This is a genomic window from Pectobacterium versatile, from assembly GCF_020166435.1.
Lineage (GTDB): Bacteria > Pseudomonadota > Gammaproteobacteria > Enterobacterales > Enterobacteriaceae > Pectobacterium > Pectobacterium versatile.
This window is the reverse complement of the sequence record NZ_JAINZP010000008.1, coordinates 115,343-173,013: the sequence shown is the minus strand read 5'-3', so window position 1 is coordinate 173,013 and position 57,671 is coordinate 115,343. Positions and strand designations below refer to the sequence as shown.

Below are 57,671 nucleotides of genomic sequence, written 5' to 3'. Positions count from 1 at the left end.
TGGCAAGATTGAAAACCAGTTTATCGGGATTCTGGTCGGTGTCATGTCCGCCGAGCTGTATAACCGCTTCAGTCAGGTTGAGTTGCCCAAAGCGCTGTCGTTCTTCAGCGGACGCCGTCTGGTGCCGATTCTGGTTTCTTTCCTGATGATTCTGGTCGCGTTCATTTTAATGTACGTCTGGCCGGTGATTTACAATGCGTTGGTATCGTTCGGTGAACACATTCAGCAGTTGGGTTCGGTTGGCGCAGGGGTTTATGCCTTCTTTAACCGCTTGCTGATTCCTGTTGGATTGCACCATGCGCTGAATTCTGTGTTCTGGTTTGATGTCGCGGGTATCAACGATATTCCTAACTTCCTTGCTGGCCAGCAGTCAATCGACGCTGGTAAAGCCGTAGTGGGGATCACTGGACGTTATCAGGCGGGCTTCTTCCCGATTATGATGTTCGGCCTGCCGGGAGCGGCGCTGGCGATTTATCACTGCGCGCGCCCTGAAAACAAAAGCAAAGTGGCCGGGATTATGCTGGCGGCGGCATTTGCCTCCTTCTTTACTGGGATCACCGAGCCGCTGGAATTCTCCTTCATGTTTGTCGCGCCAGTGCTGTATTTCCTGCATGCGCTGCTGACCGGTTTTTCCGTCTTTATCGCGGCCAGCATGCATTGGATCGCCGGTTTTGGTTTCAGTGCGGGTCTGGTCGATATGGTGCTGTCCTCACGTAACCCGTTGGCTACCCAGTGGTACATGCTGCTTGCTCAGGGACTGGTATTCTTCGTCATTTACTATGTGGTGTTCCGCTTTACCATTACTCGCTTCAATCTGTTAACGCCGGGGCGTGAACTGGCTGTGAGCGGTAGTGAAGCCGATGGCTATGACGTGAGTACGGCATCTGCGGGCGAGAAATCAAGCGATGCAGCGGTGTTGGCGCGGGGCTATTTGCAGGCGCTGGGCGGAAAAGCCAATCTGACTGGTATTGATGCCTGTATCACACGTCTGCGTTTGAACGTGGCTGACTCCTCTCTGGTTGATGATGTACAGGCAAAACGTCTTGGTGCGGCGGGCGTTATTCGTCTGAATAAGCAGAGTGTACAGATTGTGGTAGGCACACAGGCTGAATCGATAGCGACCGCGCTGAAAGCCGAGTATGACAAGATATAGTACGACAAGGCGTAATATGACGGCGTTACTTGTTTAACGCGATGTTATGTCGATGAAAGCGGTGGGGCGAGATAGCAATCTCGCCCTTTTTTTCGTTATGAATAATTAAATGAAACTAACGGTTGTTTCCCAGCGTAGCTTGTTGGATTATTGTCGGTTATACGTCGTTTTAGCATTGAGGAATGAAGAATGAGTGAGGCTGAAGCACGCCCAACCAACTTTATCCGTCAGATTATCGATGAAGATCTGGCGTCCGGTAAGCATGACCATATTCAGACGCGTTTCCCGCCAGAGCCGAACGGCTATCTGCATATTGGGCATGCAAAATCTATTTGCCTGAATTTTGGTATCGCGCGTGACTATCAGGGGCAATGCAACCTGCGTTTTGACGACACCAACCCGGTAAAAGAAGATATCGAATACGTTGAGTCGATCAAACGTGACGTCGAGTGGCTGGGCTTTTCATGGAGCGGCGACGTTCGCTATTCTTCTGATTATTTCGATCAACTGCACGCTTATGCGGTTGAGCTGATCGGTAAAGGGCTGGCTTACGTTGATGAACTGACGCCCGAGCAGATCCGTGAATACCGCGGTACGCTGACGGCACCGGGCAAAAACAGCCCTTACCGCGATCGTACCGTGCAGGAAAACCTGGCGCTGTTTGAAAAAATGCGTAACGGCGGATTTGCGGAAGGTACGGCCTGTCTGCGTGCAAAAATCGATATGGCATCGTCCTTTATCGTGATGCGTGATCCGGTGTTGTATCGCATTAAATTTGCCGATCATCACCAGACGGGCAACAAGTGGTGCATCTATCCGATGTATGACTTCACCCACTGCATTTCCGATGCGCTGGAAGGGATCACGCATTCGCTGTGTACGCTGGAATTCCAGGATAATCGCCGTCTGTATGACTGGGTGCTGGATAACATCACTATTCCTTGTCACCCGCGTCAGTACGAGTTCTCCCGCCTTAACCTCGAATACGCGATTATGTCCAAGCGTAAGCTGAATCAGCTGGTTGTGGAAAACGTCGTTGAAGGATGGGACGATCCGCGTATGCCAACCATCTCTGGTCTGCGCCGTCGTGGTTACAGCGCGTCATCTATCCGTGAGTTCTGTGTGCGCATTGGCGTAACGAAGCAGGACAACAACGTGGAAATGGCCGCGCTTGAGTCCTGTATCCGTGACGATCTGAATGAGAATGCTCCGCGTGCAATGGCAGTGTTGGATCCGGTCAGAGTCGTTGTCGAGAATCTGCCCGCCGAGCATGAAGAGTTTGTCGCGATGCCAAACCATCCGAACAAGCCGGAAATGGGCTCACGTCAGGTCGCATTCAGCCGCGAAGTTTACATCGATCGCGCTGACTTCCGTGAAGAAGCCAACAAACAGTACAAGCGTCTGGTGCTGGGTAAAGAAGTGCGTCTGCGCAATGCCTATGTGATCAAAGCAGAGCGCATTGAGAAAGACGAGCAGGGCACCATCACTACGATCTACTGTAGCTATGATGCGGAAACTCTGAGCAAAGATCCGGCTGACGGCCGTAAAGTGAAAGGCGTTATCCACTGGGTTTCTGCGGCACACGCGGTACCAGCAGAATTCCGCTTGTACGATCGCCTGTTCAGTGTGGCCAATCCGGGTGCGGCGGACGACTTCCTGTCGACGATTAATCCAGACTCACTGAAAATTACGCAAGGTTTTGTGGAAGCGAGTCTGGCGCCGGCGGAAGTAGAGAAAGCGTATCAGTTTGAGCGTGAAGGCTATTTCTGTGCTGACCGAGTTTACTCCAGTGCAGAACATCTGGTGTTTAACCGTACGGTTGGACTACGAGATACCTGGGTAGGCTAAGGCCACCGGTAAGAAGACAAAAATAAAACCGCCTAGGCGGTTTTATTTTTTTATGCGGTCGATTTATCGTGTGGAATCGTGCAGGGTTTCATCCTCTCGGCAATCCCCTTCACTGCAATGCCCATAGAGATACAGACTGTGGTTGGACAGTTTGATGCCGTGTCTTTCTGCGATCTCGCGCTGACGTGCTTCGATATATTCATCGCGGAATTCAATGACTTTGCCACAGTCGAGGCAAATTAAGTGATCGTGATGATGCTGCTGCGTCAATTCAAAGACGGATTTGCCACCTTCGAAGTTATGACGGGTTACGATACCCGCATCATCAAACTGGTTGAGTACGCGATAGACGGTAGCAAGACCAATCTCTTCGCCCATATCAATCAGTTTCTTATATAAATCTTCCGCACTGACGTGATGGCAGACAGGGTCCTGTAACACTTCCAGTATTTTCAGTCTTGGAAGAGTGACTTTCAGGCCGGCCTTCTTTAATGCGGTATTGTTGTCAGTCATGCGGGTTTAATCCTGTTGCTTACTTATCAATGGAGGCTGCCTAGCCTATGACATCGGTCGGCTCAAAAAATGCAAAAGCGTCTCAATTATAGAACCGCGCATACAAAATGAAAACAAGCGAATGTTAACAATATTGTCCCCATTCACACTATTGGTATACAGCGCAATTAGTTGTTGATGAATGAGGAAATGATGATGCACATACAAAGCCGATGGGATTATTGTACAGGTTTACTGATAGAAGTTAAAAAAATGTACCAATTATTATGAAAGGTTTTACCTATCAATGCTAATTTGAGCTCTGATAGGGATTATCAGAGCTCAAATGGCTTAGCCAACCAGTTCTTTCAGGTTCAGCTCATCGCTGATCTGTTTCACCCATGTTGTTACGCGTTCGCTGGTCAGTTCAGGCTGACGGTCTTCATCGATAGCCAGGCCGATGAAGTGATTGTCGTCGGCGAGTCCTTTAGAGGCTTCAAAGTAATAGCCCTCTGTTGGCCAGTGGCCGACAATCGTCGCGCCGCGAGGCTCAATAATGTCACGGATGGTGCCCATGGCATCACAGAAGTATTCTGCATAGTCTTCTTGATCGCCGCAGCCAAACAGGGCAACCAATTTTCCTGTGAAATCCACTTCTTCCAGTGACGGGAAGAAATCATCCCAATCACATTGAGCTTCACCGTAATACCAGGTTGGAATGCCTAACAGCAGAATATCGAAACCTTCAAGGTCTTCTTTGCTGCTTTTGGCGATGTCATGAACATCTGCAACATTGGTGCCTAACTGCTGTTGGATCGTTTTGGCGATATTTTCGGTGTTGCCAGTATCACTGCCAAAGAATATTCCGATGAGTGCCATGAATTGAATAACCTCTTGATTCCTAATGGTATGGTGTAATATTTCACCCACTTATCTGTTAATAATAACAGACACTCACATTAGGAGAAACTCGTATCGGTAAGGATGCGTAAATCAAGAGTGTGTGAAAGACGGGGGAGGGGAACGAAAAGCATCCCTATTGATTGACGATTTAGTCCACATAATAAATGTGGTTTATATTATCGTCTGAGAGTAAACGTACATTTCCTTAATATCGTCGCGGCTAATTATTTATAACGGCGTTTCATTTTTTATGAATGTACTTTTTATTTTATGATTTGTTTCGATTGTAATTAAAAGCAGACTTCTGTTTTTGAGGAATAAAAATCACGGAGCGGTACATTGCTATTTGTGGGAATTAAAATGCGTACAAAAGATGATGTTTTTGTAGAATTGAAAACCTGTAACATTTCGCGGGAATATTCCTAATAAATGGAAATAAGAATTATAACCATTTGCAGCTGAAGCGATGCAAGCATGTAAGAGATGATTTTATTCTTTTGATGTTAAAGAATAAAATGAAATTTTATTCAAATTGCCTTTTCGCCTAATAGCCTATCCATGCCAACGCACGCAGGGCGTGGGCGCGCGGGGAATTAGCTTGCAACGCTATGATTAAAAGACTTATATCTATAAAAATAGATGGGTTTATTCTCAGTATGAAAAATTATATTAAGAAATATAGCGAGAACGCTAAATATTCTCTGTATTTAGCCGATGAGTTATCGTGGTTTTTGAGTTTTCAACTCGGTGAAATGTGAACGCTAGGGAGAAGTGACTTGTTTCATGGTGTGAATTTTCTGATTCATATCGGTTGATTAGCGATAAAAATCTTTTTAACCATTTTCCTGATTTGGAGTTAGCTATGAAACTTATAAAAAATATTGCCATTAGAACCGCTATGCTATGGGTGCTGGGCATTTTTTGTGTTCTTTGGGGGGGCGTATCAATATATACCATGTTCTCTTTTAAAGAGATGACGGCGACCTCGAAAACCAGCACCTTGCTGGTTCAGAACATGAATTTTATCAACCAGGGTAACGATCAATATTTCCGTATGGTAACCCGTCTGGCGCGTGCAGTTGACGCGCGTCGCAGCGGTGATAATGCCACCGCAGATAAAGAGCAGGCTTCTGCACTTGTCGCGCTGGATAAACTCAAGTCTGATTTGGTGGCGTTTAATGCTATCGATCATGCGGGTCTGGATGCTGCGCTGGTACAAGCCGTCAGCCGTGACTGGAATAACCTAGTGACTCAGGGGGTTGAACCGCTTTATCAGAAGGCCGTTGCCAACGCGCTGGATGACTACCAAAATCAGGCTAAAAACGTTGTGCCGCCATTGAGCCGTCAGTTTGGTGCCTCTCTTTCCACATTCAGTAACGCCAGCGCGGAAAAATTCGATGCGGCGGGTGTCCGTTTCGAACAAATCACCACGATTGGACAGAGCATTTTGCTGAGCGGATTGGTTATCGGTCTGATTATGCTGTTCCTGACCGACCGCTATCTGGTGGTGTGTCTGGTTCGTCCATTAAACGATCTGCGCTATCACTTTAGCGTGATTGCTTCCGGCCACTTGGGCAAGCCAATTCTGGACTTTGGTAATAACTGTGTCGGTCGACTGTTCCCACTGCTGCGTGAAATGCAGGGGAGTTTGGCCAGCACGGTTAGTACGATCAGAAACAGCACGGATTCCATCTATCAGGGCGCTTCTGAAATTGCCGCGGGCAACAACGATCTGTCTTCACGTACCGAAGAACAGGCTTCCGCGCTGGAAGAAACCGCAGCGAGCATGGAGCAACTGACGGCGACGGTGAAACAGAACGCCGAAAACGCCAACCACGCCAGCCAACTGGCATTACAAGCCTCGACAACGGCGAAGAAGGGCGGCGAAATCGTTGAGAACGTGGTGAAAACCATGGCGGAAATCTCCGGCAGCTCGAGAAAAATCGCAGAGATCACCACCGTTATTAATGGAATTGCGTTTCAGACCAACATTCTGGCGCTGAACGCGGCGGTAGAAGCGGCACGTGCGGGAGAACAAGGCCGTGGGTTTGCCGTAGTGGCGGGAGAAGTACGCAGTTTGGCGCAGCGTAGTGCACAGGCGGCGAAAGAGATTGAAGGGCTGATTTCTGAGTCTGTTCGCTGTGTAGATACCGGCTCTAATCTGGTTAGTGATGCTGGGGACACCATGCAGGATATTGTTCGTGCGGTGACTAACGTGACAGATATCATGGGTGAAATTGCGTCGGCATCGGAAGAACAGAGCAAAGGGATAGCGCAGGTGGGGCAGGCCGTAGCAGAAATGGACAGTGTAACGCAGCAAAACGCCGCGTTGGTTGAGCAGGCCTCGTCAGCGGCCTTGTCACTGGAAGAGCAGGCGGCGCTGTTGAACCAGACTGTATCGCTGTTCCAACTGTCCGATACGCAGTCAGGACTGCAAGTGGCGGCAAAACCGGTGCAGAAAACGCCAGTGATTGCCCCGCGTGCCGGCAAAGCGCTACCACCCAGTAACGACAATTGGGAAAAATTCTAAGCGTCGTTTTAGCCTGAGATAGCGTGTTTAATCTTGGGTGAACGTTCAGGCGGCGTCAGAAATGGCGCCGCACAAGATGTAAATACTATGTTATATAAATGCTGCGTTGTGTGAACACCTCGTTATATAAATAGCAGGTTACGTCAATCAGGACTGCTGTTCGGCCAACTGCGCCAGCAGCATCTCTTCAATCAATTCACTGCGGCTAATGTTCCGCTCTTCAGCAAGGCTGTTCAGGATATCGACGGCGTCGCTGTTAATCTTTAATTCAACACGGCGCAACCCACGAACTTTATCGCGACGTAGTTGATTACGCTTGTTAATTCTTAGTTGTTCGTCACGCGTGAGCGGGTTGGTCTTGGGGCGGCCCGGACGACGCTCGTCTGCGAACAGATCCAGTGTGGTGCGATCCGTTTGTTCTTTTGCCATAAGTAATATACTGCAAGGTATTCGGACCAAAATACATGGCGCTGTCCGTCTTGTTCTACAGATAAAATCGATGCCTGTTCTCATCCTGCTACAGGATTGTCAGGTGGCGGTTTTCTATCTGTGAAACATGTTGGGAAGTTATGCGTGCATTTTGATGAAGTGGTTACAATGCTTGTGGCTGAATCAGCCGTCCCTCTACTGCGGGCGCCATCATACCCTAGCCTGACTGGCGGCGACAACGGTTAACTGCCGCCGTTATCATGAATCCGCCAGTGTCTGTGTCGTCTGGTTAATTCGTGTCCAGAAAACGGTGGGTAGCGCGCAAAACCGCCTCGGGTTTTTCTGAGTGAACCCAGTGACCTGCGCCGCTGATCACATGCGCACGCGCCGCCGGGAACTGGCGAAGCAGTGAATCGCGGTAGCCATCGTCCAGATAGGGAGAATCGTCGCCACGAATGAACAGGATTGGCCCTCTCCAGGCTGGAACCTCTTGCCAGCCCACGATGTTTTCGTACTCATCCCACAAAACGGGTACGTTAAAACGCCACTCTCCCTGTTGGAAGGATTTCAGCAAAAACTGAATCACGCCGTCTTCTTTTATATGCTGGCGCATGAGTGCTGTTGCTTCCGCGCGTGATGTCACGCCTGCTTCCGTTACGGCACGTAGTGCGGCAAAGATAGTGTCGTGGCGGCGCACTTGATAATCCACCGGCGCGATATCAATGGCGACCAGTTTGTCCAACCGTTCGGGAATAAGCGCGCTGAGCGCCATGGCGACTTTTCCGCCCATCGAATGCCCAATAACAATAGCGCGTTCGATGTTCAGTTCATCCAGTAATGCCAGCACATCCTGCGCCATCGCGGGGTAATTCATTTGCGATGAACGTGGCGACAAACCGTGATTGCGTAAATCGATTTGCAGAATGTCATGCGTATTTTGCAAATCCCGGCCCAATACGCCAAGGTTATCTAATGTGCCAAACAGGCCATGAATCAGGACGACAGGGAGCTTATCTGTGGGTTGGTGCGCATTTTGCCAGCGATGATTCAATTTCATGGTGAAGTTCATTCAGAGAGACATGGGCTTAGGGTATCATGACTTTAGAATCAATGTTGTCACCGAAGGAATCGATACATACCCTAAATAATTCGAGTTTCAGGCAGGCGGCAAGCGAGGGAGTCCCGATGAGCTTACTTGAGTAAGTGATTCGGGTGACAAATCTGCTGGGAGCAGATTTGAACGCTGCTTGCAGCGGCCCTTCAGGGCGAGGCCCACGACGGGCCGAGTATTTGAGCGCAGCCAACGTATATGCAACTTGAAGTATGACGGGGATAGCACTTGAAGAGATGTGAAAGGCATTGGGGCATAGTCTGACTTTTGGTATTGTCCCACTATGCCGCTGTTCGATAATGTTTGAACGCCTGTATAATCCTTTTGATTTGAGTCATCTACCCATAGATGTCGGGTTACAGAAGGGGAACGTCTCTGTAATTTGCATGATAACGGGTAAAAACAGCACTGGATAAAGATGAAAACTATTGAAGTCGACGAAGAGCTTTATCGTTATATTGCCAGCCACACACAGCATATTGGTGAGAGCGCATCAGATATTTTACGGCGCATGCTGAAATTTACCGCTGGGCAGCCTGTCACCACGCCAGCGGTAGAGGCAACGGTGACGTCTCAGCCTGCTGCTGCGCCAAGCCCGCGCGATCGGGTACGAGCCCTTCGTGAACTGCTGCTGTCGGATGAATATGCTGAACAGAATAAAGCCATTAATCGCTTTATGCTGGTTCTGTTTACGCTCTATACCTTATCGCCGCAGGAGTTTGCTGCCGCGACAGAATCCCTTCATGGCCGCACCCGAGTCTATTTCGCGGGCGATCAGCAAACGTTGCTTCAGCATGGCACACACACCAAGCCCAAACATATTCCGGGCACGCCATACTGGGTAATCACCAACACGAATACCGGTCGTAAACGCAGCATGGTTGAGCACATCATGCTGACGATGCAGTTCCCAGCGGAATTGACAGAAAAAGTGTGCGGAACCATCTAAATTATTTATTAACTACTTATCTAACTACAGCGTTAGGGAGAAGCCCCAATGGCTAATCACCCAAGGGCCGGACAGCCTGCCCAGCAGAGCGATTTGATTAATGTGGCACAGTTAACGTCACAATATTATGTGCTGCGCCCGGAAGTCGGCAACACAGCGCACGCGGTGAAATTCGGTACGTCTGGCCATCGCGGTAGCGCGGGGCGCCATAGCTTTAATGAACCACACATTCTGGCAATTGCGCAGGCGATTGCTGAAGAGCGTAAAAAGCAAGGCATCAGCGGCCCGTGTTATGTAGGTAAAGATACTCACGCACTCTCCGAGCCTGCGTTTATCTCCGTGCTGGAAGTGTTGGCTGCCAACGGCGTGGATGTGATCGTTCAGTTGGATAATGGTTTTACGCCAACGCCTGCGGTGTCTAACGCGATTCTGGTTCACAATCGTCAGGGCAGTGCGCTGGCGGACGGCATTGTGATTACGCCGTCCCACAACCCGCCGGAAGATGGTGGCATCAAATATAATCCGCCAAACGGTGGCCCGGCAGATACCAACCTCACCAGCGTCATTGAGACGCGCGCGAATGCGTTGCTGGCGGATGAACTGCGTGACGTGAAGCGTATTACGCTGGATCAGGCGTTGAAAAGCGGACACGTCCATGAACAGGATCTGGTTCAGGCCTATGTCGAAGGGCTGGCTAGCGTGGTGGACATGGCGGCGATTCAACGCGCGGGTCTGAAGCTGGGTGTCGACCCGCTGGGTGGTTCCGGCATTGCCTACTGGCAGCGTATCGCAGAGCACTACAAGCTGGATTTGACACTGGTTAACGATGCCGTCGATCAGACATTCCGCTTTATGTCGCTGGATCACGACGGTGTGATCCGTATGGACTGCTCGTCAGAATTTGCTATGGCTGGGCTGCTGGCGCTGCGTGACAAATTCGATCTGGCGTTTGCTAACGATCCTGACTATGACCGCCACGGTATTGTTACCCCGGCAGGGCTGATGAACCCGAACCACTATCTGGCGGTGGCGATCAACTATCTGTTCCAGCATCGCCCACTATGGGGGCAGTCTGTTGCTGTCGGCAAAACGCTGGTATCCAGCGCAATGATCGACCGCGTGGTCGCTGATTTGGGCCGTAAGCTGGTAGAAGTACCGGTTGGCTTCAAATGGTTCGTTGACGGTCTGTATGACGGTAGCTTTGGCTTCGGTGGTGAAGAGAGTGCAGGGGCTTCTTTCCTGCGTTTCGATGGCACGCCGTGGTCGACGGACAAAGACGGCATCATTCTGTGTCTGCTGGCGGCGGAAATTACGGCAGTGACGGGTAAAAACCCGCAGCAGCACTATGATGAGCTGGCACAGCGCTTTGGCGCACCGAGCTACAACCGTATTCAGGCTTCTGCGACACATGCACAAAAAGCTGCGCTGTCTAAGCTGTCGCCTGAGAAGGTATCGGCCAGCACGCTGGCGGGCGATCCGATTACTGCACGTCTGACCGCTGCACCGGGCAACGGGGCATCGATTGGTGGCCTGAAAGTGATGACGGAGAACGGCTGGTTTGCCGCGCGTCCTTCTGGTACGGAAGAAGCCTACAAGATCTACTGTGAAAGTTTCCTCGGGGTGGAACACCGCGAGCGTATCGAGAAAGAAGCGGTAGAGATTGTTAGCGCGGTTCTCGCAACGGCTAAATAAGTGAAAAGGCGCTGCTTGCAGCGCCTTTCAGACTGCTGACAAAGTCCGCAGAGCGGGTGTAACGGATAGATCGTAAAGACGCTGCAAGTACGTCCATGTAAGCTCGGGTTGCGCGGATATGAATCTCATCCCTGAGATTCACCCTTTCAGGGCCATCGCAAGCGACGTTCAAAAACGTTCCTGACGTTTTTGTCCCTGGCGCAAACGCTTTACTCTTCTATTCCGTTACTCCCGTTTTCATTCGGCAAATAGGTTTTTCAACGGTCTGCTTTTTTAATCTTGTACGGACAGAAAACGCAGAACGCCTTTATCCCAGCGCGACAAGCAACGCTCCCACAGAAATCAGCGCAACACCGGCTCCTGCCATCAGCGAAATTTTTTCTCCCAGCAGTATTACTGCCAGCACGACGGCGAAGACCACACTGAGTTTATCGATCGGCGCGACCTGTGCGACGTTACCGTTCTTCAACGCGACAAAATAAAACAGCCACGACAGCGCACCCGCGACACCGCTGAGTACAATGAACAACAGCGCTTTCTTGTTAGCAATAACCTCACCGACCAGCGCCAGCTTACCTTGCGCAACCACAACGCCCACCAGAAAAAGTGCCATGATGACGGCACGAATCGCAGTCGCCGTATTGGCGTCCAAATTCTGCAAACCAATCTTGCCAAATATCGCAACCATCGCGGCACATACAGCGGACAGCAAAGCGTAAATTAACCAACTACTCATGACGACGTATTCCTGAAGAAAAGACAAGCGTGTGCCGCGGGAGGGATTCTTCACGGACGTCGCTTGATACAGAAAGATGATTTTACGGCATAAAACGATAGCCGATAGCGGTTTCAGTCAAGAGATGACGCGGTCTTGCTGGGTCGCTTTCCAGCTTCTGGCGCTGCGTTAGCACTTTACTGGGGCTGGCGAGCAATGTTGCCAGCAGGCGAAATTCGATGGGCGTCAGGTGCAGTGCCTGACCATCGCGATTGACCTGCTGGTTAAGCAAATCGACAGTAATATTACCAAAACTCACCAGTGGTGTTTCCTGCTGTTACGGCGCAGTGCGACAGCCTTCCCCTTCCAACAAGACGGTGTGCGGTGAGAAGAGGGAGTAAAGTGATCCAACCTAAAACCATAAATTAACCAATGGTAAATTTATTTTTAACCTTGTTGTAACTTAGTGACGTGATGACGAAAAAATTGGCGATTATTTCATCTTTTTCTGGTCCGATGAGTAGTAAACTTTCAGAAAAGGCGGTAAAATTTTAACCAATGTCACAGTTCTTATTTTATCGTTATGGAAAGCGCCGCTGAACAAAGGTGCTTATCCCAGAGGAGGATCGTTATGTCGCTTTATACTACTTATCCCTTGCACCGTATTCTCCTGCGTCGCGCTGCCGTGGTTGCCATCGGCGTGCTGGCGTTACCGGTGATGCTGTTCCGCCGCGATCGGGCGCGTTTTTACAGCTATTTACACCGTGTCTGGCTGAAAACCAGCGATAAGCCTGTCTGGATGGCGCAGTCCGAAGCCGCCGCCTGCGATTTTTATTAAGAATATCGCGCCAGGTTACCGTTGACCGCTCTGCGCGCGTAGTAGTGAATATAGTCGTGAGTAGTGACGCCAGTACGTTGTGCATACTGACGCCACGAGTTTGAAACATTCAACGGTACTGATTAAGCGCCATTTCCGCTACGGATCTGGCGCTTATTTTGTTTTTAGCGCATGAAATCGTAATGCCAGCAACATCACCGATAGGCTGATAAATACGGCAACGCTTGCCATCGCCATCCCATCCCCGACGGAACCTTGCTCGAACTGACGCCAAACGAAAATAGACACTGTTTGCACACCGGCAGGTGATAGCAGGAGTGATGTCACCAGCTCGCGTGATGCGACGGCAAAGACCAGCATCATCGCTGCCAGCAAGCTGGGGAATACCAGCGGGAACACAATCAGCCGTAATGCCGCCATCGCGCTAGCGCCGTGAACGCGCGCCGCTGACTCCAGATTACTGCCGATTTGCGCCAATGCAGCACTGCTGTAGCGGACGGGGTAGGGCAGCAGCAGGCAACTGTATGACAGCAGCAAAATCACCCAAGTGTTATAGGGCGTGATCGGCCAGAAGCTTTGGTTCCAGGCGAGTATCAACCCCACTCCGACAACGATTCCCGGCAGCGCGGCGGGTAGCATCGATAGGCCATCCAACACTGCCGCTCCCCGAATACGCTTGGCGACCACAAACCAGGATGCCAGAAAGCCGACCGTTCCCGTCAGCAACGCGCTGCCGACAGCCAACCCCAGGCTGGTCGTCAAGGCGGGTAGCGCTTCGTTTTCGTAATCAGCCAACATGGTGAAGTGCTGCCACGTTAAATTTTGCCAGGAAATCGTGCTAGAGATAGTGGCAGAAAACGCGGTAATCAGCATGGAAGCCAGTGGAATCCCGACGGCCAGCAGCCCGACGGCGCTAAATAGCATTAATACCGGCCAGCGCCATACTCCTAATGGACGAGTAACAATGGCGGCGGGTTTGCCAGTGGTGGTTTCCACATTGCTACCGGCGACCATCGCCCGCTGTAAAGTAAATGCGCAGAGCGCGATGGCGACCAACAGCAAAGACAGCACCGCTGAACCGGAGAGATCGATCGGCCAGTCCGCCAGACGTTGCTCGATATTTGTCGTCAGGACCTGAATACCGGCACGTGATCCCAATGCGGCGGGTATGCCGTACTCTTCGATCGCCAGCGTGAAGGCAAGCAGCAGGCTGGCCGCTGTCGCAGGTAGCGACAATGGCAGCGTGACTCGCAAGAAGGCCTGCCAGCCGCTGGCACCGTGAACGCGAGCGACATCCGCCAGACGGTTTCCGCTTGCGGCCATACTGCGCGAAACGGCGAAATAGACGACTGGGAAAATATTCAGCGTCATGACACCAATCATGCCGGGCAGTGAAAACAGAACCTCACCGAGTTGAATGGGTAATAGCTGTTCCGCATAGCCTCGTGGCTGTAGCGCCAGCATCCACGACAGCCCAGCAATATAAGGTGGGATCAGGAATGGAATGAGAAACAGTAAATCCCAAAACCTTGCCAGCGGTAGCGCAAAGAGCCCGCGCAACGCACCGAGTGGAATAGCAATGACCGCACAGCACAGGGCAACACCCAGCCCAAGCAGCAGCGTATTTTTCAACAGCGCGAACAAGCGCGCCTGTGCGAAGACTTCTGCGAATGCCGAGAACGGGTTCGAAAAAGAGCCCGCACCCAAGTTCGGGAAGATCGCCTGTAGCGCAACGAACAATACGGGAATGCCAACCAGAGTAAAAAGTACCGCCACCGTAAGCAGTGGCAGTAAAGCAAACTTGTTCATCTGATACTCCAGCCCTGCTGACGGTCGTCAGCAGGGCATTATCTAGTGTCATGCCACTCGAACTATCCGGGGGCTGTCATGACTGAACAGGCTTAGCGCTGACCAAATAAGGTGGCAAAGCGATCGAGAACGGCAGCACGGGACGTTGACGCGCTATCACCTTCTGGCAGCAATGTCAGGTTCTTAAATACAGGACGCTTGGCATCAATGTCCTGACGCGCGGGCATCAGCCAGGCTTCCGCTACTGCTTTCTGGCCTTCAGGCGACAGCATGTAGTTGATGAAGTCTTTTGCCTGCTGCTGGTTTTTGCTGCTTTTCAGGATCATCATCGGGCGAGGGGCAATGACGGTGCCGCTGGAAGGGAAAATGACTTTAATGGATTCGCCAGACTCCATGCTGCCGTAAGAAACGTAGTCCACGGCACCAAAAACGGCGGCTTTCGCGCCTTGCAGCACCGGCGTTAATGCCTGTGCGTTCGGGCCGGCGATGATCATACCGTTGGCTTTTAAGCGATCGAACATCTCCCAGGCTTTATCTTTTTCCGCATTTTGCAAACCAATTAGCAGATCGAGTGAGGCACCGGACAGCGCGGGATCTGGCGTGGTGACTTTATCTTTAAATTCAGGTTTGGTGAGGTCGTTCCAGTCTTTGGGCTCTGGAGTACCACTCTTGCTGTTCCAGACAATGCCCAATGCGGAAATGCCCTGTGCCACATAGAAAGGCGCTTTGAACTGTGCAGGCACGGTGGCCGCATTCGGGCTATCAAATTCCAACAGCCAGCCACGCTGCTGCAAATCTGTCGCCGTATCCCAGGAGGCAGAAATAAGAACATCGGCACGTGGATTGGCCTGTTCGGCTTCTAGTCTTGCCATGACTTTACCGGTTGTCGCCTGAAAGACATCAACTTTCACGCCAGTCTGCTTTTCATAACCTGCTGCCAGTTTCTTCGCCAGTGCTCCCGGTCCGGCGGTGTACAGCGTCAGGGCCTGTGCGCTGCCTGCTACCGCCGCTAATGAGAGAGCTATACCCATAATGATGCCTCGTTGATTCATGGTAAACAGATTGTTTTTCATTGTGTTTTTTCCCAAAGTTAATGTGTGGTGATATCAGTAATGTGGCCTTGCGACATGTGAACAATACGGTGCGCCAGTATGTTGGCTTCGCCTCTGTCGTGAGTGACATACACGGCGGTGGTACCAAGATGGCGTAAGAGCGATGCCATCTCCTGGCAAAGCGATTCACGTAGATCCCGGTCGAGATTGGATAGCGGTTCATCGAAGAGCAGAATGTTCGGCTCCGCGATGATGGCGCGCGCCAGTGCGACTCGCTGTTGCTGGCCGCCGGATAAATCAGCAGGTTTTCGATCGGCAAAATCAGCCAGACCGACGCGCGCTAGCGTGACTTCCACCCGTTGGCGGCAGAGATCGCGCGGAACCTTCCTCATTAGCAGCGGAAACCCGACGTTTTGTGCAACCGTCATATGTGGCCAAAGCGCGTAGTCCTGAAAGACCATGCCCAGATTGCGCTGCTCTGGCGGCAGGGATAGCTGGTGACCAGCAACCTGACGATCGCCAAAATGAATGGTGCCCACATCCGGCTGTAACAGACCGGCCAGCAGCTTTAGCAACGTACTTTTGCCGCAGCCGGAAGGCCCCAGCAGGGCCAGAATGGTGCCTTTTGGCACATTGAGGCTGATGGAATCGAGAACCGTTTTGCCTGCGAAAGCGTGGGACAATTTGTCGATCGCAATCGCGGCGGGCGTGGTGAATTCAGTCGTGGTCATCATCACCTCCGTGCCAGACCGGGAGGTGATATCCATTTTGATATCGGTGGATCGGGCGAGCGCTTTGGGGTTGCCTAGTTAAAGGCCATAGCAAAGCGTCCCGCCAGTAAAGCAGGGGAAAAAACATGGGGTATCCTCTTTGGGACTCTATATCGGAATGGGGATTGTAGTGGGGGAATAAGGCTATTTGATGACAGACGAAACGATACTCGCGATGCACGTTTTGGATATCAATTTCGCTCGCAGAGAAAATCGTCTTATTTGATCGACATAATCCATCAATCTCATGATTTATTACTTTATTCTTCGCTACGACTGCACAGAATCGTGGTGAAATCCGCTATGCTGGTCAGAGGGTTTGCAGAATGCCATCAAGGCAAACCATATATGACAAGCGTAAGGATAAATCATGACGCTCGAACTCATCCCTGTTGGTATCAGCGCCTGTTTGCTCGGTAATCCCGTGCGATTTGATGGCGGACACAAGCGTTTGACGTTTGCCGCTGAACAACTGGCACCCTATTTTCGTTTTGAACCGGTCTGCCCAGAAATGGCGATTGGTTTACCGGTGCCGCGTCCGGCACTCAGGCTGGTGCGAGAAGGGGAAAGCCATATCACGATGCGTGCCAGCAATGGTTCGCCGCTGGATGTTACCCAGCAGATGACGGTGTTTTCCGCTGACAAAGTCAGTCAGCTTCAGCACTTATGCGGTTATATCGTCTGCGCCAAATCGCCGAGCTGCGGTATGGAGCGCGTGAAGGTTTACAATGAAACGCAAAAGGATGCGCGTAAAAGTGGTATCGGCCTGTTTACGCAGGAGCTGATGCGGCAAATGCCTTGGCTACCGGTTGAGGAAGACGGACGCCTGCAGGATCCTGGCTTGCGAGAAAATTTCATTGAGCGCGTTTATGCGTTACACGAACTGAATCAGCTATGGCAAAACGGCCTGAGCCGTGGTGCGCTGATTGCCTTTCATAGCCGCTATAAACTCCTGCTGCTGGCGCATTCCCAGCCGGAATACCGCGAACTGGGGCCGTTTGTTGCGGGGATCGATAAATGGGAATCGCTGGAAGACTACATCGTTGAGTATCGGAAGCGGCTAATGAAGCTGTTGTCGAAGCCTGCGACGCGGCGCAACCATACCAATGTGCTGATGCACGTGCAGGGCTACTTCCGACGTCAGCTTAACGCTCAACAGCGACAGGAACTGGCGCAGCTCATCGATCGCTATCGACAAGGCTTGCAGCCGCTACTGGCACCTATCACGTTGCTAAAACATTACATGGCGGAATACCCCGATGCGTATCTGGCTCAGCAGCGTTACTTTGAGCCGTACCCCGAGGCATTACGCCTGCGTTACGGACACTAGTTTGACCGCCCGAGGAATTTCATGACCACGCATGTAGTTACACATCATGTCGTTACGCATGTAGTCTGGCTACGTAACGACCTGCGCGTTACCGATAATCTGGCGCTGTACGCGGCCTGTCAGGATCCGAACGCGACGGTGCTTGCCGTCTTTATCGCCACGCCCGTACAGTGGGAAAAGCACGATATGGCTCCGCGTCAGGCGGCCTTTCTGCTGGAGAACCTGACGCTGGTACAGCAGGCGCTGGCAGAAAAAGGTATCCCGCTGCATTACCACGAATGTGCTGACTTTGCGGCGTCGGTTGACTGGCTGGTGCAGTTTTGTGCGCAGCAGCAGGCCACCGATCTTTTCTACAATTATCAGTATGAAATCAACGAGCGCCTGCGTGATAAGCAGGTGAAAGATCGGCTGGCGGATAGCGTGGTTTGTCACGGTTATCATGACAGCCTGTTGTTGCCGCCGGGTAGCGTGCTGACGGGCAACGGCGAAATGTATAAGGTGTTTACGCCCTTTCGCCAGGCCTTTATCAAACGTCTGCTGGAGTCGGATACGACGTGCGTACCGGCACCGGAAGCACGCGGTGAGCCGATCGATAACACGGTGGAACTGGCACCGTTCAGCTATCCGCAGCGCGAAGTGGATAGTGAAGATTTTCCTCGCGGCGAACGCGCGGCATTACAGCAGCTGCGCCGTTTTTGTCGCGAACAGGTGCAGGATTACGATCAGCAGCGGGATTTTCCGGCGCTACCCGGCACCAGCAAAATTTCTCCGTATCTGGCGCTTGGGATAGTTTCGCCGCGCCAATGCTTCAACCGCCTGCGCGCCGAATGTCCGGATATGCTGGAACGGCGTGAGGGCGGGGCATTCACTTGGTTTAACGAACTGGTCTGGCGTGAGTTTTACCGCCACCTGATTGTCTCTTGGCCGCAGCTGTGTAAACACCGACCGTTCACCGCGTGGACGCAGTGGGTGAAATGGCGGGAATCACCGGAAGATTTAGCCGCCTGGCAACAGGGGAAAACGGGCTACCCGATCGTGGATGCGGCGATGCGTCAACTGAATGAAACGGGATGGATGCACAATCGCCTGCGTATGATTTGCGCCAGTTTTCTTGTCAAAGATTTACTGATCGATTGGCGTGAAGGCGAACGCTACTTTATGTCGCAACTGCTGGATGGCGATCTGGCGGCGAATAACGGCGGCTGGCAGTGGGCGGCGTCAACAGGCACCGACGCGGCACCTTATTTTCGTATTTTCAACCCGACAACGCAGGGCGAGCGCTTCGACCCAGAAGGTCGGTTTATTCGCCACTGGCTGCCTGAACTGGCCGCTGTGCCGGATAAAGATATTCATCAGCCCCATCGCTGGGCTGACAAACACCACCATCAGCTGAACTATCCGCTGCCAATCGTCGACCATAAAACCGCGCGTCAGGATACGCTGGCGGCGTTCGAGGCGGCCAAAAATATCGGTATGGCGGATAACGATCGAGAAGAGAACAGTAAGTATGCGTAATGTGGAACTGGAAAGAATCATTAACGAGAAACTGAGCACGGCGACGTTTCAGGACTACGCACCGAACGGTTTACAGGTTGAAGGGCGTGCAGAGGTAAAACGTATTGTGACGGGCGTAACGGCCTCACAGGCGCTGTTGGATGCGGCGGTAGAAAAGCAGGCCGATGCGATTCTGGTTCACCACGGCTACTTCTGGAAAAACGAACCACAGATTGTCTGTGGTATGAAGCGTAACCGACTGAAAACGCTGTTGCTCAATGATATCAACCTGTACGGCTATCACTTGCCGCTGGATGCACACCCGGAACTGGGGAATAACGCACAGCTGGCGGCGCTGCTGGAGATTCAGGTGCAGGGGGCGATCGAGCCGCTGGTGCCGTATGGTGAACTGGCGCAGCCCATGACGGCAGATGCTTTTTGCCGCCGTGTAGAAAAACGGCTGGGGCGTAGCGTGCTGCATTGTGGGGATAATGCACCGCAACAGATACAACGCGTGGCCTGGTGTACCGGCGGCGGTCAGGGATTTATTGAACAAGCGGCCCGCTTCGGGGTCGATGCGTTTATTACTGGTGAAGTGTCTGAGCAAACGATTCATATCGCGCGCGAAATGGGGCTGCACTTTTTTGCTGCCGGACACCATGCCACCGAACGCGGCGGCATCAAAGCGTTGGGCGAATGGCTGGCGGCACAGCATGGTTTTGATGTGACATTTATTGATATTCCTAACCCCGCGTGACGGATTGAAAGTCTCTGTACCGCACAGGAATGATGTCACATTTTTGATATTGGCATCGTTGTTGCTTAGCTGTTAAGAAGAAAATAGAACAGTAAGCCTCGCTAATCATTTAGCCATGTTCACCATAACGGATAAAACGCGATTCAGGAGGAAAGATTGCAACGAGCACGGTGTTATCTTCTGGGTGAGAGAGCTGTGGTTCTGGAACTGGAACCGCCAATGTCGCTGGAGAGCCAGCAGCGGATATGGGGGCTTGCCGAGCGCCTGAACCATCATGAAGAGGTGCTGGAAGCGATTCCAGGCATGAATAATCTGACGGTGCTGTTGGCGCATCCGCAGTTGGTGGCGCTCGATGCGATTGAACGCTTGCAGCGCTGGTGGGAAGAGAGCGAATCGCTGGCGTTTGACCCACGCGATATCGACATTCCCGTCGTGTATGGCGGAGAGGCAGGGCCGGATTTGGTGGAGGTTGCCGCTCACAGTGGCCTGACAGTGAGTCAGGTTGTGGAAGCACATGCAGCCGCACAGTATGTGGTTTACTTTTTGGGCTTCCAGCCGGGTTTTGCCTACCTCGGCGGATTAAACGAGAAACTGCATATGCCGCGCCGCGCTGAGCCGCGCCTGCGCGTGGCAGCAGGATCGGTCGGGATTGGTGGCGCACAGACGGGGATTTATCCGCTGGCGACGCCCGGTGGCTGGCAGCTGATTGGTCGCACCTCGCTGAAATTGTTTAATCCACAAACGATGCCGCCAACGTTGCTACGTCCCGGTGATAACGTTCGGTTTTTGCCACAGAAGGAGGGCGTATGCTGAAGGTTATTCATGCCGGATTGCATACTTCGGTGCAGGACGGCGGCCGCGTCGGTTTTCGCCGTTTGGGTATCAGCCAGTCAGGCGCGCTCGATCTGCCTGCCCTGGCAATGGCCAACCTGCTAGTGGGCAACGCGGAGAATGCTGCCGCGCTGGAAATTACGCTGGGTAAGTTTACCGCAATATTCACCACCGCCTGCTGGGTGGCGCTAACCGGTGCGGACTGTCATGCCGAACTGGATGGAAAACCACTCTGGACAGGCTGGCGTTTCGCTGTGAAGCCGGGACAAACGTTGAAAATGCGCATGCCGCGTAACGGAATGCGTAGCTATCTGGCGCTGTCCGGCGGCGTGGATGTGCCGGAAGCGCTTGGCTCGCGCAGTACCGACTTGAAAGCCGGTTTTGGGGGCTTTGACGGACGTTTGCTGATGGATGGCGATGAACTTCCTCTGGGTACGCCAACTCGCGAACTGACGCGAGAAGTCGGTATCAAGCAGCTGTTGTTCGGCAACCGCGTGCGGGCATTACCAGGGCCGGAGTATCAGGAATTCAGCGAAGAGATGCAGGAATTGTTCTGGCGAACGTCCTGGCAACTGAGCCCGCAAAGTAACCGCATGGGCTACCGTTTATTGGGCGCTGATCTACAGCGTGCTGCATTACGGGGTAGCAAACCGCGCGAGCTGCCATCGCATGGGCTGCTGCCGGGCGTCGTGCAGGTTCCGCACAATGGTCACCCTATCGTACTGCTGGCGGATGCGCAGACAACCGGCGGTTACCCACGTATTGCGACGGTGATCGAAGCGGATTTATTCCATCTGGCACAAATCCGACTCGGTGAGCCGATACATTTTATTCACTGTACGCAGGCTCAGGCGCAAAAAGCGGCCGAAGAACAGCGGCGTTACCTCGAACAGCTGGCGTGGAGGCTGCATGATTATTGATCTGAATGCCGATCTGGGTGAGGGCGGCGAGCATGACGAAGCGCTGCTGAAGCTGGTGACGTCAGCCAATATTGCCTGTGGATTTCATGCCGGTGATGCGCAAACCATGCGTCAGTCAGTGCGTTGGGGAATCGGTTATAGGGTCGCGCTTGGCGCACACCCGAGCTTTCTCGATCGTGAAAATTTTGGCCGCAAGGCGATGAATGTGCCTGCGGAAATTGTCTTTGCCCAGATGGTGTATCAGCTCGGCGCGCTGAGTGCGATTGTCGCGGCTGAAGGCGGCAAGCTGTCGCACGTTAAGCCTCACGGTATGCTTTACAATCAGGCGGCGTGTGAACCGGCGCTGGCTGATGCGATAGCCAAGGCGGTGAAGGTGGTGAATCCGGCGTTGCGCTTAGTCGGTCTGGCGGGAAGCGAATTAATCCGCGCTGGGCAACGGCTGGGGTTGGAGACGCGTCAGGAAGTGTTCGCCGATCGCTGCTATCTGCCTGACGGATCGCTGGTGCCGCGCACTCAGGCGGGAGCGTTGATTAACAGTGATGAGCTGGCGTTGGCGCAGACGCTGGAGATGATTCAACGCCAGCGGGTTAGGGCGATCGACGGCTCTTGGGTTAACGTACAAGCGGATACCGTATGTATTCACGGCGATGGGCAACACGCGCTGCTGTTTGCCCGCAAGCTGCGTAACTGCTTTAGCCAGCATCAGATCGCGGTTGCGGCGGCATAATCATTATTTTTTGTATGACGGGGATAACCGATGAAAACCGTTTTGATCACGGCGTTTGAACCTTTTGAGGGCGAAGCGATTAATCCCTCATGGGAAGCGGTAAAAGTACTTCATCAGCGAGAAGTTGGCGGTGTGCGCGTGGTGGCCTGCCGTTTATCTTGCGTCTTCGATCTATCGCTGGAACAACTTTACCGCGCGATAGCCGAATGGCAGCCGGAAGTGGTGATCGCGGTGGGGCAGGCGGGCGGTCGTACTGATATTTCTGTCGAACGCGTGGCGATTAATATTAATGACGCCCGCATTGCGGATAACCGGGGCAACCAGCCTATTGATACGCCGGTGGTAGAAGGCGGACCTGCGGCATATTTTTCGACGCTGCCAGTGAAAGCGCTGGTGCAGGCATTGCGCGTGGCGGGTATCCCCGCGTCGGTGTCGCAAACCGCAGGGACGTTTGTCTGCAATCATGTGATGTACGGACTTTTACACCAGTTACATCAGCAGGGCGATGTGGTGCGCGGCGGATTCGTTCACATTCCCTATTCGCCGGAACAGGCTGCACGACACCCCGGTGAACCGAGCATGCCTACACCGTTAGTCACGGCGGCGCTGGAAGTGATGGTCAAGCAATCGCTGGTGCAGCAGGTTGATGTGGCGGTGACTGGCGGCTCATTACATTAATCTGGATCAGTTCTTCGTTTGGTTAATCACGCCCTATCCAGGGCGTCTGATTTTCAGGGAGTAAAGTATGCCGGAAGGACCGGAAATTCGTCGGGCGGCTGATAAGCTGGTTGAGGCCGTCGTGGGCAAAACGCTGACGCGTGTCTGGTTTGCGTTTCCAGAACTGAAGCCATACGAAGCAGAATTGATTGGGCAACAGGTCAGGCAGATTGAAACGCATGGGAAGGCGCTGCTGACCTATTTTAGCAACGATCGGGTGTTGTATAGCCATAATCAGCTCTATGGCGTGTGGCGAGTCGTGAATGCGGGGGAATCACCGGAAACAAAGCGGGATTTGCGCGTCCGGCTGGAAACGCAGGATCGCGCTATTCTGCTTTACAGCGCGTCAGATATTCAAATGCTGACGCCGAATATGCTCTCGACGCATCCTTTCCTGCAACGTATTGGCCCTGATGTCTTGGATCTCTCACTGACGCCGGAACAGGTGTGTGAGCGTCTGTTATTACCGCGCTTTCGCCGTCGCCAGTTTAGTGGGTTGCTGCTGGATCAGGCATTTCTTGCTGGACTGGGGAATTATCTGCGCGTCGAGATTCTCTGGCAGGCACAGTTAGCCCCCCAACACACGGCAGCGCAGTTGAATGAGGAACAGTTACAGACGTTGAGTCACGCGCTGCTGGATATTCCCCGTTTGTCCTACAACACGCGTGGCACTGTTGATGAGAATCGACATCACGGGGCGATTTTTTCGTTCAAGGTTTTCCATCGTGAAGGGGATCGCTGTGAGCGCTGCGGCGGAATGATTGAAAGAACGATGCTGTCATCACGCCCGTTTTATTGGTGCCCGCACTGCCAGAGTTAAAGGGCGCTGTGCAGTTTTTAGATTAATTGAAAAGGATTTCGTATGAGTAATAGAAGTGACATTAGGGACGGTTCTCTCTTTGATAGGCTCAAATCAGGTATTGTTTATACCGAATTGCTGGGCTGGGTTGATATGGGCCATGCAAGGGGAGACGATATTGTTGAATTAAAACAGCAGTTTTTGGCCGGTGAAAGCTCTGGAGAAAAGAGTTATCGCGTTATGTATCGCCAAGATATGCGATACAAAAAATTCGGTCATAACGTTGGTATAGGAAAGTTCAATCGATGGGAAATCAAGAGCGGGAGAAGCCGAGACGATATCAATAGCATAATGCTTGCGATGCTTATGAATATTGCCCCTCGATTTGAAAAACAGCAATATGATCTATTCTCATGGTATACAGATAGTGGATTCAGTGGTGAGGATTTGGTTTCAGATCTGTTGGGATTTTATCGCGCATTAATTCCTGGCCAATATTCTTATCGTGTCCGCCCTGTAAGCCGTGATGCAGCGCTTAGGCGTTGGGATTTTTATGGTGCCATTGGCTCCCATAAGAATCAGGGTTTCCGCCCTATTATTTTTCCTGATCCGCAAGATGCTTGTATACGACATACACCTTATATAGCAAATCTACCTCACTTTATGACTTGGGTTCGACCATGGAATGATTTTACTTCTGGCGTAGTTAACATTCTAACGGATGACGGTACAACACTAGAATTTAACAAAACCAAAGGTGGAAGAGTTCGGGCATGAAAGTAATCAAATATCTATTACTGCTTTTGGTTCCTGCGGCAATGGTTGGGATGTTATTTATATTTATTGTGGTGTCGGGTTCCACGGAGATAAGAACGTATACTGAAAGTGAGTATTTTACCTACTATGCGTTCACCGATGAAGATATCCGCAAGGCCCCAAGGATATCGAGCAATTACGCTTTTGAATATGTGCCCGGTGATGGTTATGCGCCATCAAATGCTATCATTTTTAATGATACCTCTGACACGACTCTGCTAAAAACGTACCTCACAACATTAGGATATGAGCAGCAGAAACGTAAGCAGGGGGAGGAAGATGTGTGGAAAAAGCGTACTGAGATTGAAGGGGCAACCTTCTATATCTGGGTTAATAAAGACGCTAAACAGGTTTACCTTACGAAAGTATTCCATGACTAACTGCGCTGATTATCCGTATTTCAATCACCATTGAAAATCAGTGTAGGATAAAAACAAAGGCCGGATGTGATATCCGGCCTTTTTGCCTGTACTGAATGGATTAATCGTTTTTCAGATTGGACGTAAAGTCACGTTTGTCGTAGCCGGTATACAGCTGACGTGGACGGGCAATCTTGATGCCGTCGGCGTGCATTTCGCTCCAATGCGCAATCCAGCCCACGGTACGCGCCATCGCAAAGATAACGGTAAACATGGAAGACGGAATACCCATCGCTTTCAGGATGATGCCGGAGTAGAAGTCCACGTTCGGGTACAGTTTCTTCTCAATGAAGTACGGGTCGTTCAGCGCGATATGCTCCAGCTCCATCGCCACTTCCAGCAGGTCGTCTTTTCTGCCCAGCTCTTTCAGCACTTCATGGCAGGTTTCACGCATGACGGTAGCGCGCGGGTCGTGGTTTTTGTACACACGGTGACCGAAGCCCATCAGGCGGAAGGAGTCGTTCTTGTCTTTTGCACGTTCGATAAACGCAGGGATGTGCTCCACGCTGCTGATTTCTTCCAGCATACGCAGGCAGGCTTCGTTCGCGCCGCCGTGTGCCGGTCCCCACAGCGAGGCGATCCCCGCGGCGATACAGGCAAATGGATTCGCACCTGATGAACCTGCGGTACGCACGGTAGACGTCGAGGCGTTTTGTTCGTGATCGGCATGCAGGATTAGGATACGGTCCATGGCACGTTCCAACACCGGATTCACAACATATTCTTCACAAGGGGTGGAGAACATCATGTGCAGGAAGTTACCGGCGTAGGACAGGTTGTTTTTCGGATAAACAAACGGCTGACCCAGTGAGTATTTGTAGCACATTGCTGCAACGGTCGGCATTTTGGACAGCAGGCGGTAGGCCGCGATTTCGCGGTGGCGCTCAATGTTAATGTCCAGTGAATCGTGATAGAACGCCGCCAGTGCACCCGTGACGCCGCACAATACGGCCATTGGATGTGAATCACGACGGAAACCGTGGAACAGACGAGTAATCTGCTCATGGATCATGGTGTGACGCGTCACGGTGGTCTTGAAGGTTTCATACTGTTCTACCGTCGGGACTTCGCCGAACAGCAGGATGTAACAAACTTCAAGATAATTCGATTTTTCAGCCAGTTGGGCAATCGGGAAGCCACGATGTAGCAAGATGCCTTCGTCGCCGTCGATATAGGTAATCTTGGATTCGCAAGATGCGGTAGAGGTAAAGCCGGGGTCAAATGTGAAGTAACCTTTAGAACCGAGGGGACGAATATCAATCTCATCATACCCCAATGTACCTGATAGGACATTTAGCTCAATTGGATCTTTACCCTCTAGAGTAAGTGTTGCTTTCTTATCAGCCATTTACAGTCTCCTTAGCGCTTTAATTTTAAATATTCTCACTGAAGAAATACCGTCATGCCTGTACACCGGGCGAATAATGGCCGGTGAAACTCTGTCGTGACACAGTCGTCAAATAGGATACAGAGTAAGGCGGATAGCCGCATTCAGGATGAAAAATTCGTTCTCCAGGTAATTAACGATATTCAGATAAATGAGTTGTGCTCTGAATAGATTGTAGTCATTACCTATGACTTTTACGTGGACTCTCCCCACTGTTACATAAGTTACGCCAGTGTGGAAGTGTCGCCGTTGTGCTTTAACACATCATAAGGAATTCAATCCCCTAGTTGTAATTGAAATGTTGAACTTTTGTCAAATCAGATAATTAATTTTATATAAATTGTGAAATTCGTGATCTAAATCACTGTTCGGGGCAAATGTCACCAAACAGTTTGTATGGGAATTGTAATGGGAATGTGAAGTACCTATACTGCCGACAGGTCTCCGGAATCACCCTGCAGTAGGAGCACCCAGTATGAAAGGATCATGCGCTGTTTAGACACCGGAATGTCGATGTTTGAGCGCGTATCGTAAACCCACTTTTCAGGGCCGTAACTTTCATGCTGTCTGACCTCACATCAGGCCCGGAGGAAGAAACAATAATAAAAGCTGTGTGGGCAAATCCGTGAAAAAACAAAGACCTGTCAATCTGGAATTGCAGACGATCCAGTTCCCCGTTACTGCGATAGCATCTATTCTTCACCGCGTCTCCGGCGTTATCACCTTTGTCGCTGTCGGTATTTTACTGTGGCTGTTAGGCACTTCTCTTTCTTCCGAGGAAGGGTTCCTGCGCGCTGCGGAAATTATGGATAGCTTCATCGTCAAGTTTATCGTTTGGGGCATCCTCGTCGCGTTGGCTTATCACATTGTTGGTGGTATACGTCACCTGTTGATGGATTTTGGCTATATAGAAGAAGACTTTGCCGCAGGTAAGCGTTCTGCAAATATCTCCTTTATTATTACTGTCGTGCTTTCAATTTTGGCTGGAGTCCTCGTATGGTAAGCAATGCTTCTGCGTTAGGACGCAATGGCGTACACGATTGGTTACTGATTCGCGCTTCCGCCATCGTCATTGTTCTGTATGTAATTTATATTATTGGTTTTATTGCTACGGCTGGCGACATCACGTATGAAATATGGCGTGGTTTCTTCGCGATGGCCCTCACCAAAGTATTCACACTGCTAACGTTATTTTCCATTCTGGTTCATGCCTGGATAGGGATGTGGCAAGTGCTGACCGATTACATTAAACCGCTGGCCTTACGCCTGACTTTACAGTTGGCGATTGTGGTTGCGCTGTTGGTGTACGTCATTTATGGAACTATTGTGGTGTGGGGTGCGTGATGAATTTGCCAGTCAGAGAATTTGATGCAGTTGTTGTGGGTGCGGGTGGCGCAGGTATGCGCGCCGCGCTGCAAATTTCCCAAATGGGCCTGTCCTGTGCCCTGTTATCGAAAGTGTTCCCAACCCGTTCCCATACCGTGTCCGCGCAGGGCGGCATTACCGTCGCGCTAGGCAACACCCATGAGGACAACTGGGAATGGCATATGTACGACACCGTAAAAGGGTCGGACTACATTGGCGATCAGGACGCCATTGAATATATGTGTAAAACCGGCCCAGAAGCGATTCTGGAACTGGAACACATGGGATTACCGTTCTCCCGTTTGGATGATGGCAGTATTTATCAGCGTCCGTTCGGTGGTCAATCCAAGAACTTTGGCGGCGAGCAGGCCGCGCGTACTGCGGCGGCGGCTGACCGTACCGGTCATGCCCTGCTGCATACGCTGTATCAGCAGAACCTGAAAAATCACACCACTATCTTCTCCGAATGGTACGCCCTCGATCTGGTGAAGAATCAGGATGGCGCGGTTGTCGGCTGTACGGCGATCTGTATCGAAACCGGTGAAGTGGTCTATTTCAAAGCGAAAGCGACTGTACTGGCAACTGGTGGCGCGGGCCGTATTTACCAGTCCACCACCAATGCACACATTAATACAGGTGACGGTGTGGGCATGGCGCTGCGTGCTGGCGTTCCGTTGCAGGACATGGAAATGTGGCAGTTCCACCCAACGGGTATTGCTGGTGCGGGTGTGCTGGTGACAGAAGGTTGCCGTGGTGAAGGCGGTTACCTGCTGAACAAACACGGTGAACGCTTCATGGAACGTTATGCGCCAAACGCGAAAGATCTGGCTGGCCGTGATGTGGTTGCCCGTTCCATTATGATCGAAATTCGTGAAGGCCGTGGCTGTGAAGGCCCGTGGGGACCACACGCCAAGCTGAAACTGGACCATCTGGGTAAAGATGTTCTGGAATCCCGTCTGCCGGGCATTCTGGAGCTGTCTCGCACATTTGCTCACGTCGATCCAGTGAAAGAGCCGATTCCTGTTATCCCAACCTGCCACTACATGATGGGCGGTATTCCGACCAAAGTGAGCGGTCAGGCGTTGACGGTGAATGAGAAAGGCGAAGATGTGGTGATTCCAGGGCTGTTTGCTGTGGGTGAAATTGCCTGCGTCTCGGTTCATGGTGCTAACCGTCTGGGCGGTAACTCGCTGCTTGATCTGGTGGTATTCGGTCGCTCAGCGGGTATTCATCTGCAAGAGTCGTTGAACGAGCAGGGCGAAAGCCGTGATGCCAGCGAATCCGATATTGAAGCCTCGCTCGACCGTCTGAACCGCTGGAACAATACCCGTTCAGGGGAAGATCCGGTTGAAATCCGCAAGGCGCTGCAATCCTGTATGCAGAATAACTTCTCGGTCTTCCGCGAAGGTGATGCGATGGCGAAAGGGTTGGAAGAGCTGAAAGTGATTCGTGAACGCCTGAAAAATGCGCGTTTAGATGACACCTCAAGCGAGTTCAACACCCAGCGTATCGAGTGTCTGGAGCTGGATAACCTGATGGAAACCGCGTACGCGACAGCGGTATCGGCTAACTTCCGTACCGAAAGCCGTGGCGCGCACAGTCGCTTCGACTACCCAGAACGCGATGATGAAAATTGGTTGTGCCATTCGTTGTATCTGCCGCAAACCGACAGCATGACGCGCCGTGAGGTGAACATGCAGCCTAAACTGCGTCCGGCGTTCCCGCCGAAAATACGTACTTATTAATCGCGGAGATCAAACGATGAAACTCGAATTTTCTATTTATCGTTACAACCCGGATGTTGATGATGCTCCGCGGATGCAGGATTATCAGTTAGAGGCGGAAGAAGGCCGCGACATGATGCTGCTGGATGCGCTGATGCTGCTGAAAGAACAGGATCCGACGCTCTCATTTCGTCGTTCCTGCCGTGAAGGCGTCTGTGGTTCTGACGGCGTTAACATGAACGGTAAAAACGGGCTGGCCTGTATTACGCCTGTTTCCGCGTTACAGCGTGGAAAAGGCAAAATTGTTATCCGTCCTTTACCGGGATTACCCGTTGTGCGTGATTTGGTAGTGGACATGGGGCAGTTCTATGCTCAATATGAGAAAATAAAGCCTTACCTGTTGAATAATGGGAAAAATCCGCCGGCGCGCGAACATCTGCAATCGCCAGAACAACGTGCCAAACTGGATGGGTTGTATGAATGCATCATGTGTGCCTGCTGTTCAACGTCTTGCCCATCGTTCTGGTGGAACCCTGACAAGTTTGTTGGACCTGCGGGGCTGCTGGCGGCGTATCGTTTCCTGATTGACAGTCGCGATACGGAAAGTAATCCACGACTGGACGATCTGGACGATGCATTCAGCGTCTTCCGCTGCCACGGCATCATGAACTGCGTCAACGTGTGTCCGAAAGGGCTGAACCCGACTAAGGCTATTGGCCATATTAAATCTATGCTGTTGCACCGCAGCGCGTAACGGATAATCAGTACGTAACGTGTTATTGCATAAAGATTAAGTAGTAAAACATGTATCTCCCTCTGAAGTTGCTATTCTTCAGAGGGAGCGCAGGAAACCTTTAAAAACCGGCTTACGCGCCCGAACCGGTTTTTAAAGGTTCCTTAGGGGGGATGGATACCCTAAGCGCGTACCGAAGTACGACAAGTGAACCGTTTTTACGGCGAACAATATACGGATACTAATTACATGTTAACCACGGCGAAAACTGAAGCTTATTAGCTTAAGGGATCATAATGCAGAACGGCGCGATGAAGGCCTGGCTGGATTCCTCCTATTTGGCGGGTGCGAATCAGTCCTACATAGAGCAACTCTATGAAGATTTTTTAACCGATCCTGACTCGATCGAACATAGCTGGCGCTCTATCTTCCAGCAATTGCCTACGAGTGGGGTCAAACCGGATCAACTCCATTCCAAAACGCGTGAATATTTCCGCCGTCTGGCGAAAGACTCTTCGCGCTTTACCTCGTCAGTCACCGATCCCGATATTGATGCTAAGCAGGTCAAGGTATTGCAGCTGATCAATGCGTTCCGCTTCCGTGGACATCAGCAAGCTAACCTTGACCCGATCTTCCTGCGCCCGCAGGAACCTGTTGCAGAATTGGATCTGGATTACCACAATCTGACGCAGGATGACCTACAGGAATCTTTCAACGTGGGGTCTTTTGCCATTGGCAAAGACACCATGAAGCTGGAAGATCTGTATGACGCACTGAAACGCACCTATTGCGGTTCTATCGGTGCGGAATATATGCACATGACCAGTACGGAAGAGAAACGCTGGATCCAGCAGCGTATCGAATCGGTAATGGGGCAGCCGTCATTCTCTCTGGAAGAGAAACGTCGTTTCCTGCAAGAGTTAACCGCAGCTGAAGGGCTGGAGCGTTATCTGGGTGCCAAATATCCTGGCGCCAAGCGTTTCTCGCTGGAAGGCGGTGATGCACTGGTTCCGATGCTGAAAGAGCTGATTCGCCATGCGGGTGCAAACGATACTCGCGAAGTGGTATTGGGGATGGCACACCGTGGCCGCCTCAACGTGCTGATCAACGTATTGGGCAAAAAATCTCAGGATCTGTTCGACGAATTTGCCGGTAAGCATAAAGAACACTTGGGCACCGGTGACGTGAAATATCACCAGGGCTTCTCGTCTGAATTCGAGACGGCTGGCGGTCTGGTGCATTTGGCGCTGGCGTTTAACCCATCGCACCTGGAGATTGTCAGTCCGGTAGTGACGGGCTCGGTACGTGCGCGTCTCGATCGTCTGAATAGCCAGAGTGGTCCACGTGTTCTGCCAATCACCATTCACGGCGATGCGGCAGTCAGTGGTCAGGGTGTGGTTCAGGAACTGTTGAATATGTCGACGGTGCGTGGCTACGAAGTTGGCGGCACGCTGCGTATTGTTATCAACAACCGTATCGGCTTCACCACGTCTAACCCGCTGGATATCCGTTCCACCGAGTACTGTACCGATATCGGTAAAATGGTACAGGCACCGATTTTCCACGTTAACGCAGACGACCCGGAAGCGGTGGCGTTTGTTACGCGTCTGGCGCTGGATTTCCGTAATGAATTTAAGCGCGATGTGTTCATCGATCTGATTTGTTATCGCCGTCATGGTCATAACGAAGCTGACGAGCCAAGTGCAACGCAGCCGATGATGTACCAGAAGATCAAGAAACACCCGACGCCGCGTAAGGTATACGCCGATCGTCTGGAGCAGGAAAAATCCATCACGCTGGAAGATGCCACCGAGATGGTCAACCTGTACCGCGATGCGCTGGATGCGGGTGAATGCGTGGTGGAAGAATGGCGTCAGATGGATATGCAGTCCTTTACCTGGACGCCGTATCTGAACCATGAGTGGGATGAACCTTATCCGCATGCAACGGAAATGAAACGTTTGCAGGAACTGGCAAAGCGTATCAGCGAAGTGCCAGAAGGGATTGAAATCCATCCTCGTGTTGCCAAAGTCTATACCGACCGTGCCGAAATGGCTGCGGGCAACAAACCATTTGACTGGGGCGGGGCAGAAATGCTGGCTTACGCCACGTTGGTCGATGAAGGCATTCCGATTCGCTTGTCTGGTGAGGACAGCGGTCGCGGTACGTTCTTCCATCGCCATGCTGTGGTGCATAACCAGAAAAATGGTTCCAGCTACACGCCGTTGAACCACGTACACAACGGGCAGGGCGAGTTCAATGTTTGGGACTCCGTATTGTCTGAAGAGGCGATTCTGGCGTTTGAATACGGCTATGCGACCGCAGAACCACGCACCCTGACCATCTGGGAAGCGCAGTTTGGTGACTTCGCCAACGGTGCGCAGGTCGTTATCGATCAGTTCATCAGCTCCGGTGAGCAGAAGTGGGGCCGGATGTGTGGTCTGGTCATGCTGCTGCCGCACGGTTACGAAGGTCAGGGCCCAGAGCACTCATCTGCTAGACTGGAGCGTTATCTGCAATTGTGCGCTGAGCAAAACATGCAGGTCTGTATTCCGTCAACGCCAGCACAGGTGTATCACATGCTTCGCCGTCAGGCGCTGCGCGGTATGCGTCGTCCGCTGGTGGTCATGTCACCGAAATCGCTGTTGCGCCATCCGCTGGCGATATCTTCACTGGATGAACTGGCAAATGGTTCCTTCCAGCCGGCGATTGGTGAAGTAGAAGAATTAGATCCGGCAGCCGTGAAGCGTGTCGTGCTTTGTTCCGGTAAGGTCTACTATGATTTGCTGGAAAAGCGTCGCAAGAACGAGCAAAAAGATGTCGCGATCGTCCGTATCGAACAGCTTTATCCGTTCCCGCATCAGGCCGTTCAAGCTGCGCTGGAATCGTTTGCCCATGTTCACGATTTCGTGTGGTGTCAGGAAGAGCCGCTGAATCAGGGAGCCTGGTATTGCAGTCAGCACCATTTCCGTGAAGTGATTCCGTTTGGGGCTTCTTTACGTTACGCAGGACGCCCGGCGTCTGCATCACCCGCCGTTGGCTATATGTCCGTACACCAGAAACAACAGCAAGATCTGGTTGATGACGCGCTGAACGTTGATTAAATAAAAGGATAGATAATGAGTAGCGTAGATATTCATGTACCCGACCTGCCTGAATCCGTCGCTGACGCCACTGTTGCTACCTGGCATAAAAAACCAGGCGATAGCGTTCAGCGCGATGAAGTACTGGTTGAAATTGAAACTGACAAGGTTGTGCTGGAAGTGCCTGCCACTGAAGCCGGCATCCTGGATGCCATACTGGAAGAGGAAGGTGCTACGGTAACGTCTCGCCAGCTGCTGGGTCGCATTCGTCGTGGCGACAGCTCTGGTAAAGAAACCAGCGAGAAGTCACAGAGCAAAGAATCAACACCGTCACAGCGCCATACGGCTGGTCTGGAAGAAGAGAACAGCGATGCGCTCAGCCCGGCGATTCGCCGTTTGATTGCAGAGCACGATCTCGATGCGGCTGCGATCAAAGGCAGCGGCGTAGGCGGTCGAATTACCCGTGAAGACGTGGATAAGCATTTGGCTGCCCAGAAGAAAGAGCCTGCTAAAGCGGCTAAGTCCGAGGCTCCGGCGGCTTCTCCGGCACCCGCTCTGGGCGCGCGCAGCGAAAAACGCGTACCGATGACGCGTCTGCGTAAGCGTGTTGCAGAACGTCTGCTGGAAGCGAAAAACAGCACGGCAATGTTGACGACCTTCAACGAAATCAACATGCAGCCAATCATGGATCTGCGCAAGCAGTACGGCGACGCATTTGAGAAGCGTCACGGTGTGCGTCTGGGTTTCATGTCCTTCTACATCAAAGCCGTGGTCGAAGCGCTGAAGCGTTATCCAGAAGTGAATGCGTCTATTGATGGCGAAGATGTGGTTTACCACAACTACTTCGATGTCAGCATCGCGGTATCTACCCCGCGTGGTCTGGTTACGCCAGTGCTGCGTGATGTGGATGCGCTGGGCATGGCCGACATCGAGAAGCGTATCAAAGAGCTGGCTGTGAAAGGCCGTGACGGCAAACTGACGGTTGAAGAATTGCTGGGTGGCAACTTCACGATTACCAACGGCGGCGTCTTTGGTTCTCTGATGTCTACCCCGATCATCAACCCACCGCAGAGTGCGATTCTGGGTATGCACGCCATTAAAGATCGCCCGATGGCGGTTGATGGTCAGGTCGTTATTCTGCCGATGATGTATCTGGCGCTGTCTTACGATCACCGTTTGGTTGACGGCCGTGAGTCCGTTGGCTTCCTGGTGACAGTGAAAGAGATGCTGGAAGATCCAGCGCGTCTACTGTTAGACGTTTAGTCCGACAGATAGGCTCTCGGGCGGATAACCCTGACGGTTTCCGCCCGAAACGATATACCAGATTATGTGCTATGCAGGCCGTTTTTTCTCAACGGCGTTATCCAAATATATCAGAGAGTTAATGGCGATTTTCGCTACCGAAAGATTCGGTGATGAAAAACCGTCTGCCGACTTATCTCCAAACCTAAATGGATAGAACATCATGAATTTACACGAGTATCAGGCAAAACAACTCTTTGCTCGATATGGTTTACCGGCACCAACCGGCTATGCCTGTACCACACCGCGTGAAGCGGAAGAAGCCGCGTCTAAAATTGGTGCGGGTCCGTGGGTCGTAAAATGTCAGGTTCACGCTGGTGGCCGCGGTAAAGCGGGCGGCGTTAAAGTCGTCAGCAATAAAGAAGATATCCGCGCCTTTGCTGAAAACTGGCTGGGTAAAAAACTCGTTACTTATCAAACTGACGCACAAGGTCAGCCGGTTCATCAGATCCTGGTTGAAGCCGCAACGGATATCGACAAAGAGCTGTATCTGGGCGCGGTTGTTGACCGTGGCACGCGTCGCGTGGTGTTCATGGCGTCTACCGAAGGTGGCGTAGAAATTGAAAAAGTGGCGGAAGAAACGCCGGAGCTGATTCATAAAGCGGCGATCGATCCACTGGTCGGCCCACAGCCTTATCAGGGCCGTGAATTGGCCTTCAAACTGGGTCTGAGCGGTAAGCAAGTGGCTCAGTTCACCAAAATCTTTATGGGTCTGGCGACGCTGTTCCTTGAGCGCGATCTGGCTCTGGTAGAAATCAACCCGCTGGTTATCACCAAGCAGGGCGATCTGATCTGTCTGGATGGCAAACTGGGTGCGGACGGTAATGCCCTGTTCCGTCAGCCTGAGCTGCGTGAAATGCGTGACCCAAGTCAGGAAGATTCCCGTGAAGCCCATGCGGCGCAGTGGGAACTGAACTATGTTGCGTTGGACGGCAACATTGGCTGTATGGTGAACGGTGCGGGTCTGGCGATGGGCACGATGGACATCGTGAAGCTGCACGGCGGTTCTCCTGCTAACTTCCTCGATGTAGGCGGTGGCGCGACGAAAGAACGTGTTACTGAAGCATTCAAAATCATCCTGTCTGACGACAAGGTAAAAGCCGTCTTTGTTAACATCTTTGGTGGCATCGTACGTTGCGATTTGATCGCTGATGGCATCATCGGTGCCGTAGCCGAAGTGGGCGTTAACGTACCGGTTGTTGTACGTCTTGAAGGAAACAATGCGGAACTGGGTGCCAAGAAACTGGCGGATAGCGGCCTGAATATTATTGCCGCGACCAGCCTGACGGGTGCGGCTCAGCAGGTTGTTGCAGCAGTGGGGGATAAATAATGTCCATTCTGATTAATAAAAATACCAAAGTTATCTGTCAGGGTTTTACCGGTAGTCAGGGGACATTCCACTCTGAGCAAGCACTTGCTTACGGTACGCAAATGGTTGGTGGTGTGACGCCGGGTAAAGGTGGCACGGAACATCTGGGTCTGCCCGTATTTAATACGGTACGTGAAGCGGTAGAAGCGACGGGGGCAACGGCATCCGTTATCTACGTTCCTGCTCCGTTCTGTAAAGACTCCATTCTGGAAGCGATTGACGCAGGCATCGAGTTGATTATCTGTATCACCGAAGGTATCCCTACGCTGGATATGCTGACGGTGAAAGTGAAACTCGATCAGAGCGGCGCGCGGATGATCGGCCCGAACTGCCCAGGTGTGATCACGCCGGGCGAATGTAAAATCGGTATTATGCCGGGCCATATTCACCTGCCGGGTAAAGTCGGTATCGTTTCTCGTTCTGGTACCCTGACGTATGAAGCCGTGAAGCAAACGACCGATGCTGGTCTGGGTCAGTCCAGCTGTGTAGGTATCGGCGGCGACCCGATCCCAGGTTCTAACTTCATCGATATTCTGAAGCTGTTTGAGCAGGATCCACAGACGGAAGCCATCGTGATGATCGGTGAAATCGGTGGTACGGCAGAAGAAGAAGCGGCGGCGTACATTAAAGAGCACGTGACGAAACCAGTTGTCGGTTACATCGCAGGTGTGACGGCACCGAAAGGTAAGCGCATGGGCCACGCTGGCGCCATCATCGCGGGTGGTAAAGGTACCGCTGACGATAAATTCGCAGCGTTAGAAGCGGCGGGTGTTAAAACCGTTCGCAGCCTGGCGGATATCGGCGATGCAGTAAAAGCGATATTATCACGTTAATCGATGAGTCGATTAAATATACCAGCCACCTTCGGGTGGCTTTTTTTATTCAAATTTGGCTTTCGGGCATAATTGAGTTACGCATGACTTCTACGGGGTTTTATTGGATAATTCGCGCGCCTGCAAAGGGCCGTTAGCGATAAACAGAAGTGATGATTACCTCATTTTTGATGTGTAAGCAGGGAATGATTAATTAATTTGCCTTAAGGGGATGTTGTGTGAAAGGAAATATAAAAGCGCTAGTTCTGGCACTGTCTACATTTACCTGTGCAGTCAGCGCACAGTCTATTAATATTGAAGTGCTAAGTGCGACTGTCAAAGATAAAAAAATTGATGATGCAACGGTTATTTTACAGAAGAACGGTGCGCAGTCAGTGACTGCACGCTCTGATGTCGCAGGCCGTGCGGCGCTCAACGCACCATTCGACGTCGATCAAGACAGTCTGCTGATCATTAAAAAAGCAGGGTATTCCGATCTGGTAGTGAAATGCCCATGTGATGGTATGACCTATGCGATTAGTCCAGTAATGAAAAGTCTGGACGGGATGCGAATTGTATTAACCTGGGGTGAAAAACCTGATGATTTAGATTCCCATCTTATTTATCCGGGTAATCATATTTATTTCAGCCACAAAAATGGACGCGATGCTAATCTTGATGTCGATGATACAGATAGTTTTGGCCCAGAAACGATCACGATTGATAAAAAGCGTTTAGGCGAAAGTTATATTTATGCCGTTCATGATTATTCAAATAGTGAGAAGGCGAATTCATTAGCGCTTTCTGCAAGCCGTGCAAAAGTATTTGTCTATGTTGGAAGCTCGCAGGTACGGTCATATTCAGTCCCACTGAATAAGACAGGGAATATCTGGACGGTTTTCCGTCTTAACCCTAACGGTGATTTTGAAGATATCAATGCGGTTGGCGAGGCCGATTTCACCAAAGTGAAGGACAGCGATGCGCTGCCAATGGTGCTTAACTCTGCGCAGACGGCAGCTTCCGTTACTGGAAATGCTGCGCTGGCAAAAAGCCTCAATCGTGACGGCGAAGCCGCCTACGGACGTGGTGAGTTAGAGCAGGCCACGACACTGTTTCTGGCCGCGATCGATCAGGATAGCGCGTTTGGTCAGGCATATAGCAACCTTGGCCTGACCTATCAAAAGCGGGGCAACATCGCCGAAGCCATTTGGGCCAACCGTAAAGCGATTGCGCTGGCAAATGGCAGCAACGCGGCAACCACACGTGCCAGCTCGTACTACAATATTGCAAAAATCTACGAGAATGCGGGTCAGTTCAGCGATGCACTCCAGCATTATGAGCTGGCAAGAAGCGAGAAAAGTAACACGGTTTACGATAAAGCTATTGAGCGCATGAAAGCGAAGAGGTAAATCGCAGCATCTTGCTACGTATCACCTAACCTGTAACCACTGCGGAGGCCTTTTGGTCTCCGCTTTGGCATGGCGCGTTACAAACAGGCGGTACATGGGGAAAGGCAGGGGAATTCACGGCGAAAATACAGCGCCGTTGTCAGCAAGAAAAAATAGAAATTTGACATAAAATAGAAGATAAAAAATGCATGTGAATAATCGATAACGGAAAGTAAAAATTATATTGCTGAATTAATTTTAATTAAACCTAAAAGTCACATTGCATTAACAATTAGTGTAATAAGGAAATTAATGCAACGCGACAATCACGAGAAAAGCGTTAAATTGTTTTAGATCAAAAAACGCCTCTGGATATAATTTCTGAAATAGGCTTAAATTGCGCGAGGTCAATTATCGTCTTTCACGCCGCCTGGTGGAAAAGTTGATTTGAAGCCAAAAACCTAGTCTGGGTCACGTAAAAACCTATTTATTGTAGGGGATTACAGGCGTAATATACGGCTACCTCCCTATGGGGTACGCGATTTGTAATACTTGTGATTTATCTTGAGCTTGCTGTCGGGGTATCGCGGTGCGACTGCCCTGGTGAACGGTATTTCTAGCGTTCATTACAGCCTGTGTTAAAGCAATTCTTGTTGTGTTCTTTTGGGTGTAATGGCCGGATGTTTGGCAGCTTGTCAGCATTTGCAAGCTAATCCCTTCCTGCGAGGAGCAAGGAGTCAAAATGTTTGATGTAGTCGAACTGTCACGTTTACAGTTTGCCTTAACTGCAATGTACCATTTTCTATTCGTACCATTAACGCTGGGGATGGCGTTTTTGCTGGCGATTATGGAAACGGTATATGTGCTGTCCGGCAAACAAATCTATAAAGATATGACCAAGTTCTGGGGCAAGTTATTTGCAATTAACTTCGCTCTGGGGGTCGCTACCGGATTGACCATGGAGTTTCAATTCGGGACCAACTGGTCATATTTCTCTCACTACGTCGGGGATATTTTCGGCGCGCCGCTAGCGATTGAAGGCCTGATGGCATTCTTCCTGGAATCGACCTTTGTTGGCTTGTTCTTCTTCGGCTGGGACCGTTTAGGAAAAGTGCAGCATATGGCCGTTACCTGGCTGGTTGCGCTGGGCTCTAACTTCTCTGCACTGTGGATTCTGGTTGCCAATGGCTGGATGCAGAACCCCATCGCATCGGATTTCAACTTCGAAACCATGCGTATGGAAATGGTGAGCTTCGCCGATCTGGTACTGAACCCCGTTGCTCAGGTGAAATTCGTTCACACGGTAGCGGCAGGTTACTGTACAGGTGCGATGTTCATTCTGGGTGTCAGTTCTTACTATCTGCTGAAAGGCCGTGACATTGCGTTTGCCAAGCGTTCATTCGCTATCGCAGCAAGTTTCGGTATGGCTTCTGTCCTGTCCGTTATTGTACTGGGTGATGAATCTGGTTATGAAATGGGCGACGTACAGAAAACCAAACTGGCAGCGATTGAAGCTGAATGGGAGACACAGCCTGCTCCAGCATCCTTTACGCTGATCGGTATCCCGAACCAGGATACGATGGAAAATAACTATGCCATCAAGATCCCTTATGCTCTGGGGCTCATTGCCACGCGTTCTACTGACAAAGAAGTGACGGGTCTGAAAGAACTGCTAGTGATGCATGAAGTGCGTATTCGCAATGGTATGAAGGCTTACCAATTGCTGGAAGAATTACGCGCGGGCAATACCGACCCGGCGGTAAAAGAAGCGTTCGAAAAGTCTAAGCAAGATCTGGGCTATGGCCTGTTGCTGAAACGCTATACGCCGAAAGTCTCTGATGCGACAGAAACGCAGATTCAACAGGCGGTTAAAGATTCTATCCCACGTGTTGCGCCGCTGTATTTCTCTTTCCGTATCATGGTGGGCTGCGGCATTCTCATGCTGTTGATCATCGGCCTGTCTTTCTGGACCGTTCTGCGCAACAAAATTGGTCAAAAACGTTGGCTGCTCCGTACGGCGTTGTACGGTATTCCGCTGCCGTGGATTGCTATCGAAGCCGGCTGGTTTGTGGCTGAATACGGCCGTCAGCCTTGGGCTATCGGTGAGATTCTGCCGACAGCCGTTGCGACGTCATCACTGACTGCAGGGGATATTCTGTTCTCCATGGGGCTGATCTGTGGTCTGTATACGCTCTTCCTGGTTGCAGAAATGTATCTGATGTTCAAATTCGCACGTCTGGGGCCAAGTAGCCTGAGAACAGGGCGCTACCATTTTGAACAACCTATAGCGGCTGCGCAGGAAGCACGGTAAACAGGAGTCCACTATGTTTGAATATGAAGTCTTACGTTTTATCTGGTGGCTGTTGATCGGTATTTTGCTGATTGGCTTCGCTATCACTGATGGTTTTGACATGGGCGTGGGCATTCTGGTGCGTCTGATGGGACGTGGCGATACCGAGCGTCGCGTCATGATTAACAGCATTGCGCCGCACTGGGACGGTAACCAGGTCTGGCTGATCACCGCCGGTGGTGCGCTGTTTGCTGCCTGGCCGATGGTTTATGCCGCCGCGTTCTCTGGTTTCTACATTGCCATGATTCTGGTGCTGGCCTCACTGTTCTTCCGTCCTGTCGGCTTCGACTACCGTTCAAAAATCGAAGATCCGCGCTGGCGTGGCATGTGGGACTGGGGCATCTTCATCGGTAGTTTTGTCCCACCGGTGGTGATTGGTGTGGCATTTGGCAACCTGCTGCAGGGCGTACCATTCCACGTCGATGAATACCTGCGTCTGTACTACACCGGAAACTTCTTCCAACTGCTGAACCCATTTGGCTTGTTGGCTGGTGTCGTCAGTCTGACGATGATCCTGACTCAGGGTGCAACCTACCTGATGATGCGGACCACGGGCGACCTGCACGTGCGTTCCAAATCCGCTGCGCAGATTTCCGCGCTGGTGATGATGGTGACGTTTGCTCTGGCTGGCGTATGGGTCGTTTACGGTATTGATGGTTATGTGGTGACGTCTGCGATTAACACCGCGGCTGAGTCTAACCCGTTGCGTAAAGAAGTCGTTCATCAAGCGGGTGCCTGGCTGATCAACTTCAATAACCATCCGGTATTGTGGGCTATCCCTGTTCTGGGCGTAGCACTGCCAGTGCTGACTACCCTTATGGCGCGCGCAGAGAAAGGAGCATGGGCATTCCTGTTCTCCTCTCTGACTATCGCGTGTGTGATTCTGACCGCAGGGATCGCTATGTTCCCGTTCATCATGCCGTCAGTGACTGTGCCTAACGTCAGCTTGACGGTATGGGATGCAACATCAAGCCTGCTGACGCTGAAAGTCATGACAGTGGTTGCGATGATTTTCGTTCCTATCGTGCTGTCTTATACCGCATGGTGTTACTACAAGATGTTCGGTCGCATTACCAAAGAGCAGATTGAGCAAAACACTCACTCTATGTACTAAGTAAGGAGCTTAATTTATGTGGTATTTTGCCTGGATACTCGGAACGCTTCTTGCTTGCTCACTGGGGATCATCACGGCCCTGGCTATTGAGCAGAGTGAGGCAAGCAAAGCGGCTGAAGAAGATAAGCAATGAGAGATCTGGTCGATAAACTCTATCGCCTGATGGATAAGAGCCCGTTAAGGGCTCTTTCCCTTATCATGGCGTTGCTGCTGGCTGGCTGTGTATTCTGGGATCCGACGCGCTTTGCGGCACGGACCAGTGAACTCGCGGTTTGGCAGGGGCTGCTGTTGATTTGGGCCGTTTGCGCTGGTGTTGTTCATGGCGTTGGTTTTCGTCCACACCGTCTGCTCTGGCGCGCGTTTTTCGCACCACTTCTCGCCTTTGTGATCCTGTGCGCAGGATTGTACTATTTCTTCGGCTAAAATAGCCTCCTATTCCATTTAGTTATGGGTTGCTTGCAGCCCATAATTATTTTCTTTCCATTGTCACAATCCATTCCAAACCTCATTTCTCTTGCGTATAGTAGCGAGGTTTAATGCATTACTGGGATGTAGAGTGAGTAATTCGTTGTTTCGCTGGCCAGTTCGAGTCTACTTTGAAGACACTGATGCAGGTGGCGTTGTCTACCACGCTCGCTATATTGCCTTTTATGAAAGGGCAAGGACCGAGGCGTTACGTGAGCGCAACTTTCATCAGCAAGCCTTGCTAAGTGAGCATGTTGCTTTTGCTGTTCGTCGGATGATGGTGGAGTATCTTGCTCCTGCGCGCCTCGACGACATGCTGGAAGTGCAAAGCGAGATTATCTCGCTGCGTGGTGCTTCTCTGACTTTCGCCCAGCGTATTCTTAATGCTCATGGTACCCTGCTAAGCCATGCTGAAGTTTTGATCGCATGCATCGATCCACATCAAATGAAGCCAATTGCGCTTCCTAAGTCTATTGTCGCGGAGTTCAAGCAGTGACTGACATGAACGTTTTTGATTTGTTCCTGAAGGCAAGCCTTCTGGTTAAACTAATCATGCTGATTTTAATCTGTTTTTCTATCGCTTCCTGGGCGATCATTATTCAACGTACCCGAATTTTGAACGCGGCGACGCGTGAGGCTGAGGCGTTCGAGGACAAATTTTGGTCGGGTATCGAACTGTCGCGCCTCTATCAGGAAAGCCAGGCTCGTCGCGATAGCTTAACGGGCACTGAACAAATCTTCCATTCAGGTTTCAAAGAATTTGCACGGTTGCATCGTGCTAACAGCCATGTGCCAGAAGCGGCGGTAGAAGGTGCATCCCGTGCGATGCGTATTTCAATGAACCGTGAATTGGAAACGCTAGAAACGCACATTCCCTTTTTGGGAACCGTTGGTTCTATCAGTCCGTATATCGGCCTGTTTGGTACTGTTTGGGGAATTATGCATGCCTTCATCGCGCTGGGCGCAGTGAAGCAGGCCACCTTACAAATGGTTGCCCCTGGTATTGCCGAGGCTTTGATTGCAACGGCAATCGGCCTGTTTGCGGCAATCCCCGCGGTCATGGCGTATAACCGCCTTAGCCAACGGGTGGGCAAACTGGAGCAAAACTACGACAACTTTACAGAAGAGTTCATCGCGATCCTGCACCGTCAGGCGTTCTCCAGCGACAACAGCAAGTAATCAGGGGGGAGCATGGCACGAGTACGTAGAGGCCGTCGTGAGCTGAAATCCGAGATCAACATTGTTCCGTTACTGGACGTGCTGTTGGTGCTGTTGCTGATTTTTATGGCGACAGCCCCGATTATTACGCAGAGCGTTGAGGTGGATTTACCTGATGCGACCGACTCAAAAACGGTCTCCAGCAATGATAATCCGCCCGTGATCGTAGAGGTTTCAGGCATAGGGCAATATAGCCTGGTTGTTGAACAAAACCGTATGGAGCAACTCCCAGCAGAACAGGTGGTTGCTGAAGCGCAATCACGACTGTTAGCCAATCCAAAGACGGTCTTTTTAATTGGTGGCGCGAAGGATGTTCCTTATGATGAGATCATTAAAGCGTTGAATTTGTTGCATCAGGCTGGCGTAAAATCCGTTGGTTTGATGACGCAACCGATTTGAATGAGCGTATTACGGTAATGATCGTTAAGCCTATTTCTGGCAACACTGTTTTTGGGAATCGCTTGTGTTAAAGGCAAACCAACAAAACGATAAGCTGAAACGTGCCGTGATCATCTCGGCTGTTTTGCACATCATACTGATTGCTTTGCTGCTTTGGAGTTCGTCGACGCAAACGATGGATGCCAGCGGTGGCGGCGGAGGCTCGTCAATTGATGCCGTAATGGTCGATCCGAGTGCAGTGGTGGAGCAGTATAACCGTCAACAGCAGCAGCAGACTGATGCGAAACGTTCTGAACAGCTGCGTCAAAAGCAGGCTGAGCGGCAGGCCGAAGAGCTCCAGCAGAAGCAAGCGGCTGAACAGCAGCGGCTGAAAGAGTTGGAAAAAGAGCGTCTGCAAGCGCAGGAAGAGGCGAAAAAGCAGGCTCAGGAACAGGCTGAACAGCGTAAGCAGTCTGAAGCGGCGGCTCAGCAGGCAAAAGAACAGCAGAAGCAAGCCGAAGCTGCAGCAGCAAAAGCGAAGGCTGAAGCTGAACAGCAGGCGAAAGCGGCGGCAGACGCTAAAAAGAAAGCGGAAGACGAAGCGAAGAAACAGGCCGCTGCAGCCGCTGCTGCTAAGAAGCAGGCGGAAGAAGAGGCTAAAGAAAAAGCCGCTGAAGCCGCTAAGCAGAAGGCAGCAGAAACCGCTAAAGCAGAAGCTGCAAAGGCAGCCGCAGAGGCTGAACAAGCTAAACAAAAAGCAGCAGCCGAGGCGGCTAAGCAAAAAGCCGACGCTGAAGCAGCGAAGAAAGCAGAAGCAGCCGCAGCAGCTAAGAAAGCCGCTGATGATAAAAAGAAAGCGGCAGCAGAAGCGGCTAAGCAGGAAAGTGCCGTTGATGATTTGCTGGGCGGGCTGGCTTCATCGAAAAATGCGCCGAAGTCTGGCGGCGGTGCGCCTGCGGGCACAGGTAACAATAAGAAGAGCGGTGCATCAGGTGCAGCGCTTGATAGCTATGGTAGTCAGGTGCGCTCAGCCATTCAGAGCAAGTTTTATGACTGGCAGCTCTATAAAGGGCGTACCTGTACGTTACGGATTAAGCTGGCGCCAGATGGTTTGCTGATTGACGTCACTGCTGAAGGCGGCGATCCAGCGTTATGCCAGGCGGCAATTGCTGCGGCCAAACAGGCCAGAATGCCGAAGCCACCAAGTTCAGAGGTTTATGAGGCTTTCAAAAATGCGCCGATAGACTTCAAACCGCAGTAACCGGGCTGTTTACCCAATAGATTTAAGATTATTACGATGGTAAATAAACCAGGTTATGTTGTTTTGTTGACATTGGTTTGTTTTTGTTAAAATTCTGCTAATTTATCGCAGACTTCGCGTCTGGATAAGGGAGATGAGATGAAGCAAGTACTGAAAGTTGCATTAAGCTTTTTAATGCTGTGGACTGCGGTTGTTCACGCGGAAGTACGTATAGAGATTACCCAAGGGGTAGACTCTGCACGTCCTATCGGCGTGGTTCCGTTCAAATGGGCAGGTCCGGGCGCTGCGCCTGAAGACGTCGGCGGCATCGTCGGTGCTGACTTGCGTAACAGTGGCAAATTCAACCCGATCGACGCAAACCGTATGCCTCAACAACCTGCAACGGCATCTGAAGTGACGCCTGCTGCATGGACGGCGTTGGGCATCGATGCGGTTGTGGTTGGTCAGGTTCAGCCGAGTGCCGATGGCAGCTATCTGGTTTCTTACCAGCTTGTTGATACCTCCGGTAACCCAGGCAGCGTATTGGCGCAGAACCAGTTTAAAGTCACAAAACAGTGGTTGCGCTATGCTGCACACACCGCCAGTGACGAAGTGTTTGAAAAACTGAGTGGTATTAAAGGTGCGTTCCGTACCCGTATCGCTTACGTTGTTCAGACCAATGGTGGTCAGTTCCCTTATGAACTGCGCGTTGCGGATTATGACGGCTACAACCAATTTGTGGTTCACCGCTCACCACAGCCTCTGATGTCTCCTGCTTGGTCCGCAGACGGCAGCAAGCTCGCCTATGTAACGTTTGAAAGTGGCCGTTCTGCGTTGGTTATTCAGACGCTGGCAAATGGTGCAATCCGTCAGGTTGCTTCCTTCCCGCGTCACAACGGTGCGCCTTCTTTCTCTCCTGATGGCAGCAAGTTAGCGTTCGCACTGTCTAAGAGCGGTAGCTTGAATCTGTATGTGATGAATCTGGGATCCGGGCAAATCAGCCAGGTGACCGATGGTCGCAGCAACAACACGGAACCAACCTGGTTCCCAGACAGCCAGACCTTAGCCTATACTTCAGACCAGGCTGGTCGTCCGCAGGTTTATAAAGTGAATGCTAACGGCGGTGCGCCACAACGTCTGACCTGGGAAGGTTCTCAGAATCAGGATTCCGACGTGAGCGCCGACGGGAAATTTTTGGTAACGGTGAGTTCTAATGGTGGAGCTCAGCATATTTCCAAACTGGATCTGGTAACGGGTGCCGTACAAGTATTGACGGACACGTTCCTGGACGAAACGCCAAGTATCGCACCGAATGGCACGATGGTGATCTACAGTTCCAAACAAGGGCTGGGTTCAGTGCTACAGTTGGTTTCGACAGATGGGCGTTTCAAAGCGCGTCTTCCGGCTACTGATGGACAGGTTAAATTCCCTGCCTGGTCGCCGTATCTATAAGTACAGATATGTACAATAAACTCGTCAAAGGACATAAGAAATGCAATTCAATAAAGTGCTGAAAGGCCTGATGTTGGCTCTGCCGGTACTGGCAGTGGCCGCTTGTAGCTCTAACAAGAATGCGGACAATGACCAATCTTCCATGGGTGCTGGTAACAACGGTATGATGGACGGTGGCAACACGTCTTCTTCTGAGCAAGCTCGTTTGCAGATGCAAGAATTACAGCGCAACAACATCGTTTACTTCGGTCTGGACAAATACGATGTGAGCTCTGAATTCGCTCAGATGCTGGACGCACACGCTGCATTCCTGCGTAGCAACCCGTCTTACAAAGTGACTATCGAAGGTCACGCGGACGAACGTGGTACGCCAGAATACAACATCGCTCTGGGTGAGCGTCGTGCCAACGCGGTACAAATGTACCTGCAAGGTAAAGGTGTTTCTTCCGATCAGATCTCTATCGTTTCTTACGGTAAAGAGAAACCAGCTGTTCTCGGTCATGACGAAGCGGCTTATGCCAAAAACCGTCGTGCCGTTCTGGTATATTAAGAGAATCGCATGAGCAGTAACTTCAGATGTCACCTGTTGGGTCTGTCGTTACTGGTTGGCGTAGCGGTCCCTTGGGCCGCTACTGCCCAAGCGCCAATCAGTAATGTCGGCTCAGGCTCGGTCGAAGACCGTGTCACTCAATTGGAGCGTATTTCTAACGCTCACAGTCAGCTTTTAACCCAACTTCAACAGCAGCTCTCTGATAATCAGCGTGATATTGACAGCCTCCGTGGGCAGATTCAGGAAAGTCAGTATCAGTTGAATCAGGTTGTTGAACGACAGAAACAGATCTATCAGCAGATTGATGGATTAAGTTCGCAATCATCTTCTACACCGACGACAGACGGTGCACCTGCCGCTGCGGCGGGTACTGATACTGGTGCTGCCAATACGGCGGCACCAGCCAGTACGGGTGATGCGAATACGGATTACAATGCCGCAGTCGCGCTCGTGCTGGAGAAAAAACAGTACGATCAGGCTATCAGCGCATTTCAGGCATTCGTCAAAAAGTACCCAGATTCAACGTATCAACCTAATGCTAACTATTGGCTTGGTCAGTTGAATTATAACAAGGGGAAAAAGGACGATGCGGCGTACTATTTCGCCAATGTAGTTAAAAATTATCCCAAGTCACCAAAAAGTTCCGAGGCGTTGCTGAAGGTTGGGGTGATCATGCAGGAAAAAGGTCAGGTTGATAAAGCCAAGGCTGTTTACCAGCAAGTTGTAAAAATGTACCCCAATACGGAAAGTGCAAAGCAGGCACAAAAACGTTTATCTGCATCGTAACCCCGTCTTAATTGGCACAAAAATTGCGCATCATGAGCGATTTTTGTGCCTTAACGTCTTAAGAGTAAGCAATCAAACAATTTTTTAAGAAAATAGGTTGCGCTGAAAATTTAAATCAGTAATATGTGCCGCCGTTGCCAAGGCAAACAGCGAAACGCTAAAGCAGCATGAAATTGGGTCGTTAGCTCAGTCGGTAGAGCAGTTGACTTTTAATCAATTGGTCGCAGGTTCGAATCCTGCACGACCCACCAATTTCAAAGGCAGTTGTAACAGCATTAAACATCAAAGTAGTTCCGCATTGCGGGTCGTTAGCTCAGTCGGTAGAGCAGTTGACTTTTAATCAATTGGTCGCAGGTTCGAATCCTGCACGACCCACCATCTCCTAGAAATTCAATTCAACATTATACAATCGCTATTCCTCTCGTTATTCACATAGCAAGTATCTTGACTTTTAATCAATTGGTCGCAGGTTCGAGCCGAGCGAAGCGAGACAGCAACGCGTTAGCGTTGACCCCGAAGGGGCGAGGCCAAAGGCCGAGTCATCCTGCACGACCCACCACTTCGGCAGTAGATTTCCTTCCTCGAATAAATTCATTTTAAATTATATATCGCACGTGTCGTGTAGGTGAGATAAAACCCATCATCATTCCCTACTCGTTAAGACTTTGCGGTATATTAGGTTGTTGCCCCTCTCTATGGACTATATAACCCGTCAGGAACTGTTTTCTAATCCTATCGAGCAGGGATGGAGTCATTGCCACAGGGAAGCGCGTGTAGCCCTGTTTAGGAAGATATATGATTGGTCCGTTGATTAATGGTGCCGCTATCTTGATTGGTAGTGGTCTTGGTATCGCTTTGCGTCGTTTTATCCCTCAGCGTTTGCAAGATGGCCTTCCGCCTGCATTTGCGATGGTGTCGATTGCAATGGGGGTGACGCTGGTTGTGAAAGTCCAGCAGTTGCCTGCGGTGGCGCTGGCTATCGTGATTGGTGTGGCGTTAGGCGAACTGCTACGCATGGAATCCGGTGTGCAGTGGGCTGGTACGATGATTCAGAAAGGATTAAACCGCGTGTTGCCTGCACAGGAGCATCGTTTGCCGCAGGATGTCTACACTCAGAATTTTACCGCGTTAATCGTCCTGTTTTGTGCCAGCGGAACCGGCGTGGTTGGAGCATTAACGGAAGGGCTAACTGGTGATTATCAACTGCTGATTATCAAATCTGCTTTAGATATTTTCACCGCGCTGATTTTCTCCATCACGCTTGGCCTTGCCGTGATGTCGATTGCGATACCGCAGGTTATTGTCCAGATGCTGTTATTCTTCTCCGCCAAATTGATTATGCCCTTTATGACAGATATCACGATGGGCGATTTTTCTGCCTGTGGCGGGATTATCATGATTGCGGTGGGGCTACGGATCGCGCAGATCAAATCATTTGCGGTAGTGAACTTCCTGCCTGCGTTGGTTCTGGTTATTCCTATCTCTCTGTACTGGCACCGCTTCTTCGCCTAAAGCGCAGCTTCTGATTAGCGGTTGACGATCGAAGGCATGTCGCCGCTAAAAATTTGTGTCACTTCCTGGTCAGTAAGCGGCACATTTTTGCTACAGACATAAATATGCTTTCCTTGTGGGCTGATGCTCTTGGCTAGCTCTATGTAGCTGGCAAACTCGACCTGGCTGTGTCCGCCTTCATTCATCTCCATGGCATGGATGATGACCTTGTGTGACGAGAACAGATCGATCAGTCGTTTGGGGGCTACCTTGCGCGCGAGTCGATCCAATAGCTTCATTGCTGGGATCATCTGCCCGAGCAGCAAGCGCGTGGTGGTAAAAGGCGTTTCTGATTGCTCTGTCACCTCTTGTTTCGTGTCCACGTTTCTGACGGTCAGGGTATTGCGATAGATTCTGATATAGAGGCTGGCCATGCCATTTCTCTCCTTGTCTCTCTTCTACTTCTCTTTTCTACGAGTCATGCTACTTACGCATTTCACCTCACCATTTTAAGCATATTAAACAGAATGGCGGGTGGTATAGAAAAAACACCGCGACTTTAGGGCTGATTTTCGGTATTTTGTTTAGGATAAAAAACGTCGATGCTGATTATTAATTAGTATCAGGTGTTACAACCCGAGTTGTCATCGTGGAAATTTATAATGAGTATCCTTTTTGATAGCAATGAGACCATTTATCCCTTTCCGCCGAAGCCCAGACCCTTATCGGCTGATGCAAAGCAGCACTATCGTAGCAGGATAAAAACGCTGCTGCGGGAAAGAAATGCTGTCATGGTCGCGCACTATTATACCGATCCTGAAATTCAGGCGCTGGCGGAAGAAACTGGCGGCTGTGTGGCGGACTCGCTGGAAATGGCGCGTTTCGGCAGCACCCATTCGGCATCAACGCTGCTGGTAGCGGGGGTCCGCTTTATGGGAGAGACCGCCAAGATACTCAACCCGGAAAAGACGATTCTGATGCCCACGCTGGAAGCAGAATGCTCGCTCGATCTCGGTTGTCCTGTTGATGAGTTCAGCCGTTTTTGCGATGCGCACCCAGACCGAACGGTAGTGGTGTATGCCAATACCTCTGCGGCAGTGAAAGCGCGTGCTGATTGGGTGGTTACATCCAGCATCGCGGTGGAATTGATCGAACATCTGGATAGCCTGGGAGAAAAAATTATTTGGGCACCAGACCGTCATCTGGGAAGCTATGTACAAAAGCAGACAGGGGCGGATGTACTGTGCTGGCAGGGCGCGTGCATTGTGCATGACGAATTTAAAACGCAGGCGCTGCAGCGCATGAAGGTGCTGTACCCCGATGCGGCAATTTTGGTCCATCCGGAATCGCCGCAGAGCGTGGTAGAGATGGCTGATGCCGTTGGGTCAACCAGCCAACTGATTCAGGCTGCGAAAACGCTGCCACAGCGCGAGCTGATTGTGGCGACCGATCGCGGTATTTTCTACAAGATGCAGCAGGCCTGCCCAGAGAAAACGTTGCTGGAAGCGCCCACCGCGGGCGAAGGGGCAACCTGCCGCAGCTGCGCCCACTGTCCGTGGATGGCGATGAACGGGCTGGAGGCGATTGCTAACGGCCTAGAACAAGGCGGTGACGCGCATGAGATTCATGTTGAAGCAGCCCTGCGAGAAGGTGCGTTAATCCCGCTGAATCGCATGCTGGATTTCGCGGCTTCACTAAAATTACGTGTGAAAGGGAATGCCTGACGGAGATCCAGGGCATCTTAATAGAAATTTCTTACAATAATTGAGACAGGGTGGTGAGATGGACTTTTTGAGTACCAGCAATATTTTAATTCATATCCCTTTGGGGGAAGGGGGATACGCGCTTTCCTGGATTGAGGCGATTGGTACGCTGTTTGGCCTGCTGTGTATCTGGTTCGCGAGTCAGGAAAAAACCATCAACTATTTGTTTGGGTTGATTAACGTCACGCTGTTTGCCGTGATCTTTTTCCAGATTCAGCTTTACGCCAGCCTGCTGCTGCAAATCTTCTTTTTTGCTGCCAACATTTATGGCTGGTATGCCTGGACGCGCAAGACAGACTCGCAGGAAGTGGAGTTACGCATCCGCTGGCTACCGGTGCAGAAACTGATTGGCTGGTCGGTAGCGTGCGTTGTCGCGATTGGCTTGATGACGTTCTACATCGATGCGGTGTTTGCCGTGCTGACGCGTATTGCCGTTTCCGGTATGCAGGGGCTAGGGTTGTCTGTGCAGATGCCGAACCTTCAGCCGGATGCGTTCCCATTCTGGGATTCCACCATGATGGTGCTGTCGATTGTGGCGATGATCCTGATGACGCGCAAATACGTCGAGAACTGGCTGCTGTGGGTGGTGATTGATGTGATAAGCGTGGTGATTTTTGCTTATCAGGGCGTGTATGCGATGGCGGTAGAGTACGCGATCCTGACGCTGATTGCCCTGAACGGCTCCTGGCTGTGGATTAAGAGCGCACAGGAAAACCGCGTCAGCGCGGTTTCACACGGCGCGTAATCCAAATTTAATGCTTGTGGTGGTGGCCTTCTGCATCATGGCTTTCATGATGATGACTTTCCTGATAGTGGAAAGCGCAGTGGTCATCATCACAGCGTTGATACTCCATCTGAACCGTCGCGTGTTCAATCTGGTAATGCTTCAGTAAATATTCCTGAATACGTCTTAACAGCGCATCGTGATCGTGAGGCGGAACCACCTGTGCATGCAGCGTCATCATCGGTTTTTCGCCCACCTGCCATAAATGCACATGGTGAATGTTTCTAACCTCGGGAATATTCAGCGTCAAATCTTTCTGTAGAACTTCAACGCTGAGCTGGCTCGGCGTACCTTCCAGCAACTCGTGAATGCTCTCTTTCAATAGCGCCCATGCACTGCGCAACACCAGACACGACACCAAAATAGAGAGAATCGGGTCGATAGGCGTCCAGTTGGTATAAAGAATGATAATGGCTGCGGCAATCGCGCCGACGGATCCGAGCAGATCGCCCAGCACATGCAGCGCCGCCGCGCGGACGTTAATATTTTTCTCTTCGCTGCCGTGGTGTAACAGCCAAAATGCCACGATGTTTGCTACCAAACCAGCAACGGCGACAAGCAGCATAGGGACGCCAGCGACGGGCTGTGGATCATAGAAGCGTTGGATAGCTTCCCAGAAGATGAAGGCGGTAATCAGCATCAGCGTCAGCGCGTTCACAAAGGCGGCGAGGGTAGTGAGCCGTAAATAGCCAAAGGTATGGCGAGCATTGGGCTTACGCTGTGCGAAACGTACGGCGACAAGCGCGACAAACAGCGCGGCGGCGTCCGTCAACATATGGCCAGCATCCGCCAGCAGGGCGAGGGAGCCGGACAGCAGGCCGCCAATGACTTCTGCCACCATAAACGTGGCGGTAATGATAAACGCGGCCAGCAGACGTTTACTGTTACCTGATTCTGTGTGGCTGTGGTTATGTGCCATAGATCACCCTGAATTGCGATTTTATTCCACTTTACTGAAACCCACAGAGAAAGCCTATTCTGCGGTTCACCGACCTGTCAGTTGCGCTATTTTCTGGTGAAAATAGGACGGATGCGGTATCTGAGAGCATTTGATCGCGTAAATCCCGCTGATTTCAGCGCCCTGACAACACCAGCTTGACATATAATAATCAATCTTCAATATGAAACATCCCGTTTCTCAGGCGACCCGTACAGGCGGGATGGCGCGTATTGGATGGGGTTAACATACCGTTTCGGAACCGATGGATTTATTTATGAATTACCAAAATGATGATTTAAGAATTAAAGAGATTAATGAACTTTTGCCGCCGGTTGCTTTGCTAGAAAAGTTTCCAGCCACGGAGAAGGCCGCGGAAACGGTATCGTTCGCGCGTACTGCCATTCATAAAATTCTTAACGGCAATGATGACCGCCTGTTGGTGGTAATTGGTCCTTGCTCGATTCACGACACGAAAGCAGCAAAAGAGTATGCCGCGCGTCTGCTGACGCTGCGTAACGAGCTGAGCGACGATCTGGAAGTGGTGATGCGGGTTTATTTTGAAAAACCACGCACCACGATTGGCTGGAAAGGGCTAATCAACGATCCGCACATGGACAATAGTTTCCAGATCAATGACGGCCTGCGCATTGCGCGCCAACTGCTGCTGGAAATTAACGACATCGGTTTACCGGCTGCGGGTGAGTTTCTGGACATGATCACCCCGCAATACATGGCAGATCTGATGAGCTGGGGCGCTATTGGCGCACGTACGACAGAATCTCAGGTACACCGTGAACTGGCCTCCGGCCTGTCATGCCCTGTCGGCTTTAAAAACGGTACCGACGGCACGATCAAGGTTGCGATTGATGCGATCAACGCCGCCAGTGCGCCACACTGCTTCCTGTCTGTTACCAAATGGGGCCATTCGGCTATCGTGAATACCAGCGGTAACAACGATTGCCACATCATTCTGCGCGGCGGCAAAACGCCGAACTACAGCGCTGAGCACGTGAAAGACGTGAAAATTGGTCTGGAAAAAGCGGGTCTGACGCCGCAGGTCATGATCGATTTCAGCCATGCGAACAGCAGCAAGCAGTTCAAAAAGCAGATGGATGTCTGCACTGACGTCTGCGGGCAGATCGCACAGGGTGAAAAGGCGATTATGGGCGTGATGGTGGAAAGCCATCTGGTCGAAGGCAACCAGAATCTGGAAAGCGGTGAACCGCTGGTTTATGGCCGCAGCGTGACCGATGCCTGCATTGGCTGGGAAGATACAGAATCCCTGCTGCGTCAGCTGGCTTCTGCGGTACGCGAGCGCCGCAGCAAGTAATCCTAATGGCGAGCAGGAAGCTCGCCATAAAAATCCGGCACAGGCATTGAGGAATTCCCACAAATCTGGCGCAATAAATCAGAACCCTACTTTCTTTGGTAGGTTCTGACCAGATTGGTAAGAACAACGTCCAGCGTTATTCATTTTAAAACCAGCGGGAATGTCTCAGGATATTCTCCTCTACTGTCAGCCTATGCTGCCCTCGCTGTCGTCGTAACGGAAAGCGTGCTCACAAAATTCTTCACTCTATTGAATTATAAAGGAAAAATATCTTAATTCGGTAGGGCAGAGTGGAACGCGATTTGTCTATTTTTTATCTTTTTATAATCAATGAGTTATAGATATATACCGGTGTAGAAAAATCGGTAGGATTCTTTATGCTGGAAAAAATGTTATAAAACAAATCTCTATATTTAGAGTGTTCCCCGCACACGCGGGGATAAACCGATGGGCTACTTGCCCATACCCTTAGCGTTTTCGTGTTCCCCGCACACGCGGGGATAAACCGGGAATGATTATGAAGAAGATTGCAATTCTGCTGTGTTCCCCGCACACGCGGGGATAAACCGCCATCATCATAGTGAGAAATCGATCCCTGCAAGTGTTCCCCGCACACGCGGGGATAAACCGATGGCAGGCTTCCCCATTTACACATATACATGGTGTTCCCCGCACACGCGGGGATAAACCGTGCGGTTAACCACTCCAGCTAACAGCAATTACATACCATCAACGGTTACGGGTCAGGAATGCTGTAATAGTATGAAAAGTAGCGGGTGCACCGCGCTGCAGAGTGGTATTTACCACAGCAGGTGGTCGATGCGTTTTATCTTGTTTTTTAGCAGTGCAGTTTCGGGAAGGTATTGTTCGATACAGGGCAAGGTGAGCGATGCGTCATGCGTTAAAGCCGTGTCAGCGTCGAGAAGGGGATTCTGTCGAGAGTAGATGGTATAACGCTATGCCTGTTTTTTTACCCGGCCATTACTGTAGACCGCCAGTAATGGCCGGGTTTTTGTCATTCAGGGGTAAATTACTTCGCTTTACCCTGATTCGCTACTGCGGCAGCTTTTGCAGCGATTTCGTCTGCGTTGCCCAGGTAGTAACGTTTGATAGGCTTGAAGTTCTCGTCGAATTCATAAACCAACGGCACGCCAGTTGGGATATTCAGTTCCAGAATTTCGTCTTCGCCCAGGTTGTCCAGGTATTTCACCAGCGCACGCAGTGAGTTACCGTGAGCCGCAACGATCACACGCTCACCGCTTTTGACGCGTGGCAGGATGGTTTCGTTCCAGTAAGGCACAACACGTTCGATGGTCAGCGCCAGGCTTTCAGTCAGCGGCAGCTCTTTGTCGCTCAGAGCAGCGTAACGCGGGTCGTGACCTGGGAAACGTTCGTCATCACGCGTCAACTCTGGAGGCGTAATCGCAAAACCACGACGCCATTGTTTAACCTGCTCGTCACCGTATTTTTCAGCGGTTTCGGCTTTGTTCAGACCTTGCAGCGCACCGTAGTGGCGCTCATTCAGTTTCCAGGATTTCTCAACTGGCAACCAGGCTTGATCCAGCTCGTCCAGTACATTCCACAGTGTATGAATGGCACGTTTCAGCACGGAGGTATACGCGAAATCAAAGGCAAAACCTTCGTCTTTCAGCAACTGACCTGCGGCTTTGGCTTCTGAACGGCCTTTGTCGGATAGATCGACATCGTACCAGCCTGTGAAGCGGTTTTCGTTGTTCCACTGGCTCTCACCGTGTCTTACCAGTACCAGCTTAGTTACAGCCATAGCTAAACTCCTTCCTATCCTAAGATTTCTGTGATAACTGATTTCATTATAGGGGTGGAGAACGGTTATCGGCAATCGATAGTCGATGGCAAGCGTGATTTATCCGCAGGTTGTTTGCGTAAAATCACGCTCTGGCTTTACCGTTTCAGCAAACCGGAATCCCCTTTGTGCAATAACAGATAGACCGCTGGAATCACCAGCATCGACAGCAGAGGGGCACTCACCATCCCACCTATCATCGGCGCGGCAATCCGCTGCATGATTTCGGATCCGCTGCCGCCGCCCCACATGATGGGGAGCAGCCCTGCCATAATCGTAGCCACGGTCATCATTTTTGGCCGTACGCGCAGAACCGCCCCTTCGTGGATGGCATCCATCAATTGCTGGCGTGACAGCGCCTGACCTGCAACGCGGTGTTTCTCTACTGCATGGTTGAGGTACAGCAGCATGATGACGCCGAATTCCGCCGACACGCCCGCCAGTGCAATAAAGCCCACGGCACCCGCTACAGAAAGATTATAGCCAAGGAGATAGAGCAGCCAGACGCCGCCAATCAGCGCGAAAGGTAACGTTGCCATAATCAGCAACGCGTCTTTGATGCGGTTGAAGGTGACATACAGCAGCACAAAAATGATCAGCAGCGTAAAGGGCACGACGATTTTCATTTTTTCCGTGGCGCGTTCCAGATACTCAAATTGACCGGACCAGCTCAGGGAAACGCCTTCCGGCAGCGTGACCTGTTGGGCAACGGCCTGCTGCATGTCTTCAACGGCAGATTTTAGGTCGCGTCCACGTAGGTCGACATAAATCCAGTCCGACAGGCGGCTGTTTTCACTTTTCAGCATCGGTGGCCCTTCGTTGACGCGAATATCAGCCAGCTCTGCCAGCGTCACTCTGCTGCCGTTGGCCGTCACGATGGGCAGGTCACGCAATTTTTGTAGCGAATCGCGTAATTCTCGCGGGTAGCGGATGTTGATGGGATAACGCTGGCGGCCTTCAATGGTTTCGCCGATGTTTTGCCCGCCGATTAGCGTAGCGACCACCGACTGAAGCTCCTCGACGGACACGCCGTAGCGTGCGGCGCGCTGACGATCGATATCAATATCGATATAGCGTCCACCCGCCAGCCGTTCCGCCAGTGCGGACGTCACGCCCAGAACCCGTTTCACCACCTGCTCAATTTGTGCAGCAGTACGTTCGATATCTTCCAGATTATTGCCGTTAACCTTAATGCCCACCGGGCTTTTGATGCCGGTGGCCAGCATGTCCAGACGGTTACGGATAGGGGGAACCCACACGTTCGCGATACCCGGCAGGCTGACGGTACGATCCAACTCGGCAACCAGCTTGTCCATAGTCATGCCCTCGCGCCACTGATCGCGTGGTTTCAGCCGAATGGTGCTTTCCAGCATGGTTAACGGTGCTGGGTCGGTTGCCGTTTCGGCACGGCCCGCTTTGCCGAAGACCGACTCGACTTCGGGCACGGTTTTAATCAGCCGGTCCGTCTGTTGCAGCAGTCGGCCAGCTTCCCGTGCAGAGATGCCGGGCAGGGTGGAAGGCATATACAGCAGATCGCCTTCATCCAGCGGTGGCATAAATTCGCTCCCCAGACGGCTGAGCGGAAAGAGCGTCAGCAGCAGCAGCAGGCCGGAAATCAACAGCGTGGTTTTCGGGTAGCTCAACACCTTTTGCAACACTGGGTGATAGGCTGCAATCAGCCAGCGGTTAATCGGATTCGCCTGTTCGTCCGGTATCTTGCCGCG

General features: G+C 51.4%; 53 protein-coding genes, 2 tRNA genes, 1 other RNA gene, 1 pseudogene and 1 CRISPR repeat array (2 of these 58 running past the window's edge). Of the genes and pseudogenes, 43 read left to right on the top strand and 14 right to left on the bottom strand.

The window, feature by feature from the left end:
• Both nagE and glnS read left to right on the top strand, forming a co-directional pair.
• Nucleotides 1-1,153: the 3' portion of an N-acetylglucosamine-specific PTS transporter subunit IIBC gene (gene nagE / locus K7X24_RS12010; RefSeq protein WP_224555102.1), read on the top strand. It extends 344 nt beyond the left edge of the window; the window shows 1,153 of its 1,497 coding nt (coding positions 345-1,497); its start codon lies beyond the left edge, outside the window; its stop codon occupies nt 1,151-1,153.
• A 189-nt stretch (nt 1,154-1,342) separates the two neighbouring features.
• Nucleotides 1,343-3,001, top strand: a complete 1,659-nt coding sequence (gene glnS / locus K7X24_RS12005; protein ID WP_224555101.1) for a glutamine--tRNA ligase — start codon at nt 1,343-1,345, stop codon at nt 2,999-3,001.
• Nucleotides 3,002-3,064: 63 nt separating this feature from the next.
• Here the strand turns inward: glnS and fur are convergent, their stop codons facing one another.
• Together fur and fldA are read right to left on the bottom strand one after the other, a co-directional pair.
• Entirely contained in the window at nt 3,065-3,514 is a 450-nt protein-coding gene (gene fur / locus K7X24_RS12000; protein WP_010285452.1) for a ferric iron uptake transcriptional regulator, read from the bottom strand.
• A gap of 330 nt (nt 3,515-3,844) precedes the next feature.
• Nucleotides 3,845-4,372 (bottom strand): flavodoxin FldA, encoded by a 528-nt coding sequence (fldA, locus tag K7X24_RS11995; protein ID WP_010285453.1) that lies wholly within the window; start codon nt 4,370-4,372, stop codon nt 3,845-3,847.
• An 886-nt stretch (nt 4,373-5,258) separates the two neighbouring features.
• Between fldA and K7X24_RS11990 the strand changes: the two genes are divergently transcribed.
• Nucleotides 5,259-6,926, top strand: coding sequence for a methyl-accepting chemotaxis protein (locus tag K7X24_RS11990; RefSeq protein ID WP_224555098.1), 1,668 nt, complete (start codon nt 5,259-5,261; stop codon nt 6,924-6,926).
• A 147-nt stretch (nt 6,927-7,073) separates the two neighbouring features.
• Here the strand turns inward: K7X24_RS11990 and ybfE are convergent, their stop codons facing one another.
• Both ybfE and ybfF read right to left on the bottom strand, forming a co-directional pair.
• Nucleotides 7,074-7,355 (bottom strand): LexA regulated protein, encoded by a 282-nt coding sequence (gene ybfE, locus K7X24_RS11985; RefSeq protein WP_010285457.1) that lies wholly within the window; start codon nt 7,353-7,355, stop codon nt 7,074-7,076.
• A 289-nt stretch (nt 7,356-7,644) separates the two neighbouring features.
• Nucleotides 7,645-8,412 carry an esterase gene (ybfF, locus tag K7X24_RS11980; RefSeq protein WP_224555096.1) on the bottom strand — a complete coding sequence of 256 codons (768 nt, stop codon included), beginning with the start codon at nt 8,410-8,412 and terminating at the stop codon, nt 7,645-7,647.
• Between the two features lie 472 nt (nt 8,413-8,884).
• Between ybfF and seqA the strand changes: the two genes are divergently transcribed.
• Together seqA and pgm are read left to right on the top strand one after the other, a co-directional pair.
• Entirely contained in the window at nt 8,885-9,415 is a 531-nt protein-coding gene (gene seqA / locus K7X24_RS11975; RefSeq protein WP_224555095.1) for a replication initiation negative regulator SeqA, read from the top strand.
• 48 nt (nt 9,416-9,463) lie between these two features.
• Nucleotides 9,464-11,107 carry a phosphoglucomutase (alpha-D-glucose-1,6-bisphosphate-dependent) gene (pgm, locus tag K7X24_RS11970; RefSeq protein WP_224555093.1) on the top strand — a complete coding sequence of 548 codons (1,644 nt, stop codon included), beginning with the start codon at nt 9,464-9,466 and terminating at the stop codon, nt 11,105-11,107.
• A 307-nt stretch (nt 11,108-11,414) separates the two neighbouring features.
• Here pgm and K7X24_RS11965 read toward each other — a convergent pair whose 3' ends face one another.
• Together K7X24_RS11965 and K7X24_RS11960 are read right to left on the bottom strand one after the other, a co-directional pair.
• Complete coding sequence (locus K7X24_RS11965; RefSeq protein ID WP_039535892.1) at nt 11,415-11,843, bottom strand: EamA family transporter; 429 nt, start codon at nt 11,841-11,843, stop codon at nt 11,415-11,417.
• A gap of 82 nt (nt 11,844-11,925) precedes the next feature.
• Nucleotides 11,926-12,159 (bottom strand): annotated as a pseudogene (locus K7X24_RS11960) (two-component system response regulator KdpE); the annotation flags it as partial.
• Nucleotides 12,160-12,453: 294 nt separating this feature from the next.
• On the opposite strand from K7X24_RS11960, the gene K7X24_RS11955 reads away from it, so the two are divergent.
• Nucleotides 12,454-12,660: a YbfA family protein gene (locus K7X24_RS11955; protein WP_010299142.1), complete on the top strand. Its 207-nt coding sequence runs from the start codon at nt 12,454-12,456 to the stop codon at nt 12,658-12,660.
• Nucleotides 12,661-12,813: 153 nt separating this feature from the next.
• Here the strand turns inward: K7X24_RS11955 and K7X24_RS11950 are convergent, their stop codons facing one another.
• The 3 genes from K7X24_RS11950 to K7X24_RS11940 all read right to left on the bottom strand — a co-directional run bounded on the left by K7X24_RS11950 (nt 12,814) and on the right by K7X24_RS11940 (nt 16,252).
• On the bottom strand, nt 12,814-14,469 hold the full coding sequence (locus K7X24_RS11950; RefSeq protein ID WP_103941630.1) for an ABC transporter permease: 1,656 nt from the start codon (nt 14,467-14,469) through the stop codon (nt 12,814-12,816).
• Between the two features lie 92 nt (nt 14,470-14,561).
• A complete protein-coding gene (locus tag K7X24_RS11945; RefSeq protein WP_224555091.1) occupies nt 14,562-15,542 on the bottom strand; it encodes an ABC transporter substrate-binding protein in 981 nt (326 codons plus the stop codon).
• Between the two features lie 17 nt (nt 15,543-15,559).
• Nucleotides 15,560-16,252 carry an ABC transporter ATP-binding protein gene (locus K7X24_RS11940; protein WP_224555090.1) on the bottom strand — a complete coding sequence of 231 codons (693 nt, stop codon included), beginning with the start codon at nt 16,250-16,252 and terminating at the stop codon, nt 15,560-15,562.
• Between the two features lie 409 nt (nt 16,253-16,661).
• Here K7X24_RS11940 and K7X24_RS11935 point away from each other — a divergent pair, with 409 nt between their 5' ends.
• From K7X24_RS11935 to K7X24_RS11890, 10 genes are all read left to right on the top strand, one after another.
• Nucleotides 16,662-17,621, top strand: a complete 960-nt coding sequence (locus tag K7X24_RS11935; RefSeq protein ID WP_103860231.1) for a YbgA family protein — start codon at nt 16,662-16,664, stop codon at nt 17,619-17,621.
• 21 nt (nt 17,622-17,642) lie between these two features.
• A complete protein-coding gene (gene phrB / locus K7X24_RS11930; RefSeq protein WP_224555089.1) occupies nt 17,643-19,136 on the top strand; it encodes a deoxyribodipyrimidine photo-lyase in 1,494 nt (497 codons plus the stop codon).
• A complete protein-coding gene (locus K7X24_RS11925; protein ID WP_039535907.1) occupies nt 19,129-19,872 on the top strand; it encodes a type 2 GTP cyclohydrolase I in 744 nt (247 codons plus the stop codon). The genes phrB and K7X24_RS11925 overlap by 8 nt, the downstream gene beginning before the upstream one ends.
• Nucleotides 19,873-20,028: 156 nt before the next feature.
• A complete protein-coding gene (gene pxpB / locus K7X24_RS11920; RefSeq protein ID WP_103860234.1) occupies nt 20,029-20,685 on the top strand; it encodes a 5-oxoprolinase subunit PxpB in 657 nt (218 codons plus the stop codon).
• Nucleotides 20,679-21,623 carry a 5-oxoprolinase subunit PxpC gene (pxpC, locus tag K7X24_RS11915; protein WP_224555088.1) on the top strand — a complete coding sequence of 315 codons (945 nt, stop codon included), beginning with the start codon at nt 20,679-20,681 and terminating at the stop codon, nt 21,621-21,623. Before pxpB ends, pxpC begins: the two co-directional genes overlap by 7 nt.
• A complete protein-coding gene (pxpA, locus tag K7X24_RS11910; protein WP_211023143.1) occupies nt 21,613-22,350 on the top strand; it encodes a 5-oxoprolinase subunit PxpA in 738 nt (245 codons plus the stop codon). Before pxpC ends, pxpA begins: the two co-directional genes overlap by 11 nt.
• Before the next feature lie 30 nt (nt 22,351-22,380).
• Nucleotides 22,381-23,028 carry a pyroglutamyl-peptidase I gene (gene pcp, locus K7X24_RS11905; RefSeq protein WP_103970692.1) on the top strand — a complete coding sequence of 216 codons (648 nt, stop codon included), beginning with the start codon at nt 22,381-22,383 and terminating at the stop codon, nt 23,026-23,028.
• Between the two features lie 67 nt (nt 23,029-23,095).
• Nucleotides 23,096-23,887, top strand: a complete 792-nt coding sequence (nei, locus tag K7X24_RS11900; protein ID WP_224555087.1) for an endonuclease VIII — start codon at nt 23,096-23,098, stop codon at nt 23,885-23,887.
• A 42-nt stretch (nt 23,888-23,929) separates the two neighbouring features.
• Nucleotides 23,930-24,643, top strand: a complete 714-nt coding sequence (locus K7X24_RS11895; RefSeq protein ID WP_211044453.1) for a hypothetical protein — start codon at nt 23,930-23,932, stop codon at nt 24,641-24,643.
• Nucleotides 24,640-25,062: a hypothetical protein gene (locus K7X24_RS11890; protein ID WP_211044452.1), complete on the top strand. Its 423-nt coding sequence runs from the start codon at nt 24,640-24,642 to the stop codon at nt 25,060-25,062. Before K7X24_RS11895 ends, K7X24_RS11890 begins: the two co-directional genes overlap by 4 nt.
• 100 nt (nt 25,063-25,162) lie before the next feature.
• Here K7X24_RS11890 and K7X24_RS11885 read toward each other — a convergent pair whose 3' ends face one another.
• Complete coding sequence (locus K7X24_RS11885; RefSeq protein ID WP_039472563.1) at nt 25,163-26,449, bottom strand: citrate synthase; 1,287 nt, start codon at nt 26,447-26,449, stop codon at nt 25,163-25,165.
• 652 nt (nt 26,450-27,101) lie between these two features.
• On the opposite strand from K7X24_RS11885, the gene sdhC reads away from it, so the two are divergent.
• The 24 genes from sdhC to K7X24_RS11765 all read left to right on the top strand — a co-directional run bounded on the left by sdhC (nt 27,102) and on the right by K7X24_RS11765 (nt 49,329).
• A complete protein-coding gene (gene sdhC / locus K7X24_RS11880; protein ID WP_010284996.1) occupies nt 27,102-27,491 on the top strand; it encodes a succinate dehydrogenase cytochrome b556 subunit in 390 nt (129 codons plus the stop codon).
• Nucleotides 27,485-27,832, top strand: a complete 348-nt coding sequence (sdhD, locus tag K7X24_RS11875) for a succinate dehydrogenase membrane anchor subunit (protein WP_010284997.1) — start codon at nt 27,485-27,487, stop codon at nt 27,830-27,832. Before sdhC ends, sdhD begins: the two co-directional genes overlap by 7 nt.
• Complete coding sequence (gene sdhA, locus K7X24_RS11870) at nt 27,832-29,598, top strand: succinate dehydrogenase flavoprotein subunit (RefSeq protein WP_039482751.1); 1,767 nt, start codon at nt 27,832-27,834, stop codon at nt 29,596-29,598. Before sdhD ends, sdhA begins: the two co-directional genes overlap by 1 nt.
• Before the next feature lie 16 nt (nt 29,599-29,614).
• Nucleotides 29,615-30,331 (top strand): succinate dehydrogenase iron-sulfur subunit, encoded by a 717-nt coding sequence (locus K7X24_RS11865; protein WP_103860239.1) that lies wholly within the window; start codon nt 29,615-29,617, stop codon nt 30,329-30,331.
• A gap of 275 nt (nt 30,332-30,606) precedes the next feature.
• Nucleotides 30,607-33,414: a 2-oxoglutarate dehydrogenase E1 component gene (sucA, locus tag K7X24_RS11860; protein WP_224555085.1), complete on the top strand. Its 2,808-nt coding sequence runs from the start codon at nt 30,607-30,609 to the stop codon at nt 33,412-33,414.
• A gap of 15 nt (nt 33,415-33,429) precedes the next feature.
• Nucleotides 33,430-34,656, top strand: coding sequence for a 2-oxoglutarate dehydrogenase complex dihydrolipoyllysine-residue succinyltransferase (gene odhB, locus K7X24_RS11855; protein ID WP_103860241.1), 1,227 nt, complete (start codon nt 33,430-33,432; stop codon nt 34,654-34,656).
• Between the two features lie 202 nt (nt 34,657-34,858).
• Nucleotides 34,859-36,025, top strand: coding sequence for an ADP-forming succinate--CoA ligase subunit beta (gene sucC, locus K7X24_RS11850; RefSeq protein WP_010299192.1), 1,167 nt, complete (start codon nt 34,859-34,861; stop codon nt 36,023-36,025).
• Entirely contained in the window at nt 36,025-36,897 is an 873-nt protein-coding gene (gene sucD / locus K7X24_RS11845) for a succinate--CoA ligase subunit alpha (protein WP_010299194.1), read from the top strand. The genes sucC and sucD overlap by 1 nt, the downstream gene beginning before the upstream one ends.
• 218 nt (nt 36,898-37,115) lie before the next feature.
• Complete coding sequence (locus K7X24_RS11840) at nt 37,116-38,285, top strand: tetratricopeptide repeat protein (RefSeq protein WP_211007419.1); 1,170 nt, start codon at nt 37,116-37,118, stop codon at nt 38,283-38,285.
• A gap of 721 nt (nt 38,286-39,006) precedes the next feature.
• A complete protein-coding gene (gene cydA / locus K7X24_RS11835; RefSeq protein WP_103860242.1) occupies nt 39,007-40,575 on the top strand; it encodes a cytochrome ubiquinol oxidase subunit I in 1,569 nt (522 codons plus the stop codon).
• Nucleotides 40,576-40,588: 13 nt separating this feature from the next.
• Complete coding sequence (gene cydB, locus K7X24_RS11830; protein WP_224555082.1) at nt 40,589-41,728, top strand: cytochrome d ubiquinol oxidase subunit II; 1,140 nt, start codon at nt 40,589-40,591, stop codon at nt 41,726-41,728.
• Between the two features lie 16 nt (nt 41,729-41,744).
• Nucleotides 41,745-41,861, top strand: coding sequence for a cytochrome bd-I oxidase subunit CydX (gene cydX / locus K7X24_RS11825; protein ID WP_011092952.1), 117 nt, complete (start codon nt 41,745-41,747; stop codon nt 41,859-41,861).
• The gene (gene ybgE, locus K7X24_RS11820; protein ID WP_224555080.1) at nt 41,858-42,151 is read left to right on the top strand and encodes a cyd operon protein YbgE; all 294 of its coding nucleotides are present in this window, start codon (nt 41,858-41,860) and stop codon (nt 42,149-42,151) included. Before cydX ends, ybgE begins: the two co-directional genes overlap by 4 nt.
• Nucleotides 42,152-42,284: 133 nt before the next feature.
• Nucleotides 42,285-42,689, top strand: coding sequence for a tol-pal system-associated acyl-CoA thioesterase (gene ybgC / locus K7X24_RS11815; protein ID WP_224555078.1), 405 nt, complete (start codon nt 42,285-42,287; stop codon nt 42,687-42,689).
• Nucleotides 42,686-43,372 (top strand): Tol-Pal system protein TolQ, encoded by a 687-nt coding sequence (gene tolQ, locus K7X24_RS11810; RefSeq protein ID WP_224555076.1) that lies wholly within the window; start codon nt 42,686-42,688, stop codon nt 43,370-43,372. Before ybgC ends, tolQ begins: the two co-directional genes overlap by 4 nt.
• A 12-nt stretch (nt 43,373-43,384) precedes the next feature.
• The gene (gene tolR / locus K7X24_RS11805; protein WP_010299214.1) at nt 43,385-43,810 is read left to right on the top strand and encodes a colicin uptake protein TolR; all 426 of its coding nucleotides are present in this window, start codon (nt 43,385-43,387) and stop codon (nt 43,808-43,810) included.
• Nucleotides 43,811-43,874: 64 nt separating this feature from the next.
• Nucleotides 43,875-45,050 (top strand): cell envelope integrity protein TolA, encoded by a 1,176-nt coding sequence (tolA, locus tag K7X24_RS11800; RefSeq protein ID WP_224555073.1) that lies wholly within the window; start codon nt 43,875-43,877, stop codon nt 45,048-45,050.
• Nucleotides 45,051-45,188: 138 nt separating this feature from the next.
• Nucleotides 45,189-46,481: a Tol-Pal system beta propeller repeat protein TolB gene (gene tolB / locus K7X24_RS11795; protein WP_039540547.1), complete on the top strand. Its 1,293-nt coding sequence runs from the start codon at nt 45,189-45,191 to the stop codon at nt 46,479-46,481.
• A 40-nt stretch (nt 46,482-46,521) separates the two neighbouring features.
• Nucleotides 46,522-47,031: a peptidoglycan-associated lipoprotein Pal gene (gene pal / locus K7X24_RS11790; RefSeq protein ID WP_103860244.1), complete on the top strand. Its 510-nt coding sequence runs from the start codon at nt 46,522-46,524 to the stop codon at nt 47,029-47,031.
• Nucleotides 47,032-47,040: 9 nt separating this feature from the next.
• Nucleotides 47,041-47,817 (top strand): cell division protein CpoB, encoded by a 777-nt coding sequence (cpoB, locus tag K7X24_RS11785; RefSeq protein ID WP_224555071.1) that lies wholly within the window; start codon nt 47,041-47,043, stop codon nt 47,815-47,817.
• Between the two features lie 175 nt (nt 47,818-47,992).
• Nucleotides 47,993-48,068, top strand: a tRNA-Lys gene (locus K7X24_RS11780).
• Between the two features lie 51 nt (nt 48,069-48,119).
• Nucleotides 48,120-48,195: transfer RNA gene (locus K7X24_RS11775), tRNA-Lys, on the top strand.
• A gap of 47 nt (nt 48,196-48,242) precedes the next feature.
• Nucleotides 48,243-48,376: non-coding RNA, RtT sRNA (locus K7X24_RS11770), on the top strand.
• Nucleotides 48,377-48,612: 236 nt separating this feature from the next.
• Entirely contained in the window at nt 48,613-49,329 is a 717-nt protein-coding gene (locus K7X24_RS11765; RefSeq protein WP_224555069.1) for a DUF554 domain-containing protein, read from the top strand.
• Between the two features lie 14 nt (nt 49,330-49,343).
• Here the strand turns inward: K7X24_RS11765 and K7X24_RS11760 are convergent, their stop codons facing one another.
• The gene (locus K7X24_RS11760) at nt 49,344-49,742 is read right to left on the bottom strand and encodes a YjaA family stress response protein (protein WP_161502739.1); all 399 of its coding nucleotides are present in this window, start codon (nt 49,740-49,742) and stop codon (nt 49,344-49,346) included.
• Between the two features lie 228 nt (nt 49,743-49,970).
• On the opposite strand from K7X24_RS11760, the gene nadA reads away from it, so the two are divergent.
• Both nadA and pnuC read left to right on the top strand, forming a co-directional pair.
• Nucleotides 49,971-51,032, top strand: a complete 1,062-nt coding sequence (nadA, locus tag K7X24_RS11755; protein WP_116361740.1) for a quinolinate synthase NadA — start codon at nt 49,971-49,973, stop codon at nt 51,030-51,032.
• A gap of 58 nt (nt 51,033-51,090) precedes the next feature.
• Complete coding sequence (gene pnuC / locus K7X24_RS11750; RefSeq protein ID WP_103941610.1) at nt 51,091-51,816, top strand: nicotinamide riboside transporter PnuC; 726 nt, start codon at nt 51,091-51,093, stop codon at nt 51,814-51,816.
• A gap of 7 nt (nt 51,817-51,823) precedes the next feature.
• On the opposite strand, the gene zitB is transcribed toward pnuC, so the two are convergent.
• Entirely contained in the window at nt 51,824-52,774 is a 951-nt protein-coding gene (gene zitB, locus K7X24_RS11745) for a CDF family zinc transporter ZitB (protein ID WP_116361739.1), read from the bottom strand.
• A 295-nt stretch (nt 52,775-53,069) separates the two neighbouring features.
• Between zitB and aroG the strand changes: the two genes are divergently transcribed.
• A complete protein-coding gene (gene aroG, locus K7X24_RS11740; RefSeq protein ID WP_010302704.1) occupies nt 53,070-54,125 on the top strand; it encodes a 3-deoxy-7-phosphoheptulonate synthase AroG in 1,056 nt (351 codons plus the stop codon).
• A gap of 418 nt (nt 54,126-54,543) precedes the next feature.
• Nucleotides 54,544-54,816: direct repeats of the CRISPR family, unit length 29 nt; unit sequence GTGTTCCCCGCACACGCGGGGATAAACCG.
• Between the two features lie 339 nt (nt 54,817-55,155).
• Here aroG and gpmA read toward each other — a convergent pair.
• Both gpmA and K7X24_RS11730 read right to left on the bottom strand, forming a co-directional pair.
• Complete coding sequence (gene gpmA / locus K7X24_RS11735; protein WP_010302707.1) at nt 55,156-55,908, bottom strand: 2,3-diphosphoglycerate-dependent phosphoglycerate mutase; 753 nt, start codon at nt 55,906-55,908, stop codon at nt 55,156-55,158.
• 137 nt (nt 55,909-56,045) lie between these two features.
• Nucleotides 56,046-57,671: the 3' portion of an efflux RND transporter permease subunit gene (locus tag K7X24_RS11730; RefSeq protein ID WP_224555067.1), read on the bottom strand. It continues 1,512 nt past the right edge of the window; only the last 1,626 of its 3,138 coding nucleotides appear in the window; its start codon lies beyond the right edge, outside the window; its stop codon occupies nt 56,046-56,048.

Bases quoted from the DNA above. Each gene is read 5' to 3' on its own strand.
- cydX (WP_011092952.1), top strand. From the start codon at position 41,745: ATGTGGTATTTTGCCTGGATACTCGGAACGCTTCTTGCTTGCTCACTG.
- phrB (WP_224555089.1), top strand. From the start codon at position 17,643: ATGACCACGCATGTAGTTACACATCATGTCGTTACGCATGTAGTCTGG.
- K7X24_RS11890 (WP_211044452.1), top strand. From the start codon at position 24,640: ATGAAAGTAATCAAATATCTATTACTGCTTTTGGTTCCTGCGGCAATG.
- pxpC (WP_224555088.1), top strand. From the start codon at position 20,679: ATGCTGAAGGTTATTCATGCCGGATTGCATACTTCGGTGCAGGACGGC.
- tolB (WP_039540547.1), top strand. From the start codon at position 45,189: ATGAAGCAAGTACTGAAAGTTGCATTAAGCTTTTTAATGCTGTGGACT.
- ybgE (WP_224555080.1), top strand. From the start codon at position 41,858: ATGAGAGATCTGGTCGATAAACTCTATCGCCTGATGGATAAGAGCCCG.
- nei (WP_224555087.1), top strand. From the start codon at position 23,096: ATGCCGGAAGGACCGGAAATTCGTCGGGCGGCTGATAAGCTGGTTGAG.
- aroG (WP_010302704.1), top strand. From the start codon at position 53,070: ATGAATTACCAAAATGATGATTTAAGAATTAAAGAGATTAATGAACTT.
- K7X24_RS11885 (WP_039472563.1), bottom strand. From the start codon at position 26,449: ATGGCTGATAAGAAAGCAACACTTACTCTAGAGGGTAAAGATCCAATT.
- K7X24_RS11955 (WP_010299142.1), top strand. From the start codon at position 12,454: ATGTCGCTTTATACTACTTATCCCTTGCACCGTATTCTCCTGCGTCGC.
- cydA (WP_103860242.1), top strand. From the start codon at position 39,007: ATGTTTGATGTAGTCGAACTGTCACGTTTACAGTTTGCCTTAACTGCA.
- K7X24_RS11765 (WP_224555069.1), top strand. From the start codon at position 48,613: ATGATTGGTCCGTTGATTAATGGTGCCGCTATCTTGATTGGTAGTGGT.
- K7X24_RS11940 (WP_224555090.1), bottom strand. From the start codon at position 16,252: ATGACCACGACTGAATTCACCACGCCCGCCGCGATTGCGATCGACAAA.
- sdhA (WP_039482751.1), top strand. From the start codon at position 27,832: ATGAATTTGCCAGTCAGAGAATTTGATGCAGTTGTTGTGGGTGCGGGT.
- odhB (WP_103860241.1), top strand. From the start codon at position 33,430: ATGAGTAGCGTAGATATTCATGTACCCGACCTGCCTGAATCCGTCGCT.
- seqA (WP_224555095.1), top strand. From the start codon at position 8,885: ATGAAAACTATTGAAGTCGACGAAGAGCTTTATCGTTATATTGCCAGC.
- pgm (WP_224555093.1), top strand. From the start codon at position 9,464: ATGGCTAATCACCCAAGGGCCGGACAGCCTGCCCAGCAGAGCGATTTG.
- sucA (WP_224555085.1), top strand. From the start codon at position 30,607: ATGCAGAACGGCGCGATGAAGGCCTGGCTGGATTCCTCCTATTTGGCG.
- pxpA (WP_211023143.1), top strand. From the start codon at position 21,613: ATGATTATTGATCTGAATGCCGATCTGGGTGAGGGCGGCGAGCATGAC.
- K7X24_RS11925 (WP_039535907.1), top strand. From the start codon at position 19,129: ATGCGTAATGTGGAACTGGAAAGAATCATTAACGAGAAACTGAGCACG.
- fur (WP_010285452.1), bottom strand. From the start codon at position 3,514: ATGACTGACAACAATACCGCATTAAAGAAGGCCGGCCTGAAAGTCACT.
- K7X24_RS11950 (WP_103941630.1), bottom strand. From the start codon at position 14,469: ATGAACAAGTTTGCTTTACTGCCACTGCTTACGGTGGCGGTACTTTTT.
- ybfE (WP_010285457.1), bottom strand. From the start codon at position 7,355: ATGGCAAAAGAACAAACGGATCGCACCACACTGGATCTGTTCGCAGAC.
- tolR (WP_010299214.1), top strand. From the start codon at position 43,385: ATGGCACGAGTACGTAGAGGCCGTCGTGAGCTGAAATCCGAGATCAAC.
- K7X24_RS11990 (WP_224555098.1), top strand. From the start codon at position 5,259: ATGAAACTTATAAAAAATATTGCCATTAGAACCGCTATGCTATGGGTG.
- gpmA (WP_010302707.1), bottom strand. From the start codon at position 55,908: ATGGCTGTAACTAAGCTGGTACTGGTAAGACACGGTGAGAGCCAGTGG.
- pal (WP_103860244.1), top strand. From the start codon at position 46,522: ATGCAATTCAATAAAGTGCTGAAAGGCCTGATGTTGGCTCTGCCGGTA.
- nadA (WP_116361740.1), top strand. From the start codon at position 49,971: ATGAGTATCCTTTTTGATAGCAATGAGACCATTTATCCCTTTCCGCCG.
- glnS (WP_224555101.1), top strand. From the start codon at position 1,343: ATGAGTGAGGCTGAAGCACGCCCAACCAACTTTATCCGTCAGATTATC.
- fldA (WP_010285453.1), bottom strand. From the start codon at position 4,372: ATGGCACTCATCGGAATATTCTTTGGCAGTGATACTGGCAACACCGAA.
- sucD (WP_010299194.1), top strand. From the start codon at position 36,025: ATGTCCATTCTGATTAATAAAAATACCAAAGTTATCTGTCAGGGTTTT.
- zitB (WP_116361739.1), bottom strand. From the start codon at position 52,774: ATGGCACATAACCACAGCCACACAGAATCAGGTAACAGTAAACGTCTG.
- pnuC (WP_103941610.1), top strand. From the start codon at position 51,091: ATGGACTTTTTGAGTACCAGCAATATTTTAATTCATATCCCTTTGGGG.
- K7X24_RS11965 (WP_039535892.1), bottom strand. From the start codon at position 11,843: ATGAGTAGTTGGTTAATTTACGCTTTGCTGTCCGCTGTATGTGCCGCG.
- ybfF (WP_224555096.1), bottom strand. From the start codon at position 8,412: ATGAAATTGAATCATCGCTGGCAAAATGCGCACCAACCCACAGATAAG.
- K7X24_RS11895 (WP_211044453.1), top strand. From the start codon at position 23,930: ATGAGTAATAGAAGTGACATTAGGGACGGTTCTCTCTTTGATAGGCTC.
- cydB (WP_224555082.1), top strand. From the start codon at position 40,589: ATGTTTGAATATGAAGTCTTACGTTTTATCTGGTGGCTGTTGATCGGT.
- cpoB (WP_224555071.1), top strand. From the start codon at position 47,041: ATGAGCAGTAACTTCAGATGTCACCTGTTGGGTCTGTCGTTACTGGTT.
- pcp (WP_103970692.1), top strand. From the start codon at position 22,381: ATGAAAACCGTTTTGATCACGGCGTTTGAACCTTTTGAGGGCGAAGCG.
- sdhD (WP_010284997.1), top strand. From the start codon at position 27,485: ATGGTAAGCAATGCTTCTGCGTTAGGACGCAATGGCGTACACGATTGG.
- K7X24_RS11760 (WP_161502739.1), bottom strand. From the start codon at position 49,742: ATGGCCAGCCTCTATATCAGAATCTATCGCAATACCCTGACCGTCAGA.
- K7X24_RS11865 (WP_103860239.1), top strand. From the start codon at position 29,615: ATGAAACTCGAATTTTCTATTTATCGTTACAACCCGGATGTTGATGAT.
- K7X24_RS11935 (WP_103860231.1), top strand. From the start codon at position 16,662: ATGACGCTCGAACTCATCCCTGTTGGTATCAGCGCCTGTTTGCTCGGT.
- K7X24_RS11945 (WP_224555091.1), bottom strand. From the start codon at position 15,542: ATGAAAAACAATCTGTTTACCATGAATCAACGAGGCATCATTATGGGT.
- sucC (WP_010299192.1), top strand. From the start codon at position 34,859: ATGAATTTACACGAGTATCAGGCAAAACAACTCTTTGCTCGATATGGT.